Source organism: Wolbachia endosymbiont (group A) of Sympetrum striolatum (assembly GCF_947250715.1).
In the GTDB taxonomy this organism is placed as follows: domain Bacteria; phylum Pseudomonadota; class Alphaproteobacteria; order Rickettsiales; family Anaplasmataceae; genus Wolbachia.
The window spans coordinates 519,043-576,713 of record NZ_OX366342.1 but is presented as its reverse complement, the minus strand read 5'-3'; the positions used below and the strand labels follow the sequence as shown (position 1 = coordinate 576,713).

The 57,671-nt window shown below is 35.3% G+C and carries 54 protein-coding genes, 3 tRNA genes, 1 other RNA gene and 4 pseudogenes (2 of these 62 only partly in view); 30 read left to right on the top strand and 32 right to left on the bottom strand.

The window, feature by feature from the left end; all coding sequences use genetic code 11:
• Window positions 1-577, top strand: the 3' portion of a protein-coding gene (locus OOK87_RS02795; RefSeq protein WP_264687997.1) for a M16 family metallopeptidase. The gene continues 734 nt to the left of window position 1, outside the view; the window shows 577 of its 1,311 coding nt (coding positions 735-1,311); its start codon lies beyond the left edge, outside the window; the stop codon is at window positions 575-577.
• 2 nt (window positions 578-579) lie between these two features.
• On the opposite strand, the gene purN is transcribed toward OOK87_RS02795, so the two are convergent.
• The gene (purN, locus tag OOK87_RS02790) at window positions 580-1,146 is read right to left on the bottom strand and encodes a phosphoribosylglycinamide formyltransferase (protein ID WP_187297655.1); all 567 of its coding nucleotides are present in this window, start codon (window positions 1,144-1,146) and stop codon (window positions 580-582) included.
• Between the two features lie 1,308 nt (window positions 1,147-2,454).
• Between purN and OOK87_RS02785 the strand changes: the two genes are divergently transcribed.
• From OOK87_RS02785 to OOK87_RS02755, 7 genes and pseudogenes are all read left to right on the top strand, one after another.
• On the top strand, window positions 2,455-4,248 hold the full coding sequence (locus OOK87_RS02785; protein WP_253309139.1) for a reverse transcriptase/maturase family protein: 1,794 nt from the start codon (window positions 2,455-2,457) through the stop codon (window positions 4,246-4,248).
• An 88-nt stretch (window positions 4,249-4,336) separates the two neighbouring features.
• Window positions 4,337-4,693 (top strand): annotated as a pseudogene (locus OOK87_RS02780) (magnesium chelatase subunit ChlI family protein); the annotation flags it as partial.
• Between the two features lie 84 nt (window positions 4,694-4,777).
• The gene (locus OOK87_RS02775; RefSeq protein ID WP_264687995.1) at window positions 4,778-5,230 is read left to right on the top strand and encodes a hypothetical protein; all 453 of its coding nucleotides are present in this window, start codon (window positions 4,778-4,780) and stop codon (window positions 5,228-5,230) included.
• Between the two features lie 238 nt (window positions 5,231-5,468).
• Window positions 5,469-6,665: a cell division protein FtsZ gene (ftsZ, locus tag OOK87_RS02770; protein WP_253309308.1), complete on the top strand. Its 1,197-nt coding sequence runs from the start codon at window positions 5,469-5,471 to the stop codon at window positions 6,663-6,665.
• On the top strand, window positions 6,665-7,063 hold the full coding sequence (locus OOK87_RS02765; RefSeq protein ID WP_253309309.1) for an EVE domain-containing protein: 399 nt from the start codon (window positions 6,665-6,667) through the stop codon (window positions 7,061-7,063). The genes ftsZ and OOK87_RS02765 overlap by 1 nt, the downstream gene beginning before the upstream one ends.
• Window positions 7,057-7,509: an rRNA maturation RNase YbeY gene (gene ybeY / locus OOK87_RS02760; RefSeq protein WP_253309310.1), complete on the top strand. Its 453-nt coding sequence runs from the start codon at window positions 7,057-7,059 to the stop codon at window positions 7,507-7,509. The genes OOK87_RS02765 and ybeY overlap by 7 nt, the downstream gene beginning before the upstream one ends.
• 86 nt (window positions 7,510-7,595) lie before the next feature.
• On the top strand, window positions 7,596-8,384 hold the full coding sequence (locus tag OOK87_RS02755; protein WP_253309311.1) for a succinate dehydrogenase iron-sulfur subunit: 789 nt from the start codon (window positions 7,596-7,598) through the stop codon (window positions 8,382-8,384).
• Between the two features lie 3 nt (window positions 8,385-8,387).
• Here the strand turns inward: OOK87_RS02755 and OOK87_RS02750 are convergent, their stop codons facing one another.
• The 4 genes from OOK87_RS02750 to OOK87_RS02735 are packed head-to-tail and all read right to left on the bottom strand — an operon-like array spanning window position 8,388 to window position 11,821.
• Complete coding sequence (locus OOK87_RS02750) at window positions 8,388-9,524, bottom strand: hypothetical protein (protein WP_264687994.1); 1,137 nt, start codon at window positions 9,522-9,524, stop codon at window positions 8,388-8,390.
• A gap of 42 nt (window positions 9,525-9,566) precedes the next feature.
• A complete protein-coding gene (locus OOK87_RS02745) occupies window positions 9,567-10,346 on the bottom strand; it encodes a GNAT family N-acetyltransferase (protein ID WP_253309312.1) in 780 nt (259 codons plus the stop codon).
• Window positions 10,336-10,818, bottom strand: a complete 483-nt coding sequence (locus OOK87_RS02740; protein ID WP_264687993.1) for a phosphatidylglycerophosphatase A family protein — start codon at window positions 10,816-10,818, stop codon at window positions 10,336-10,338. Before OOK87_RS02740 ends, OOK87_RS02745 begins: the two co-directional genes overlap by 11 nt.
• Window positions 10,819-10,837: 19 nt before the next feature.
• Entirely contained in the window at window positions 10,838-11,821 is a 984-nt protein-coding gene (locus tag OOK87_RS02735; RefSeq protein ID WP_253309313.1) for an NAD(P)H-dependent glycerol-3-phosphate dehydrogenase, read from the bottom strand.
• Window positions 11,822-12,146: 325 nt separating this feature from the next.
• Here OOK87_RS02735 and OOK87_RS02730 point away from each other — a divergent pair, with 325 nt between their 5' ends.
• A complete protein-coding gene (locus tag OOK87_RS02730; protein ID WP_096616586.1) occupies window positions 12,147-12,917 on the top strand; it encodes a response regulator transcription factor in 771 nt (256 codons plus the stop codon).
• A gap of 49 nt (window positions 12,918-12,966) precedes the next feature.
• On the opposite strand, the gene rnpB is transcribed toward OOK87_RS02730, so the two are convergent.
• The 4 genes from rnpB to OOK87_RS02710 all read right to left on the bottom strand — a co-directional run bounded on the left by rnpB (window position 12,967) and on the right by OOK87_RS02710 (window position 16,297).
• An RNA gene (gene rnpB / locus OOK87_RS02725) (RNase P RNA component class A) lies at window positions 12,967-13,313 on the bottom strand.
• 158 nt (window positions 13,314-13,471) lie between these two features.
• Window positions 13,472-15,004 (bottom strand): hypothetical protein, encoded by a 1,533-nt coding sequence (locus tag OOK87_RS02720; RefSeq protein ID WP_264687992.1) that lies wholly within the window; start codon window positions 15,002-15,004, stop codon window positions 13,472-13,474.
• Window positions 15,005-15,118: 114 nt separating this feature from the next.
• On the bottom strand, window positions 15,119-15,586 hold the full coding sequence (locus OOK87_RS02715) for a hypothetical protein (RefSeq protein WP_264687991.1): 468 nt from the start codon (window positions 15,584-15,586) through the stop codon (window positions 15,119-15,121).
• Window positions 15,587-15,847: 261 nt separating this feature from the next.
• Window positions 15,848-16,297, bottom strand: a complete 450-nt coding sequence (locus tag OOK87_RS02710) for a hypothetical protein (protein WP_264687990.1) — start codon at window positions 16,295-16,297, stop codon at window positions 15,848-15,850.
• Window positions 16,298-16,639: 342 nt separating this feature from the next.
• On the opposite strand from OOK87_RS02710, the gene nuoE reads away from it, so the two are divergent.
• The 4 genes and pseudogenes from nuoE to OOK87_RS02690 all read left to right on the top strand — a co-directional run bounded on the left by nuoE (window position 16,640) and on the right by OOK87_RS02690 (window position 20,342).
• Window positions 16,640-17,140, top strand: a complete 501-nt coding sequence (gene nuoE, locus OOK87_RS02705; protein ID WP_253309317.1) for an NADH-quinone oxidoreductase subunit NuoE — start codon at window positions 16,640-16,642, stop codon at window positions 17,138-17,140.
• Window positions 17,141-18,352 (top strand): annotated as a pseudogene (gene tgt / locus OOK87_RS02700) (tRNA guanosine(34) transglycosylase Tgt).
• 143 nt (window positions 18,353-18,495) lie between these two features.
• Window positions 18,496-19,566 (top strand): hypothetical protein, encoded by a 1,071-nt coding sequence (locus OOK87_RS02695; protein ID WP_264687989.1) that lies wholly within the window; start codon window positions 18,496-18,498, stop codon window positions 19,564-19,566.
• Window positions 19,567-19,568: 2 nt separating this feature from the next.
• The gene (locus OOK87_RS02690; RefSeq protein ID WP_264687988.1) at window positions 19,569-20,342 is read left to right on the top strand and encodes a hypothetical protein; all 774 of its coding nucleotides are present in this window, start codon (window positions 19,569-19,571) and stop codon (window positions 20,340-20,342) included.
• A gap of 44 nt (window positions 20,343-20,386) precedes the next feature.
• Here the strand turns inward: OOK87_RS02690 and OOK87_RS02685 are convergent.
• From OOK87_RS02685 to icd, 6 genes and pseudogenes are all read right to left on the bottom strand, one after another.
• A pseudogene (locus OOK87_RS02685) lies at window positions 20,387-21,617 on the bottom strand (IS256-like element ISWpi15 family transposase).
• Window positions 21,618-21,673: 56 nt separating this feature from the next.
• Window positions 21,674-21,799, bottom strand: coding sequence for a hypothetical protein (locus tag OOK87_RS02680; RefSeq protein WP_264687987.1), 126 nt, complete (start codon window positions 21,797-21,799; stop codon window positions 21,674-21,676).
• Window positions 21,800-21,853: 54 nt separating this feature from the next.
• A pseudogene (locus OOK87_RS02675) lies at window positions 21,854-22,138 on the bottom strand (IS630 transposase-related protein); the annotation flags it as partial.
• Between the two features lie 52 nt (window positions 22,139-22,190).
• Window positions 22,191-22,292 carry an IS630 transposase-related protein gene (locus OOK87_RS02670; protein ID WP_253309320.1) on the bottom strand — a complete coding sequence of 34 codons (102 nt, stop codon included), beginning with the start codon at window positions 22,290-22,292 and terminating at the stop codon, window positions 22,191-22,193.
• Between the two features lie 152 nt (window positions 22,293-22,444).
• Entirely contained in the window at window positions 22,445-23,083 is a 639-nt protein-coding gene (gene nth / locus OOK87_RS02665; protein ID WP_253309321.1) for an endonuclease III, read from the bottom strand.
• 27 nt (window positions 23,084-23,110) lie between these two features.
• Window positions 23,111-24,529, bottom strand: a complete 1,419-nt coding sequence (gene icd, locus OOK87_RS02660; RefSeq protein WP_264687986.1) for an isocitrate dehydrogenase — start codon at window positions 24,527-24,529, stop codon at window positions 23,111-23,113.
• Window positions 24,530-24,672: 143 nt separating this feature from the next.
• On the opposite strand from icd, the gene OOK87_RS02655 reads away from it, so the two are divergent.
• The gene (locus OOK87_RS02655; protein ID WP_264687985.1) at window positions 24,673-25,152 is read left to right on the top strand and encodes an RDD family protein; all 480 of its coding nucleotides are present in this window, start codon (window positions 24,673-24,675) and stop codon (window positions 25,150-25,152) included.
• 22 nt (window positions 25,153-25,174) lie between these two features.
• Window positions 25,175-25,651, top strand: a complete 477-nt coding sequence (locus OOK87_RS02650) for an RDD family protein (protein ID WP_253309324.1) — start codon at window positions 25,175-25,177, stop codon at window positions 25,649-25,651.
• Between the two features lie 841 nt (window positions 25,652-26,492).
• On the opposite strand, the gene sucD is transcribed toward OOK87_RS02650, so the two are convergent.
• The 7 genes from sucD to hemF form a co-directional block, all read right to left on the bottom strand.
• Complete coding sequence (sucD, locus tag OOK87_RS02645; protein ID WP_264687984.1) at window positions 26,493-27,365, bottom strand: succinate--CoA ligase subunit alpha; 873 nt, start codon at window positions 27,363-27,365, stop codon at window positions 26,493-26,495.
• Between the two features lie 3 nt (window positions 27,366-27,368).
• On the bottom strand, window positions 27,369-28,520 hold the full coding sequence (sucC, locus tag OOK87_RS02640; RefSeq protein ID WP_264687983.1) for an ADP-forming succinate--CoA ligase subunit beta: 1,152 nt from the start codon (window positions 28,518-28,520) through the stop codon (window positions 27,369-27,371).
• Between the two features lie 29 nt (window positions 28,521-28,549).
• Window positions 28,550-28,750, bottom strand: coding sequence for a 30S ribosomal protein S21 (rpsU, locus tag OOK87_RS02635; protein ID WP_064125049.1), 201 nt, complete (start codon window positions 28,748-28,750; stop codon window positions 28,550-28,552).
• Window positions 28,751-28,905: 155 nt separating this feature from the next.
• A tRNA-Pro gene (locus OOK87_RS02630) sits at window positions 28,906-28,979 on the bottom strand.
• Between the two features lie 225 nt (window positions 28,980-29,204).
• A complete protein-coding gene (locus OOK87_RS02625; RefSeq protein ID WP_264687982.1) occupies window positions 29,205-29,891 on the bottom strand; it encodes a 16S rRNA (uracil(1498)-N(3))-methyltransferase in 687 nt (228 codons plus the stop codon).
• 28 nt (window positions 29,892-29,919) lie between these two features.
• Window positions 29,920-29,991, bottom strand: a tRNA-Glu gene (locus OOK87_RS02620).
• 406 nt (window positions 29,992-30,397) lie between these two features.
• Window positions 30,398-31,222 carry an oxygen-dependent coproporphyrinogen oxidase gene (gene hemF / locus OOK87_RS02615; RefSeq protein ID WP_253309328.1) on the bottom strand — a complete coding sequence of 275 codons (825 nt, stop codon included), beginning with the start codon at window positions 31,220-31,222 and terminating at the stop codon, window positions 30,398-30,400.
• A 160-nt stretch (window positions 31,223-31,382) separates the two neighbouring features.
• Here hemF and OOK87_RS02610 point away from each other — a divergent pair, with 160 nt between their 5' ends.
• The 4 genes from OOK87_RS02610 to OOK87_RS02595 all read left to right on the top strand — a co-directional run bounded on the left by OOK87_RS02610 (window position 31,383) and on the right by OOK87_RS02595 (window position 36,319).
• Window positions 31,383-33,863, top strand: a complete 2,481-nt coding sequence (locus OOK87_RS02610) for an ATP-binding protein (protein WP_264687981.1) — start codon at window positions 31,383-31,385, stop codon at window positions 33,861-33,863.
• Window positions 33,864-33,953: 90 nt separating this feature from the next.
• Window positions 33,954-34,796, top strand: coding sequence for a ParA family protein (locus tag OOK87_RS02605; RefSeq protein WP_264687980.1), 843 nt, complete (start codon window positions 33,954-33,956; stop codon window positions 34,794-34,796).
• A complete protein-coding gene (locus OOK87_RS02600) occupies window positions 34,793-35,644 on the top strand; it encodes a ParB/RepB/Spo0J family partition protein (RefSeq protein ID WP_264687979.1) in 852 nt (283 codons plus the stop codon). Before OOK87_RS02605 ends, OOK87_RS02600 begins: the two co-directional genes overlap by 4 nt.
• A 522-nt stretch (window positions 35,645-36,166) precedes the next feature.
• Window positions 36,167-36,319 (top strand): hypothetical protein, encoded by a 153-nt coding sequence (locus OOK87_RS02595; RefSeq protein ID WP_264687978.1) that lies wholly within the window; start codon window positions 36,167-36,169, stop codon window positions 36,317-36,319.
• Between the two features lie 329 nt (window positions 36,320-36,648).
• Here OOK87_RS02595 and OOK87_RS02590 read toward each other — a convergent pair whose 3' ends face one another.
• Window positions 36,649-36,978, bottom strand: coding sequence for a TrbC/VirB2 family protein (locus OOK87_RS02590; protein ID WP_264687977.1), 330 nt, complete (start codon window positions 36,976-36,978; stop codon window positions 36,649-36,651).
• Between the two features lie 134 nt (window positions 36,979-37,112).
• On the opposite strand from OOK87_RS02590, the gene OOK87_RS02585 reads away from it, so the two are divergent.
• From OOK87_RS02585 to OOK87_RS02560, 6 genes are all read left to right on the top strand, one after another.
• Window positions 37,113-37,928 (top strand): YihY/virulence factor BrkB family protein, encoded by an 816-nt coding sequence (locus tag OOK87_RS02585; RefSeq protein WP_253309333.1) that lies wholly within the window; start codon window positions 37,113-37,115, stop codon window positions 37,926-37,928.
• The gene (locus OOK87_RS02580) at window positions 37,915-38,670 is read left to right on the top strand and encodes an SDR family oxidoreductase (RefSeq protein ID WP_264687976.1); all 756 of its coding nucleotides are present in this window, start codon (window positions 37,915-37,917) and stop codon (window positions 38,668-38,670) included. The genes OOK87_RS02585 and OOK87_RS02580 overlap by 14 nt, the downstream gene beginning before the upstream one ends.
• 436 nt (window positions 38,671-39,106) lie before the next feature.
• Window positions 39,107-39,706 carry a peroxiredoxin gene (locus tag OOK87_RS02575; protein WP_253309335.1) on the top strand — a complete coding sequence of 200 codons (600 nt, stop codon included), beginning with the start codon at window positions 39,107-39,109 and terminating at the stop codon, window positions 39,704-39,706.
• Complete coding sequence (gene trxB, locus OOK87_RS02570; RefSeq protein WP_264687975.1) at window positions 39,693-40,631, top strand: thioredoxin-disulfide reductase; 939 nt, start codon at window positions 39,693-39,695, stop codon at window positions 40,629-40,631. The genes OOK87_RS02575 and trxB overlap by 14 nt, the downstream gene beginning before the upstream one ends.
• A 235-nt stretch (window positions 40,632-40,866) precedes the next feature.
• Entirely contained in the window at window positions 40,867-42,006 is a 1,140-nt protein-coding gene (locus OOK87_RS02565; RefSeq protein ID WP_264687974.1) for an ankyrin repeat domain-containing protein, read from the top strand.
• 18 nt (window positions 42,007-42,024) lie between these two features.
• Complete coding sequence (locus tag OOK87_RS02560; RefSeq protein WP_264687973.1) at window positions 42,025-42,447, top strand: hypothetical protein; 423 nt, start codon at window positions 42,025-42,027, stop codon at window positions 42,445-42,447.
• Here the strand turns inward: OOK87_RS02560 and OOK87_RS02555 are convergent.
• The 4 genes from OOK87_RS02555 to tldD form a co-directional block, all read right to left on the bottom strand.
• Window positions 42,392-43,324, bottom strand: coding sequence for a tyrosine recombinase XerC (locus tag OOK87_RS02555; RefSeq protein ID WP_264687972.1), 933 nt, complete (start codon window positions 43,322-43,324; stop codon window positions 42,392-42,394). The two genes, OOK87_RS02560 and OOK87_RS02555, sit on opposite strands and share 56 nt — an antisense overlap.
• A gap of 2 nt (window positions 43,325-43,326) precedes the next feature.
• Complete coding sequence (gene lpdA / locus OOK87_RS02550; RefSeq protein ID WP_264687971.1) at window positions 43,327-44,715, bottom strand: dihydrolipoyl dehydrogenase; 1,389 nt, start codon at window positions 44,713-44,715, stop codon at window positions 43,327-43,329.
• Window positions 44,708-45,817, bottom strand: coding sequence for an outer membrane protein assembly factor BamB family protein (locus OOK87_RS02545; RefSeq protein ID WP_253309341.1), 1,110 nt, complete (start codon window positions 45,815-45,817; stop codon window positions 44,708-44,710). The genes lpdA and OOK87_RS02545 overlap by 8 nt, the downstream gene beginning before the upstream one ends.
• Before the next feature lie 1,110 nt (window positions 45,818-46,927).
• Window positions 46,928-48,346, bottom strand: coding sequence for a metalloprotease TldD (gene tldD / locus OOK87_RS02540; RefSeq protein ID WP_253309342.1), 1,419 nt, complete (start codon window positions 48,344-48,346; stop codon window positions 46,928-46,930).
• Window positions 48,347-48,408: 62 nt separating this feature from the next.
• Between tldD and OOK87_RS02535 the strand changes: the two genes are divergently transcribed.
• From OOK87_RS02535 to OOK87_RS02515, 5 genes are all read left to right on the top strand, one after another.
• Window positions 48,409-48,493 (top strand) — tRNA-Leu (locus OOK87_RS02535).
• 70 nt (window positions 48,494-48,563) lie between these two features.
• Complete coding sequence (locus OOK87_RS02530; protein ID WP_264688469.1) at window positions 48,564-49,037, top strand: hypothetical protein; 474 nt, start codon at window positions 48,564-48,566, stop codon at window positions 49,035-49,037.
• A gap of 81 nt (window positions 49,038-49,118) precedes the next feature.
• Window positions 49,119-49,502 carry a hypothetical protein gene (locus tag OOK87_RS02525; protein ID WP_264687970.1) on the top strand — a complete coding sequence of 128 codons (384 nt, stop codon included), beginning with the start codon at window positions 49,119-49,121 and terminating at the stop codon, window positions 49,500-49,502.
• A 152-nt stretch (window positions 49,503-49,654) separates the two neighbouring features.
• Window positions 49,655-50,362 carry a uroporphyrinogen-III synthase gene (locus OOK87_RS02520; protein WP_264687969.1) on the top strand — a complete coding sequence of 236 codons (708 nt, stop codon included), beginning with the start codon at window positions 49,655-49,657 and terminating at the stop codon, window positions 50,360-50,362.
• A complete protein-coding gene (locus OOK87_RS02515; protein ID WP_264687968.1) occupies window positions 50,362-51,141 on the top strand; it encodes an exodeoxyribonuclease III in 780 nt (259 codons plus the stop codon). The genes OOK87_RS02520 and OOK87_RS02515 overlap by 1 nt, the downstream gene beginning before the upstream one ends.
• Before the next feature lie 37 nt (window positions 51,142-51,178).
• Here OOK87_RS02515 and OOK87_RS02510 read toward each other — a convergent pair whose 3' ends face one another.
• The 5 genes from OOK87_RS02510 to OOK87_RS02490 all read right to left on the bottom strand — a co-directional run.
• A complete protein-coding gene (locus OOK87_RS02510; RefSeq protein WP_406719585.1) occupies window positions 51,179-52,246 on the bottom strand; it encodes a hypothetical protein in 1,068 nt (355 codons plus the stop codon).
• Between the two features lie 59 nt (window positions 52,247-52,305).
• Window positions 52,306-54,870: a DNA polymerase I gene (polA, locus tag OOK87_RS02505; RefSeq protein ID WP_264687966.1), complete on the bottom strand. Its 2,565-nt coding sequence runs from the start codon at window positions 54,868-54,870 to the stop codon at window positions 52,306-52,308.
• A gap of 899 nt (window positions 54,871-55,769) precedes the next feature.
• On the bottom strand, window positions 55,770-57,020 hold the full coding sequence (locus OOK87_RS02500; protein ID WP_253309349.1) for a citrate synthase: 1,251 nt from the start codon (window positions 57,018-57,020) through the stop codon (window positions 55,770-55,772).
• Between the two features lie 80 nt (window positions 57,021-57,100).
• Window positions 57,101-57,370, bottom strand: a complete 270-nt coding sequence (gene rpsT, locus OOK87_RS02495) for a 30S ribosomal protein S20 (protein ID WP_006279236.1) — start codon at window positions 57,368-57,370, stop codon at window positions 57,101-57,103.
• Window positions 57,371-57,421: 51 nt separating this feature from the next.
• Window positions 57,422-57,671, bottom strand: the 3' portion of a protein-coding gene (locus OOK87_RS02490) for a lysophospholipid acyltransferase family protein (protein ID WP_319604560.1). 476 nt of this gene lie beyond the right edge of the window; the window shows 250 of its 726 coding nt (coding positions 477-726); its start codon lies off the right edge, out of view; it ends in the stop codon at window positions 57,422-57,424.

The following is a 57,671-nucleotide window of genomic DNA, read 5'->3' as shown; positions in this document are numbered from 1 at the left end:
GAAAAATGATTTTGGTCCTGCAGAGAATAAAAACATTTTTATGGATATACCACAGAGTGTAATATTTTTTGCTCAAAAAGGCATAGCTTATGAAGATCCAGACTACTATAATGCTCAAGTCTTGATTAATGCGCTTGGCAGCATGGGGCTGAATTCAATATTAATGAAAGAACTGAGGCAAAACTTAGGCATTACTTATGGTGTTTATGCGAGTATTATTCTCAATAAACATGGGAACATTATGATTGGAAGTCTTAGTACTGATAGTTCTACTGCCAGTCAATCAATATCAGCGGTAAAAGATACATTTAGCAGGATAAAAAAGGAAGGAATTGATGAGCAGTTGTTTCGGGATACAAAAATTAGTATGGTAAATTCCTATGTTTTCTCTATGTTTAATAATAACAACATAGTTGCAAAACTAAATAATATTCAGACAAACAACCGCGATATTAACCATATAAATGATTTTGTGAGCTATATTAATGACGTTAAATTAGAGAAAGTAAACGAACTGGCAAGCTCTTTACTGGAACCCGAAAATTTATTTTTTGTTGAAGTTGGGAGAAACACTTAAGGTCAATAATTAATATTTTCTGCTATTGATCTTACTGCTTCTACATAACACTTATGCTCCTCAGCTAGAATGCGTTCTGAGAGGCTTTGAATATCATCAGCTGGTAACACTGGCACAGCAACTTGAGCAATTATGGCTCCAGCATCAATTTCAGGAGTGACGTAATGTACAGTACAGCCTGCGATTTTTACTCCTGCTTTTAGAGCTTGCTCTTGAGCATTTAGGCCCTTAAAGGACGGAAGTAGAGAGGGATGAATATTTATCACCTTGTTATTCCATTTACTGAGAAAATTAGCTTGCAGGATTCTCATAAACCCTGCAAGGCAAATTAAATCAACCTTATGTTGAACAAATATTTCGTGAATTTTATCAGCATCAAGTGGTTTATCTCTAACAATAAACGCTGGCACTCCTGCTTGTTCTGCTATTTTTAGGCCAGCAGCTTCGCTATTATTTGTGATAGCGCACACAACTTCTGCAGGAAAATTACGATTTTGACATGCCTCTATCAAGGCCTGCATATTTGATCCCCTGCCTGAAATTAGTATACCAAGTTTCACCTTTTTCATTTTGTGCAATTGATTTGGTGTAATAATTAATGTTAACAAAATAACTCAAAAAGTAAATCTATACCTAAAGTGACTTAGGTTTACCAACGATTTGAAAAACAACAAATTTGTCATTCCGCTACTTGTTAGCGGAATCTATCCTTGGCGGTATGACGTAGGAAAACCTTTCTTGGGTTAGGTGTGCCGTAGAGACACAAAGAATGTTCAAGTAAGAGCAAACTAAGTGCAAAAGCTACGCAATAGATGAGGGTGGGCCCCTCGGAGCCGGTTTACAAGAGCAGGCTTCAAACAACTATAAGCTGCTTTGGCAAGGTAGTGAGCGTTATGGAAAAGGCACAATTATATGTCATGTAAGGAATGGAGAGATGAACGAAAGTGAACCACTGATGAAGTGTCGAAACCTTTTAAATGACGTCGAAACCAGGGGTCTAACTTAACCTGGGATAAATCTATCGGGAGCTTGTTTACCGGATAGGTGGCGTCCGGCATAGAGGTGGCGTGAATCTATTTTGGGCTATTGCGTGGAACTGCGGGAACCTGTCGTTTCGATGATAAGGGAGAAATCCAAGGAGCTAAACTCCAAGGGTGAGAGTACCGATGCGAAAAACAGGGGCGCGTAGTAGTGAAGAAGTCTCTGTAATGGAAATGGAGCGAAGGGATTTAGTTTTAATTGTTTTGTCAACCAGAAATGGGATGAGCAATTGATTAAAACAGAGTCCTTGATTATGCTATAATTAGTAGCAAGGGCCGAATAATGGGAGCTGTGTGAGTCGAGAGGGTGCGCCGTGGTACGCATTAAGAAATACTTAGCAGAGCTAAGCGGGGTTCAGAATAAATGGCCTCGAGGTGAACAACTAACTTTAACCCGAAAGGGAAGGAGGACAAGAGCATGTATGTAAAGCGAGAGTTATCTGAAGATGTGTAAGATAACGGCTTGCAACACCTGATCAATATGGTTAAAGCTAAACTGCTTGAATTCTAATCTTCAGGGGTGGGACTTCACATCCATGGGTATCGCATTTAAAACCCCATGTCTACGGTAAGCACAGATTAAACTTTCGTTTGTGTGACATTCTGGCTGTAGAACGATAAGTAGTGAACTTATTTAAGAGGATGAATGGAAAACCTAAGTTGATCTAGAACAGTTCTTAGTGACGGAACATGGGATGACCTAAGGAACGCGAGTTCTATGGTTACGGAGTCATCGTAGTAGTCGTGAAAGTAACGAATCACCGGGGAGCGTGGGAAAGCCACATACAGGGCAAAGGGTGACAGATAATTGAATGTTGAAATTGGGAGGTACGCAAGATGCGGAAAGCTGAAACAATACTTAACATTATACGTGAACGTGGACAAAGAAATTTGCCGGTTAAAAACGTATATCGCCTACTTTATCAGCGTGATCTTTACCTTCGAGCGTATGGCAAACTTTGTCGTAATAAAGGTGCTATGACAGAAGGTGTGACAACTGAAACAGTTGATGGTATGTCTTTGGAGAAAATCGATAAAATCATAGAGGATTTACGCTATGAGCGATATCGGTGGACACCAGTAAAACGTATCTATATTTTAAAGAAGAGTGGTAAACGCAGGCCGTTAGGATTGCCAACATGGTCAAATAAGTTACTTCAAGAAGTAATCCGATTAATATTGGAAGCCTACTATGAGCCTAAATTTAGTGAATGTTCACATGGATTTCGACCAAAGCGTGGATGCCACACTGCATTAAGAGCAGTAATGCAAAAAGGCAGAGGTACAAAATGGTTTATAGAGGGAGATCTCAGTGCATGTTATGACTCAATTGATCATACTATGTTGTTGAAAATACTGAGTGAAAGCTTCCAAGATAACCGTTTTATTCAGCTAATCAATCGACTGCTAAAAGCAGGATATATGGAAAATTGGAAGTACAATAAGAGTCATAGTGGGGTACCACAAGGTTCTATTATTGGTCCAATTTTGAGTAACATATTACTCGATCGGTTAGATAAACATGTGGAACATATACTAATACCAGCAAATAACCGAGGTAAGCGAAGAAAGACAAATCCAAAATATTTAAGGTTAACCATGCAAGTATCGATGATGAGAAAACAAGGGAACTGGGATCAAGCAAAACAACTGCGTCAATTAGTGCAGGGTATGCCATCTAAGGATTCTTGTGATCTAAATTATCGACGTCTTTGGTATGTTAGGTATGCTGATGATATTCTGGTAGGGTTTGCAGGACCAAAAAATGAAGCTGAACAAATTAAAAATGAGATTGCTAAATTCCTCAATGAGGAGCTCAAACTTATGCTTAATGAAGATAAAACGCTTATTACACACGCGTGTGATAGCAAAGCCAATTTTTTAGGTTATAAAATACACGTCTTGCATGCAGATGATAAACATGATCATCGGACACAACGATGTATTAACGGTAGTATTGGGTTACGTGTACCACATCATATAAAGCAGAAAAAGTGTTCTGAATATATGCGTTGTGGAAAGCCTATACATTTACCTCAACGTACACTTGATACAGCTTACAGTATTGTTGCTCAGTATCAAACTGAATATCGAGGAATTGTACAATATTACAAAATGGCCTACAACCTTCACACACTAAGTTATTTGAAGTATGTGATGGAAGTATCATTAGTAAAGACTTTAGCATCTAAATACAAAACAACTTGCAGGAAAATTTATAGAAAATTTGGTGCAATGATTGAAAACGACGAAGGTGAAAAACGAAAAGTCATCCAAGTCAGAGTAGATCGTTTACCATCAAAGATACCATTAATTACACACTTTGGTGCTGTGTCACTAAAATGGAATAAATGGGTAAGTATAAGTGATAACCTTATACCAATATGGAATAAGCGTAGTGAAATAGAGCAAAGACTATTGGCACAAACTTGTGAATTATGTAAATCACAAGAGCAGATTGAAGTACATCACGTACGTAAACTTGCTGATTTGCTAGGTAAACGTAATACTGAGCTACCGAAATGGAAAAAGAGAATGATTGAACGACAGAGGAAGACTCTTGTTGTTTGTCATGAATGCCATAAGAAAATCCAATATGGAAAATATGATGGTGACTCCTTAAAACGTTAGATTATTGGAGAGCCACGTGATACGGAAACTATCATGCGTGGTTCGGAGAGGGGTTGTTGGAAAAGTACTTAACAAGTAACTCGCTGGCTGCCCACTCTACCCAAACGTTAGCATACTCTCTCCTGAAATCTCTGTGGAGGGAGAAAGTACTAAAATCATAAGAGAAAGAGTGATAGCAGCAAGAAAAGTTCAAACTGAGCGTTATAGTAAATTGAATGTTCGTTGTAACGCAGAAGTAAGCGGTGAAGCATTTAATAAATTTACTGAACCAGATCAGGCAGGGTTAGAATTGCTAAAATACGTACTGAAAGAAAATTACATTTCCAATCGAGGCTACACACGCGTATTAAAAGTTGCAAGAACCATTGCAGATCTTGCAAAAAGTGAAGAAGTAAAAAGAGCACACATTGCTGAAGCGCTGAATTACAGAATAAGGATATATTAAAAAATTAGTTTACTTGACAGACAATTTGTTTCATTATATACTGCCCTTAATGAAATTTTAACATTCTATTTAAGGAGTAGAGTTATGGCATTAACAGAATATAATTACGAACAAGAACATAGTGTTTTTCACGCTATTTCAGAGGGATATAAAAACCCTGATAATGGACACTGGGGAGTTACAGGTGCTGCTGGTGGGCTTGGTCAGTATATTAAGGATAATAAGTTAAGAACAGCATTATTTCCGGTTGCAGTTGCAAGTGTTGTCTTTACAGCAATGCATATGAAAGCAGGCTTTGTTAGTGCAGCAGAAGCTTCTGGGTTTCTTGCTAAGACTGCCAGCTACTTTGTTGGGACAAATCAAGCAATAGCTGCTTCATTACCTGGATTTATCGGAACAGGTGTTGCTGGTCAGATAGTTGCAGGTGCCATAATGACAATTGCTGCAGCTGCTGTTCTTTATGGAACATATCAAGTTGCCTCAAAATTAAAAGATGTTGTGGTTGAAGCATCGAACAAAGCAGAAAAAGGTGTATAATAACTTCAACAAAACAAAAAGGGATAGGTCTCTGTCCCTTTTTATAAACATTTTTTATTTTTTTGAAGTAATATCATCCAAAAATCTAGTAATTATAAAATAGCACTTATTAGTATAAATATTAAGAATAAGTAAATCCCGTTTACTGTTTACGCCTATAGAAGTGAAAAGTATTTGCATATTATTAAAAAAGCGGTAACTTACTATCAAGTGAATTCGCTAAGTTTGAGTAATTTAAATGTCTATTGATCTTAGTCTGCCGGAGTTACCTATATTACACCCAAGGATTACCGTTGTGGGAGTGGGTGGTGCTGGTGGAAATGCTGTGAATAACATGATCCAATCTAATTTGCAAGGAGTGAATTTTGTTGTCGCAAATACCGACGCTCAAGCACTAGAAAAGTCGTTATGTGATAAAAAAATTCAGCTTGGCATTAATTTAACTAAGGGTCTTGGTGCTGGTGCTTTGCCTGATGTTGGGAAAGGTGCAGCAGAAGAATCAATCGATGAAATTATGGAGCATATAAAAGATAGTCATATGCTTTTCATCACAGCAGGAATGGGCGGTGGTACCGGAACCGGTGCAGCACCGGTAATTGCAAAAGCAGCCAGAGAAGCAAGAGCTGCAGTTAAGGATAGAGCGCCAAAAGAAAAAAAGATATTGACTGTTGGAGTTGTAACTAAACCGTTCGGTTTTGAAGGTGTGCGCCGCATGCGCATTGCAGAGCTTGGACTTGAAGAACTGCAAAAATACGTGGATACACTTATTGTCATTCCAAATCAGAATTTATTTAGAATTGCAAATGAAAAAACTACATTTTCTGATGCATTTAAACTTGCTGATAATGTTCTGCATATTGGCATCAGAGGAGTAACTGACTTGATGGTCATGCCAGGGCTTATTAATCTTGACTTCGCTGATATAGAAACAGTAATGAGCGAGATGGGCAAAGCGATGATCGGCACCGGAGAGGCAGAAGGAGAAGATAGAGCAATTAGTGCTGCGGAAGCTGCAATATCCAATCCATTGCTTGACAATGTATCAATGAAAGGTGCGCAAGGAATATTAATTAACATTACTGGTGGCGGAGATATGACTCTGTTTGAAGTTGATGCTGCAGCCAATAGAGTGCGTGAAGAAGTAGATGAAAATGCAAATATAATATTTGGTGCTACTTTTGATCAAGCGATGGAGGGAAGAGTTAGAGTTTCTGTTCTTGCAACTGGCATTGATGGTCGCAATAATAAGTCAGAAACTTCACCTATAAGTCAGAGCGAAGACTCAGAGAAAGAGAAATTTAAGTGGCCCTATAGTCACAGTGAAAGTACGCAAGACAAAACACTGGAAACAAAACCAACTGAACAGGTAAGCGAAGGAGCTAAATGGGGCAGCAATGTTTATGATATACCGGCTTATTTAAGAAGAAAAAAATAATGCAACTTTGGCTACTCAAGTCAGAGCCAAGTGAATATTCATGGCAAAAAATGGAAAAGGAGCAGGTAGTTGAGTGGGATGGCGTGCGCAATTATCAAGCTCAAAATTACATGAAAATTATGAAAGTAAGCGATCTTGCGTTTTTTTATCATACAGGTAAAGAGAAAGCAATACTTGGAATCGTTGAAGTATTTAAAGAGTATTATCATATTAATGATCCCAAGTTCGGATTAGTGAATGTAAAGTTTTTGAAACCTTTAAATAACCAAGTAACGTTAAATAATATAAAACAAAACCCACTTTTGAAAAATATGTCTATATTAAAACAACCACGTTTATCAATTGCCCCAGTTTCGGAAATTGAATGGAATGAAGTAATAAGGATGAGTGAATGTTAGAAGTAAATATTCTTGACAAGAAATGGTGCAGCATTATAGAAAATCCTAAAAATTTTGTATTAGGTGTCATCAATGCTTCTCTAAAAGAATTAAAAATAGACCACTATAAACCAAATATATCAATAGCTCTGGCTGATGATGATTTGCTACATCAACTTAATTTAAAATTTAGAGAAATGGATAAGCCAACTAACGTACTATCATTTCCGTGTGAACAATTGTCTAATGAGTGCGATTTAGGAGACATAGCAATTTCAATAGACACAATAAAAAGAGAATCGCATGAGTATTGTATACCTATTCTTGCTCACATTGCACACATGTTAGTGCATGGATTACTGCATTTACTTGGTCATGATCACCAAAAAAAAGATGAAGAAATTATAATGAAAAATCTAGAAAGAGAAATTTTAGCTTCGCTTGGCTACAATATGTGCGCGATTTAAAAGGAATTTAATAAAAATATAGTAGATGATAATAAAATATGTTATCTACAAAGGGTTTTAGCTATAAACAATAAAAGGTAAGTGATATGGTTCAGTTTTCTTTGCCAAAGAATTCTAAAATTAATCAAAAGGGCAAAATTTATCCTATTCCTGCTAGAGCAAAAAACATCAGAAGATTTCAAATTTACCGTTGGTCTGCTGATGACGAGAAAAACCCTAGAATAGACACATTTTTTATTGATATGGATAGTTGTGGCCCTATGGTACTTGATGCATTAATAAAAATAAAGGATGAAATAGATTCGACTTTAACTTTCAGACGTTCTTGTAGAGAAGGCATATGTGGATCTTGTGCCATGAATATTGACGGAACCAATACTCTTGCATGTACTAGATCTATACACGATATAAAAGGTGATGTAAAAATATATCCATTACCTCACATGTATGTGATAAAGGACCTAGTCTCGGACTTGAGCCAATTTTATGAGCAATACAAATCAATTAAACCTTGGTTACAAGCAGATAAGCCTGCCCTACCAAATAAAGAATACTCTCAATCTCCTGAAGATAGAAAAAAATTAGATGGCTTGTCCGACTGTATATTATGTGCTTGCTGTTCGACTGGTTGCCCAAGCTACTGGTGGAATAGTGATAAATTTTTAGGACCAGCAATACTATTACAAGCCTACAGATGGATTGCTGACAGCCGTGATAATAAGACAGGTGAAAGACTTGATGTTTTAAACGACCCATTCAAGTTGTATCGTTGTCATACAATAATGAATTGCACAAAAACTTGTCCTAAAGGACTTAATCCAGCAAGAGCAATAGCGAAAGTAAAACAGCTCATGGTAGAGAAAGAAGGAGTTTAAGTATCATCTTTTGCATTCTTCGTAAGAGAACAGCAAACCTTCCGAAGCGTAGGGTATTGTTAATACCCTGAACGCTTTTCCATTCGTGAAATGCATCGTATCATCATACGATGCAAATAATTTTTTGAATAACTCATGTCTTTGGTTACTAATAGTTTGAAAATCCTCTTTTTCTAAAAGCTTTTTAGATTCGAAGAGGTAAAGCATAACTTCATGATAAGTTGGGTAAGATGCCAAAAATTTTGGGTCAAATTGAAAGGTTTTTATGAAAGCATTATTATAAAATTTTAGCTTTTGATTCTTACTATATATTACTATAGCAACCGGCAACCTCTCAAGCAAATTTTTCTGTGTAGCTAAATAACTGTTTAATTCAGTATATAATTTCTCTGCATCACTAACATCTTTCCCATACATTACTATGCTACCAGAACCTTGTATTGGAATTTTAACAAAATCGAAAACCTTAGGTTCGTTCTTGTAAGTTACGACATGCCTTCCTGGTTTTGTGCTATGAGCGCTACTGGTAATAGCAAATTTCTTAGAGCCATCTACATATTTATCATAAAACAAATTATAAAATTCTACCTTTCTATTCTTGTTATATTTTAGTATTGGAAATGGTAAAGAGTTGAAAACATTTTTATAGCTCTCCACTTCTTGTGTAAGCTTACTATTTTCTAGCTCAAGTCCGTGAGCTTTTATTTTACAGTCTGAGACATTCCTTATCCATAACAGCACACCAATCACATTGTTAGAATCATCTATTATGCTTCTACCATAACATATGCAATAAACCTCACTTTCTTTTGACTTTAAATCTAGAGTAAAAGATTTATTTATTTCCTTTGCCTCAGCAAAATTTTTAATTAAACTTTCTGATTGCTCAAAAAAATTCACAAACTCATTAAATGAGTAAAAAACAGTATTAAGCAAAATTAGTAAGTTGGGAGAGAACTTTTCTATACGCTTTTTTGCATCCCAAATATAAAACCCATCATTCACAGTATCAATTAAATTATTTATGATAACATTTCGATGTTGTAAGTTCTTAATCTTATTACTAATTTTTAATTTAGAATAAGAGAGAAAGAATAATATTAGAATCAATATTAAAACCACTTCATACAAAAAAAACATAGCACTTCTAAAACAGATGTAAAAACTTGTAACCGCTCAGAATTATGCTGAAGAGTTATATAAGTAAAGATTGCCTAACATCTGAAAGCCCAATCTCTTATAAAGGTTTACAGAAGGTTTCATACAATGTGCTACTATATATTTGCATTCAAGCTGTTTAGCTATCTTTATTCTTTCTAAAACCATTTGGGTACCTATTCCACGATTCCTGTAAATTGGTAAAACTCCATCACTATAAAAACCAGCTACACTGTCTTGAACATAAAGACCGCATGTCCCAATAATTTCACTATTTAGTGTTACAAGAAAAAATCTTAATCTTGAGTTTTTATCATCATAATTTGATAATCCGCGAAAAAATGTGCTGACAATTCCAACGCCATGATAAAAAATTTTAGAAGTGTGTAAATCTAACTGTTCTAAGAGGTCGCTACCATTTACAGCATTTAACCTCAAGTTTGGAATAACATCAGCAGGTAAAAAGTAATTTTTCATATTAAGTAAAGCTTTTTTTGGTGTGCTAACGTGTTTTATTTCACACTTTTCTAAAATATCTCTTATTTTCATATGTGAATTTATTACCCATGTTGCTTCTATATCTCTTGTTCTGAGATAATCTAGAGTTTTTTGTATAGAAAGCTCGGTACATTGATCTCCACAGAACACAAAATTAAATAATGACTCCCTAGTACCATTTATTGTAAATGTAACGTTATCAAATTCATCGTGTACTTCCCACTCAGATAAATTCGCTGTGTACAGTATATAATCCTTTAAATTTTGAACAATTAAGCTTGAATAATAAATTTTTTTATCCTGCATACATCAACAATAAACAATAAAAGGCTCCTATAAGAACACAGGCTAAAATTGCAGCTATAATGTCATCTAGCATAACACCTAAAGGACCTTTGGTATTTTTATCGATCAAATTTATAGGCGACGTTTTTATTATATCAAAAAACCTAAAAGAAAAAAAGCACAACAACAATGAAGAGCAATTCATCTCTTGGCTTAACAATATCGAAACTAAAAGTATTGTCAGCAATTGACCAACTACTTCGTCAATTACTACCTCTTTTGGATCACATGAAGTCTTGTAGTGTTTTATATAATTGCCTATAGACCATAGTCCAATCAAAAATAAAAAAAAAATAATTGCTGCACCTAAAATTCTGTCACTCAGTATCACAGGAACAATTGGATAAGAAGCTAAGCTGCCTATGGTACCTGGCATTTTTTTTACTGTGCCAGACAGCCACCATGTTGATATCAATTTATATAAAAATTTCACAATACACCAAAGTACAAAACTAATTTACAAGAACAGAAATAGTATCCTCTATAGAGGCGCTTTCATACAATAATCTATAGACCGCTTCACATATAGGCATTTTTATCTTTAGCTTTCTTGCTAAATTAAATATGGGCTCAGCAGTGCTAAAACCTTCAATCACTGACTTGCCTTCTGACAAAATCTGCTGAACATTAAAGCCATTGTCACTATTACCTATTTTAAACCCAAAAGATAGGTTTCTTGAATTCAAGGATGTGCATGTCATAATTAGGTCACCCAGACATGCCGGTCCAAGTAGTGTATTTATATCCACATTACCGTTACCAACTTTTGCTGAGTATAAAGCCTTAATTTCGCTTACACTTTTCGTAATCAATGCTGCATGAGCATTAAACCCAAGTTTACTACCTAGAACAATCCCACACGCTATAGCAAAAACGTTCTTTAACGCTGCACAAACCTGTATCCCTATAACATCGCTACTAAGGCGTAATTTAACATTTTCTTGCTGTAGTTCTGATACTAGCTTTGAACCCAATATGTTATTTCGGCATGCAAGAACCATTGAATAGGGCAATTTTCTTGCAACTTCTACAGCAAAACTAGGGCCTGAAAAAATAGCAATAGGATTGTTAGGTAAAACTTCATTTACTATTTCACTAGGTAATTTTAATGTAGACTTTTCTATTCCCTTACAAGCTAAAATTATTGCTACATCTTTTTTCAGATTACAATTATGCAATTGCTGACATACCTCCCTCAGAGATTGAGTGGGAACAGCGAGGATTGTTACTGAAGCATTAATTGTGTCTTCAATAGCCAATTTTACTGACACATTATCAGAAATTCGACAACCGGGTAGCTTGTCACTTTCTCTTTTCCCGTTGATTGATTCAAATGTAGTTTCATTGCGAGTCCACAAAATCACATCTTTCTTACTACTGAGTGAAATTGCGATTGCTGTACCCCATGCACCAGCACCTAAAATTGATATTGCCACACAATATTCCTGAAAGTATTACTTATACTTTAAAACAGTAGGATAAGTAAATTAAAAATATAACACAGACATATAGAATAGTTAAATATTTATTAACCGAAGTATTCTTTTAATAATAGTAACTTTAATTCAATATTTACTAAAAATATTATTACTACCATGGTATATCTATTATATTTTAGATCTATTTATATAACTTTGGAACAATATATTTATTATTAATTAATAAGTGTAATTTTGATCATTTGTTAATAAAGATTTGATTTATTACTTTCCTTAGTTATATATATTACTAAAATTATAAATTATTTATGGGGTGTAAAATATGCGTATATTATTAATCGAAGATGATCAAGTAAGTGCAAAGACTGTGGTTAATGCCTTAACTTCTGATGGACACTTCTGTGACGTTGTTACTTCTGCACAAGATTATAACAATAATATGGTTTCCTCAAACGGAGATTACTATGACCTAGTTATTTTAGATATACACTTGCCTGGTGATATTGACGGATATGATATATTGTTAAGACTAAGAAGTGCAAAAATCAAAGTTCCTGTCTTAATACTTTCATGTATATCCGCTGTCAATCACAAAGCTAAAGGGCTTGGGTATGGTGCAGATGATTACTTAACCAAGCCATTTCATAAAAGCGAGTTATTAGCTCGAATTAAGGCCATAGTGCGTCGTACTAAAGGCCATCCTGAATCGGTGATAAAGATTGGTAATATAAATATCAATTTTGATCACAGGATTGTTGAGGTGAAAGGTAAAACGGTTCACCTTACTAATAAAGAGTATTCTATGATAGAATTGCTAGCACTGCGTAAAGGAACAGTACTAACAAAAGAAATGTTCTTAAATCATCTTTACAATGGCTTAGATGAACCTTCAGATAACAAGATAGTTGATGTTTTTATGTGCAAATTACGTAAGAAACTTGAAAGTGCAAATGATGGAAAAAGCCACATAGAAACCGTTTGGGGCAGAGGGTATGTTCTGAAAGAGTATATTGATGATGAAGAATATTCTAATGTTAATGTAGGCGAAAGTAGTGATGGCTATCAAGCAGAACAAGTGAAGGACAACGCATGAAATGCCTACACTTAAATATAGCATGGCTTATATCGCACGTATCATGTGACGCCTAGGTGAAATATAAGCCGAGTTCTGTTTATGTAGCTATTTATCTGGAGTAAATGTTACCATTTACCTCATGCGATTTACCCGAGTAGATATGAGAAAAACATAAAATCTACTTCTATTTAATCTTGCTCCTAGTGTTGGTTACTCGACTACCAATGTTGCCATTGCCATGGTGTGCTCTTACCACACCTTTTCACCCTTACCTAAAATATTTTAGGCGGTAATTTTCTGTAGCCCTATAACTGGAGTTACCTCCGGCGGGCGTTACCCGTCACTATTTTTCCTTGGAGCCCGGACTTTCCTCTGCTATGTTTATCACACAACAGCAGCTACTTATTTCACCCAGGAATTATACTTTAACATGAAAATCACAAAAGCAAAAGACAATTTCCTAACAGTCTACATATTAAAAACATTCAGACAAATAGCTAAAGGTGATATTCCGGCACATCATCGCTATCCCAAGATAAGCTTTTTTCACTTTTAGACTCCGCTTCAGTCAGTCAAGAGCTTGGTCCACCGCCTGAAGACGATGAGCTACTTCTTGACCTACTACTACTTTCTACCGATATACTGTCTAGCATTGTTTCAGATTGATACGTAGTTTGTATAGATATGTTATTATCACTGCTTGTTCTGCTATGGGTGAAAAAAATTTCTTCATTGCTGCTATTTGAATGCGATTCCAAATCAGCTAATTCTAACACATGAGCAGCATTATAATAACCGTGATATTTCTTAATACATTTATATGCTATAAATCCTATAATTCCAGCAATACCTATTGTTCCAATCAAAGATCCTCCTATCATTCCTGCCCTATTAGACCCTATAGCAAGTTGAGTAGGCTGTGGTGAAGAAGTAGGTTGAGGAAGTAAAGTCGTGGTAAATATAGGAGTTGTTGACTCTTTTGTTCTAGTACTTGGTATACTAAATACTGTTTGTATAGTTTTCTCTGAGTTTATTATTGGCACACTAGTTGACGTTGTAGCAACCGTGGTCACTTGTGAAGTAGTAGTTGTTTTTGCTACTGTTGTTGGCTTCACTGTTACTGTACTTGTTTGAGTCGTTGACTCCGTTGAAGGTTTACTCATTGTAGAAGTAGGTGTAACGGCTTCTGTTGTTGGCTCCACTGTTACTGTACTTGTTTGAGTCGTTGACTCCGTTGAAGGTTTATTCATTGTAGAAGTAGGTGCAACGGCTTCTGTTGTTGGCTCCACTGTTACTGTACTTGTTTGAGTCGTTGACTCTGTTGAAGGTTTACTTATTGTAGAAGTAGGTGCAACGGTAGTTGATGCTTCTGTTGTTAATTTGGTAGTCTTTACAGTGTCGGTTTCTGTTGTGCTAGTAATTGCAGCAGTCAGCGTTTTCTTAGAAGTCACAACCGTTTCTGTAATAGTTACAGGAGCCACGGTACTACTAGAAATGATATCAGGTGTCAATCGACCGTTAATGATATCAACAAAATCACTGAGAGTTTTGATACTACTTGCCGGTATTATTGTTACCTTAGAAGGTTTTTCAAATCTTTGATGATTGAAAATTGCGATGTTTTCTTCACTTATTGCAGTTACAATAAAACTGTCTTGACCATTGTCTTTAACGTACAATTGCTCTATAGAATCTGCAAATTCGCAAATAGTAAAGTTCGATTTTGATCCATTCTTAACAAGACTTGTTAAATGTAACGTTTGTTTATCAGACAACCGGTCTTCTGCAAGAAAGGCAACTAGATCATTGCCTTCAGTTCGTTTCACATACTGTAAAAAGCTTATTTCATATTCTCTGGAAAGAGATAGTGCTTTATTATCTATCTGACATCTCTTACTAAGCAAACATTCATCTTTCTTGCCACTTTTTAGATCCTTAACCACTTTAGCCATATCGAACTTAAAAATATTTGTTCTTACTTCTTGATTTTCAATACTATTTTTTCTCACTTGCGAATAAAGTATCGTATTTTCATCTAGTACTAATTGCCCTGGATTATCAAATTTGAATAATTTTCTTTCTATAAGACCGTTTTTTTCACGCAAAACCTTAAATTTTCCATTTGTGTCTGATTGTAAATACCAAGAAACTAAAGTTTGATCCTTTAAGTTATGAGCAATTACAATAACATTACCATTACCAACTTTTACTGCTTTTGGTTAAAAGTAGCTATTGTCTTCATTTGCAAGACTATCTCTATTAATGTTCTTGTATAATTTTACTTTTCCTACGTATTCAAGTAAGGAAACATTAATTGAATGCTTGATTTCGTAAGTGTTGAATGTTAAGCCTTTGATGCATTTTTCTTTTTTGTTAATTTCTTCTGTAGGAAAGATAACTCCAACTTTATCTGTTTCAGCTGAATCTTCTATTAATGTGAGAGACAATTGATCTTTGAATTCATTTACTACGCTGACATTTGTACCCCATTCGTATGTTTTTGATTGATATAATGGACTAATAAGTAATTTTACTTTACTGCTCCCATTACCATTATCTTGATAGCTAAGTCCATAAGCGACTCCATCTCCTTCAATCAACCCTACGTTTGCTGGGTTAAAACCTACCGCTTCTTTAACTTCCGGTGTATTTGAGTTGATCCCGAGCAATCTTCCTAATATAGACATAATTTTATTTAAAATATTAATAAAATGCTATTATGATTACTCCTGTGTGTTAATGTCAATGAAAATTTTAACTAAAATTAAAAAATTAACGTCTTTATTTTATACTAAAAAGTAAGTATAGGCTCGAAAATGGCTAAGAAGTTTTATAGATGAAAGGAAGGTAGAGTTCTCAAAACCCTATAATCTATATTTAAAGGTAAATTTTTATTCGTTATGTCTTATGCAGATTCCGCTAACAAGTAGCGGAATCTTAAGTTTTGGCTAAATTTCTTTTTTACTCCCTAATAGGGCTTCTGCCTTTAGCTCATCTATAATTGTTTGAACCTCAGGAAGCTCCTTATGTTTTTCTTGATCTGATACATATTCTCCCTTTTTGTTGGAGGCTTTATATTCATGTTCTTGATAAAGTGAGTATAGAAATCCAACTCCAAAGATAACAATTGCTGCAAGTGCCATGTATTCAAGTGGTTTTTGCACTTTTTCTCTTAGATCGAAATATCGAGATAGCAGAATGAGAGCACAAGATCCTATTACTACTGCACCAGAACCAATTTTGTTGTACATGAAATACTTTTCATTGTAACTTTGTTCGTAATTTCTGTAAATAGTTGTGGCATGCTTTTGAAGATTTTCTTTATCTAGTGATGTGAGAAAATTTTTAAATTTCTCTTCACCAGTTTCTTTTATCCATAAATTTAATTGTTTACTCATAGTTTAACCTCATATTAATAAATATAGTTTATCATACACAACATTTATAATAAATGTCAAGGATAGTGTATTTATAAATAATATACTATAATTTCTTAAGCATTTTTTTAAAGTAGTTAGCTGTAGCTAAAATAATTGAGATTTACTAAAACAAACTTATGAAACAATTGAAGTTAGAGCATGATCAGATTTTTTAACTGGATCCTATGGCCAAGCCAAAAGAATTTACAAGTTGGGCAGTATGGGTAGTATGATACTGCAAAATGCTATTTCTCAAAAAACCAACAATTGCAATCATTGGTTCTACAGGTATAATCTGTAAAGTTTACACGAGTCTCATGAATGATAGAAAAAAAAGAGCAGTTTAGTTTTACATCAGAAAACCTTAAGAAAGCGGAAAAGTTTATAGAGATGTATCCCAAAGGTAGAGAAGGTAGTGCTGTCATGCCTTTACTATACCTGGTTCAAGAGCAATGCGGATGGGTTTCTGAATCTGCTATGCGTTATGTTGCTGATATGCTGCATATTCCACATATTCGTGTATATGAAGTGGCAAATTTTTACACCATGTATAATTTAAAACCAGTAGGCAAATATCTAATACAAATTTGTAGAACAACTCCTTGCTGGTTGTGCAATAGTGAAGAAGTTTTAAATACCTTTAAAAAAAAACTTGGAATCAATATCGGTGAGACTACTAAAGATAATTTGTTCACTTTAAAAGAAGTTGAATGCCTAGGTGCATGCGTTAATGCTCCCGTTGTGCAGATCAATAATGACTTCTATGAAAATCTTACTCCTGAGAAAGTAGAAAACATCATAACAGAACTTTCAGGCAAATAGATGAAAGAAGAATTTGCATTCAAGATAATCAAGCAATCAGGTTCTGCAAAAGTTGGAATAATTAAAACTCCAAATGGAAGCGTAGAAACACCAGCTTTTATATTCTGTGCAACAAAAGCTGCAATTAAAGCTGCAGATATCGAGAGAATTAGTGAAGCAGGTACTCAGATAATACTTTCCAACACCTATCACCTAATGCTCCAACCAGGGGAAGATACCGTAGCAAAACTTGGTGGTTTGCACAAGATGATGGGATGGAGTGGACCAATGCTCACTGATTCTGGTGGATACCAGATATTTAGCTTAGGGCACGGATCAGTTTCGGAAGAGATAAAAGGAATAAGAAAAAAACAAAAAACTCTGATCAAAATTAATGAGGATGGGGCAATTTTTCGTTCTTACATTAATGGTAAAACTTATTGCTTGACTCCTGAAAAGTCTATACAAATTCAACAGAAACTAGGTGCAGATTTAGTCTTAGATGAATGTACTCCATTTCACATAAGCAAAGAATACACAGCAAAATCAATGCTCATGAGCCACAAATGGGCTGAACGTTCTTTAAATGAATTTGAAAAAAACAATAATGGCAAGTAGGCACTGTATGGAATTAGTCAAGGCGGAGTATATCAAGATTTACGTAGAGAAAGTTGTAATTTTATTAACGATTTGCCATTTTTTGGTCAAGCAATAGGTGGATCACTTGGTCAAAGTAAAGAGCAGATGTACGATGTAGTTTCTTTCACTATGGACCATCTGAAAAAAGATAGGCCTACTCATTTGCTTGGTATTGGTGGAATTGTGGACATCTTTCGCGGAGTTAGTCTTGGAATTGATACGTTTGATTGCGTGCATCCAACCCGTTTAGCAAGGCATGGTGGTGCGCTTATTAAAGTAAAAAATAGAGATTCTATTTCTTCAAAGTGCAAAGAGCATATTAATTTGCGAAATCAACAATTCGAGCTGGACAATAACCCAATTGAAAGTGACTGCTTATGTTTTACCTGCAGAAAGCATTCAAGAGCTTATATACACCATTTACTGAAAGCTAAAGAGCTCCTGGCTTACACACTCGTTACCATTCATAACGTTTTCTTCATGAATAAGTTAATGGCATCTATAAGGCAGGCAATATTGGATGATAGGCTAGATCAAGAGAAAAATAATTGGATTAGTGAAATACCATTGCACTTTGATTTGGCCTCTCTTTAAGTCTTTTCTTTATGCCGTTGATTTTTACTTCTTGTTATATTTACTTTATTTATCACACTATTAATTAGAAAGGTTATAATAAATAATTAATCTATTAATGTTAGTCTCTACCCATATGATTTGTAAGGATTAGAGGTGAAGATATGGCTAAAGGAAATAATACCCTATTAATATTTGATTTTGATAACACTATTACTAATGGACACATGCATAATATTTTCTCCGGTAAACACTCCGGGTTCAAAAAAAGTGATTTCAATTCTGGTGCAGAATATGCAGTGAACGATACTGATATAGGAAATTTTCTAAAGAATACAGGCGGAGTAAAAAATAAGGAGACATTAAAATCTGTGTTGCAATCTGCACTTTCAAATGGAGTGAAAGTTAATATCGCATCGTATACAGGATATTCAGACGCTGTGAGAAGGGTTGTAGAGAATCATTTGGGTTTATCTAAAGAACAAGCAGGCGGTATTTCTGTATTTGGTGGGTTTCCAGGAGATTATGATAATGAGCTTCCAAAAGGTCTCAAAGAACAAAAAAATCAAGTTGGAAAAAATTTACACATCTGTAAGGCAATTGTGGAGTATAAGGATAAACATGGTGAGTTGCCAAAAACTGTCATGCTAGTTGATGATGATGTAAAAAATATTCAAAAGATTAATGAGTTTGTTGCATCAATGAGTAAAAGAGAGGAATGGCTTGAAAAAAATGGGCTGAGTATTGAAGAGATACAAAAAATCAAATTTGAAGGTGTGCGAGTACCTAAAGAGGATAAAAATGTTGGTTATCTAGGAAAGGTACAAAAGTTTATCAATACCAGTTTGATACAAGAACCAAATTATGAAAACTCAAGGGAACAAGAATCGCTATATGCTAAGATTAATAAAAGCACTGTTTCCTTAGAGAAAGAAATGGAGACAATTAAGTCTGTTCTTATTAACAATGGTTATAAATTAAGGAAAGAAGTACATAGTGTTCAAGACTTGTTTAAAGAGGAGGCGATAAGGGCACTCAAAGAGCAAGGCTATGGTGTGAGCAATAAGGACAGAAAAGAAATTGTTGTCAAAGGGAGTAAGCAAATAGATATTCAAAAGGTTCAGGAGATAATAAAAGATGCTTCGGATCGAGTAATAGAGGGATTTAAGGCATCAAAAATAGTGCCAGAGGAAAGTGTATATACCAAAATTTTGAAGATATTAAGAGTGCATTAAAAGTGCAAGCAAAGCCTATACATAAGAGTGCATCACCATCACTTCCTCAAAAAAGGAAATCAAGTGATGGTATGGTTACTGATGGTGAGAATAAAAAACAAGTATACACTGAGACTATCTCCTTAGCACAGGAATTTAAAGCAATCAAAGCTTTTTTTAAAGATTGTATTCAAGAGGTAATAAATGCTATTTGCAATTTATTTAGAAGAGAAGTGGCAACAAAAATTGAAGGGCAGGGCTATAATGTAAGTAATAAGCAAGGAAGTAGTGAAATTACTGTCAAAGGAAGTAAGCCAATAGATGCTTCAAGAATAAACAAAGATATTATTGTCGAGTCCTTAGCTCAAATAATCGAGAAAAAAGAGAAAATCAAAGATCTTAACAATAATTATAAAGGTGATCAGCTAGGGCGAGAGATATCGAAATTATTGAACGCTGGTTTGCAAAAGGAAAATATAAACTCAAACTATAATGATGGAGAGCCTATATTCCAGACTCGTGAAGAGGCATCGAATTATCCTCCGCAAAAGAAAGACATAAACTCAAACTCTGTGAGAGGAAACTATAATGATGGAGAACCTACACATCAAACCGTTCAAGAAGCATGGAACTATCATCAGCAAAAGAAAAATAAAAACTTGAATCCTGCAAGCAGCACTACACCTCAAGTTCAAGCATCATCATCTCCTCCTAGAAGCAATATAAAAGAAGCGTGTAGTTCACAGCACATTGCTTCAATTGTAAAGCAGCCAAATCAATATAACAGAATACACTAAGCTTTAAGCAGGGAGTGTTAAATAAACTGTGTCAAACCGCATTTTTAGTTCAACTCAATTTTCAATCTGCCAGGAAAGAAAACATCAAGTTGAGAGATAGTTAATGCCCAATCATGTACAGGCATCGTCCACTTTTCCTCTGCCTTCTTTATAGCACAATATACCTGCTTATACAAGGCATTTATGCTGGTAAATGAGCCTTTGGTCTTAGTGAATTTCCTAATTTGCCTATGTAGCCCCTCTATGGGATTGGTGGTGTAGATTATCCTCCTAACTGGACCAGAATACTTAAAATAACCAGACAAGTTTTCCCAATTATTCTGCCAAGATTTTATAACCATAGGGTACTTTGTGCCCCATTTTTCATCCAATTCCAACAGATAATTCTCGGCAATTTCCTTGCTTGAAGCTTGATATACCTTCTTTAAATCGCTCAAAAAACTCTTCGCATCTTTACTGGCCACATACTTCAGTGAGTTGCGTATCTGATGCACTATACACATCTGCACTTCCGCATTAGGAAAGACACTGTTTATAGCTGCAGGAAAGCTTTTCAGCCCATCAACGCAGGCAATAAGGATATCTTCTACTCCTCTTTCTTTGAGGTCATTTAGCACTCCCAACCAGAAGTTAGCTCCTTCACTTTCAGCCAAATAAAAACCTAATACTTCTTTTTTGCCATTTTGATCTATGCCTAATATGTTATACATGCATTTACTTACGCAATGCCCGTCCTCTTTGACTTTAAAAAACCATGAAAACTATCGGATATACAGACTGCAGCGGGCGACTACGCCATTCGTTGATTACTGGTAGCAATTTGTCAGTAATACTTGATATCTCTGCCGCCGATATTTTGTGATCATAAATTTCCTCAACATGTGACACTATATCTCTATAGCCCATACCACTGGCAAATGTGCTCAAAATCTTCGTTTCAAGCTCTGGATGTAAGTTTGTTTGCCTTTTTTTGACTATTTGTGGTTCGAAACTTCCTTCCCTATCTATTGGCGTCAAAAGCTCAAATGACCCTGCGCTTGTACGTAAAGTCTTTGCATTCCTCCCATTTCTTCGATTATTCTCTTCGCTTTCAGCCGACAAGTGGTTTTCTATTTCACCTTCCAGGCTTACCTCCAGCAACTTTTTTATAAACGGTGTTAATGCTCCATCTCTTCCTGTCAACGGTCTTCCTTCTCGTATAGACGACAGGATATTTGTTTCTAATTCTTTATAATCTACCAAACCGGTAGTTCTGTTTACTACTTTCTGACTCATTGTCAAACCTCCATTTTTTTATATCAATTTATTACTTTTTTTCGGTTTGACACAGTTTATTTAACACTCCCTGCAATTGTGGTTCGCTCTAACCATACATTAAATACATCTTTATTACACCCTCCTGTGAAGGTCATTGGTGTAATAAACTTCTTTTCAATCCATCCACCTATTATACTCACTCTTTCCCACTTTTTTCCTGGAACATCAGCATATATTTTTTCTCCTCTTGGAGCTCATGCATATTCTCGGTATAGTCTATTATCAACTCCTGCTTCATCTATATATAAAATGCTACAGTGGTCTATTTTTGAGACTTTATCGATAAATTGCTGCCTATCTTCTTGATTGCGCTCTTGATAGAATGTGACTTTTTTTAAGGTTATTTTTAGCTGTTTTAACCTATACCAAATTGCACTTATTCCAAAGCCAAGGTTTTGTTTCATTTCTGCTAGTGTGTGATCTGGGTGTTTTTTAACATAGTCTACAAGTATTTTTGGGTCTATTTTCCGAATAAAACCAGTACTTTTTACCGCTTTGAGACCTTGGCCAGTAGCTTTCTTTTTTAGCCATCTATATAGTTTCTATCTCAAAAACCTCTGCAACTTCAACCTTTGACTTTCCTTTTTCTACCAAAGACACTGCTTTTTCCCTTAAATCTACACTATATACCATCGCTTTCCCTACTTTAAAAAAACATATTATACCTTTATCATTCGCTTTTGAAAATACTATAGTTTGCTTATGAGCAACCTGGATCCCAGCGTCAGCTACTCGGATGATAAAAGGAAGGAATATCGGAGTGACAAGAAAGGGATCATAGTGTGCTAGACTTTATACCTTTTGCATTCAAACTCACACAAATCATGAATTATACACGTTTCACACGAAGGCTTTTGCGCTTTGCAAACATATCTACCATGCAAAACTAGCCAGTGATGAGCATAAAGCAGGTATTCTTTTGGAACTACATTTAAAAGAGATTGCTCTGTTTTAAACACATCTTTTTCTCTCACAAGTCCAAGTCTATTGCTTACTCTAAAAACATGAGTATCAACTGCCAATGTTGGAATACCAAGTCCTGAATTTAAGAACACATTAGCGCTCTTTCTCCCAACCCCTGGTAAAGATACCAAATCATCGAAATCAGTAGGCACTTTGCTATTGTACTGCTCAATCAATATTTTGCTGAGCCCGATTATGTTTTTTGCTTTGGAATTATATAAACCAATACTGCTTATGCATTTTTTCAGCTCATTTTGTCCAAAGCTCAGCATTTTTTCTGGCGTATCAGCGATACTAAATAGCTCCTTTGTAATTTTATTAACACTGACATCGGTTGTCCGCGCTGATAGAACTATTGCAACTAATAACGTAAAATGATTGGTATAATTTAGCTCTATTTTCGGTATAGGATTTGATTGTTGAAACTTTTCAAATATCAATTCTACTTTTTTTGAATCCATTTCATTTATCACACCTCTTTTAAAGAATTAAGAAAAGAACCCCTCTTTCCCATCATATAAATACAACTTATCCATTCTCACCACGTCAAAGCTATTTTCTTCGAGTTTGATTAGCAAGTTATTCACATCAATATTTGTAATAGTTTTCTTTTCATTATTTGCGATAAACCTACAGGTTATTTGATCGCTTGAAGATTTTGAGCTTCTTGGCCAAATTGCCAGTCCTTTTGAGTATATTGCTATCATTTGCAGATTATTTAATCCTACTATTTGATCAAAATTGCTGGATTTGTCCCAAGCAAGCGTTATATCACTACCCACTAGCTTTTTAACTTTGTAATCTTGTTCGTAATTGTCTTGTACTTTATTTATTTTACTATCTGAACCACTGCTAATTATAAGCTCAGGTAATGTTGCAGGTTTCTTTCCTAGATTATCTATAACAGCTTCTGCAAATTCTTTTGTACCAACTTTCTGTTTACTTCTTTTCTCCTTATACAAATCGGCAGTGTGTATTCCATCCTCTAAAGTCTTCAGCCATGCATCGTAGATTAGTTTTGCAGTACCCACTTGACCTATGTAAATTAGCATATGCACTGCAGCATTTAAAAGACCAGAAGGATTAGCTATGTTTTTTCCTGCAATATCAGGAGCAGAACCATGAACCGCTTCAAACATCGCATATTCATTACCTATATTGCTACTTCCAGGGAGTCCCACAGATCCAGAGGTTTGTGCCACTACGTCTGATAATATGTCGCCATATAGATTTTCAGTTACTATAACATCGAAATTCTCCGGTTCTGTGGCAACACGTGCCATTCCAATATCAACTATATAATGTTCTGCCTTTATGTCCTGGTATTCCTTTGCAATGCGATCAAACGCTGCATGGAAAGTTCCGTCAGTCATTTTCATTATGTTGTCTTTAGTCAGGCAAGTTACTTTTTTTCTGTTGTGTTTTTTCGCGTATTCAAAAGCATACCTGCATATCTTCTCTGAGCCAGATCTAGTAATAATTTTAGTGCATTGGTAAGAATCACCAGTGAGCCTATGCTCTATTCCGGTGTAAACGTCCTCTTCATTTTCGCGTATCACTACGATATCAAACTTATCGAATTTATTTTCTATAACAGGATGATATGAAACGCATGGTCTGATATTTGCATACAACCCTAGATTTTTTCTGAGTGCAACATTTAAGCTCTTGTGGCCTTTACCTTGAGGAGTTGTTGTTGGAGATTTTAATAATATTTTTGTCCTTTCAATTGATTCCCAACCACTTGGAGAAATTCCGTGAGACCATTCCTTACTATAAACACGCTCACCTATTTCAATAATATCTATTGAGATTTTTGCTTCCGCTTTGCGCAATATCGACAGCACCGCTTCCATGATTTCTGGTCCGATACCATCACCATATGCAACTGTGATTGGTGTTGACATAACTTTCCTAGTTATAAATGATTTAATATTAATTCAAATAACAGAGTGGCACAAGTAGCTAGTATTATCCAAATTAGTATATTTACGGTTATTTAATAACATATTTTTATACTAGTTATGTCACAGTAGAACATGGGCAGAGTATGGATACTAAAGTAAGTTATGCAGGGATTCTGAGGCGAGTTTCAGCATGTGCGATCGACGGTGTTTTATGGATGATAATAGCACTTGTTTCACTCCTTTTTCTAAATTACGATGTAGATGATATATCTACCCATAGGATAATCCTTATGGCAACACTGCTTATAACATATATAGTATTTAATATATTAACAATAACGAAGTACGGTTGCACTCCAGGAAGACTACTGTGCGGCGTACGTATAAAAGATGCAAATACATTTAAAAACGTTACTCTAATGCAAGCAACAATAAGATACATTTTTAGGGAAGGCATTTGGGTTATTTATAATTTTCTGTCTTATCTTCTGCCTGGCTATGTTTCTGGATGCCTTTTTATTATACTAACTTTAGTTTTAATGTTTGCAATATTTGACCAACGTAAACAGACCTTTTATGATAAAATTGCAAAAACAGTGGTAATAGACTATAAACCTAGTTGATATTTTTCTTTATAGGCAGTGTATGGATAAAAACGTAAACTACTCAAAAATGACAAGGCGTATTCTAGCATTTATAGTTGATTGTATTTTATTTATCGCAATACCATTTGCTTTAATGGCGGTAGGTTTCTCACTTACACACGTAATACAAGGGATCATGGGTGCAATAATTGTAATCACCACGATTGTATTTTCTTTATTTTTAATGATACCATGTATATTTCATATATTCATGCTAGTAAAATTTGGCGGCACTCTAGGGCACTTGTTATTTAGCATGCGTGTAAGAGACAAAGATACACTTGAGCAGATCACTCTAATACAAGCAATAAAAAGAACCATCGCTTTTTTCATAATTTACTGTATATCGCTTTATAATCCTATTTTACTTTTAGCTATACTAATCCTAGTTTTAGTATGTGCAGTAGATGATGAACATAAACAAGCTTTTCATGACAAAATTGCAAACACGGTAGTGATAGATTATAAACCTAGTTGATATTTTTCTTTAGTTGTTACCACCAAGGGTGTTATTCCAGCGCGTGACGTTAGTTAGAATCCAAAAACCATGAGAGCTACAAAAAATTACTTTACAAACTCCGCCAGCCCCCTTATCATAACACTGAAGCTATTTATTTATCTTCGCAATCTCTGCAGTGGATTAATGACAAAAAACTTAATGTATTTGGCGTAAATCATGCTTAATTTTTGCACTATGTGCACCTCATGTCTTTATAAAACTTCTAGGTTTCTAACTATATAAGCTGAAACGCGCTTATAAAGCGTTTAAGACAGTAAAAGACGTCAAATAGACAAGGGAGAATTTGAATACTAGCTACCCTAGGGTTTCTTTGCCTTTTTTTCCGCTCAGTAAATTTCTTAACGTTTATAATTTAGGTTAGTCGCATTTAAAAGCAGCTAAATTGCAGCGTTTAGAATAAAAAACGCCAATATTTTGAAGTACATATAAATAACTATCCAACCATGGGGCTTCTTTTGCCTTTTTTTTGTTTGGTAAATTTCTTAATATTTATGACTAAAGTAATTTAGGCCTACCGACAACCGTCATCCCTGTAAAGGTCAAGTATCCCGCTACGTGTTAGCGGATGAGATACCGCGAATGAATCGCGGTATGACGTAGAGTCAGCGTTAGCTATACTTTTATACTCACCAAATCAGTTTGCTTGCTTACAAGCAAACTTTCCTGGATCCAAGTAGTCAAGCTACTCGGATGACACCATTATAGAGTGAACCAGTGTCAGCTACTTGAGTGACACCCTTTCTAGCAGAAACTGCTCCTCAAATCACAACGTTCGTACAGCTGCGTTTTAGATTAGGCACTAATGCATTACTTCCAATACCTTCTTACCAATCACTGCAGGGGTTTCAGCAATTGCAATCCCGGCGCTCCGCATAATTTCTAGTTTTGCACCAGCACTTCCACCACTGGAAGAGATGATTGCTCCAGCGTGTCCCATACGTCTTCCTGGAGGTGCTGTTTGACCTGCTACAAAACCAACGATTGGCTTTTTAGTTTTTTCTGTTTTCACAAAATGTGATACATCTTCTTCTTCGTTTCCACCTATTTCACCAATAACTACAATACCATGAGTATCGTCATCTTTTAAAAAGAGCTCCATACAGTCGACAAATGTCATACCATGAACTGGATCCCCCCCAATTCCGATACACGTGGATTGACCAAGACCAACAGCGGTCGTTTGTGCTACTGCCTCGTAAGTTAAAGTTCCAGAACGAGACATAATCCCTATATGTCCACGCTTATGGATATGGCCAGGCATAATCCCTATTTTGCACTCTTCGGGCGTAATAATTCCCGGGCAGTTAGGACCAATCAATCTACTTTTTGAACGAGCAAGAGCATGCTTCACCTTTACCATGTCAAGTATAGGAATGCCCTCTGTAATGCAAACTATTAGCTCTATCTCTGCATCTATTGCTTCAAGTATTGCATTAGCTGCAAACTTAGCAGGTACATATATTACCGTGGCATTCGCATCAGTTTTTTCTTTGGCTTCTGCTACAGTATTAAAAACTGGTAAGTTAAGGTGAGTGCTACCACCCTTGCCAGGAGTTACACCACCAACCATTTTTGTTCCGTAGCTAACTGCTTGCTCTGAATGAAATGTACCTTGCGCACCAGTAAAACCCTGGCATATTAACCTTGTATCTTTGTTTACTAAAACGGACATACTCTATTTCACCTCTTGTACTATTTTCTGCGCAGCATCGCCCAGTTCATCTGCAGCAATAATATTTAATCCTGACTCTTCTAAAATTCTTTTTCCTTCTTCGAAATTAGTGCCTGATAATCTAACCACTAGAGGAACTTTAATGCTCATTTCTTTTACAGCCGCAACAATTCCACTTGCGATAATATCGCAACGCATTATACCACCAAATATGTTAACCAAAATTCCTCTTACGTTGCTATCAGACAATATGATTTTAAATGCTTCAGTTACAGTTTCTTTACTCGCTCCACCACCAACATCCAAAAAGTTAGCAGGCTCTGCTCCGTAGTATTTTATTATATCCATTGTTGCCATAGCAAGACCTGCACCATTTACCATGCAACCAATACTGCCATCCATTTTGATGTAACTGAGCCCATACTTTGAAGCCTCTATCTCTTCTTTCACTTCTTCATCATAATCACGAAGTTCCATAATTTCTGGGTGACGATATAAAGCATTGTCATCAAAATTAATTTTCGCATCGAGCGCAATAAAATCTCCAGAACTTGTTTCAACCAGTGGATTAATTTCAATTTGGCTCGCATCAGTTGCAATAAACGCATCATATATATTTTTTGCAACATTTGTTATTTTTTCTATTTGTTCTGAACTCAAATTAAAACTGCTGCTTAACTTGCTGCTATCAAAACTTGTAGCAAGATCAATATCAAATTTCACAATTTTTGCGGGAGAATTTTTCGCCACTTCTTCGATGTCCATTCCACCTTCTGAGGAAAATATGAATATTGGCCTACTGAGCTTCGGGTCAATTACCAGGCTTAAGTAATACTCTTTCTTAATGCTTGAGCCTTCTTCAATATATACTCTTCTTACTTGCTGCCCGCTTGGCCCTGTTTGATGAGTAACTAAAGTCATACCAATCATGTCTTTTACAAACTGTTGAGCTTCTTCAGCTGACTTTGCTAGCTTTACGCCACCGGCTTTACCCCTACCACCTGCATGAATTTGAGCTTTAACCACAAACACGTCAGATTTTAATTGACTTACTTGAGTCTTTACTCCTTCTGCAGATATAGTGACAAAACCTTTTGGCACCGAGACATTAAATTTATGCAAAATCTCTTTTGCTTGATATTCGTGAATATTCATAAAACAACCAATGATAAACTATTAAAAAATTACCAACCGTAACGCTGCCTTCTGCATTCTTGCTGGTGCCTCTTTTTTCTCGCTTCAGCTTTCTTTTTAGCTCTTTTTTCTGATTTTTTTTCATGATATTGTTTTTTCATTTTCAACCCTCTTCCTTCCTTTTGAATTGTTTTTTTCAATACTGGAAGAGCTCTGTCTACATCACCATAATGGACTGATACTTCAATCAAACTCTATACCTCCTTCGGTAATCATTTCAAAATTTATTTATAAATTAGAAAATTAACATTGTCAATTATTTTATAAACTTGAGCGTTAAACTGCAATATGAACGAAATGCCTTTAAAAGCTCTAACTATTAAAAGCGTTAAAACTTCTGCTAGCATCGGGGCGGAGAGATTTGAACTCCCGACCCTTTGGTCCCAAACCAAATGCGCTACCAGGCTGCGCTACGCCCCGACTTCTTTACTCAGAGTATCAATAACTCAGGCAAAATGCAAGATTCATTTGTTTATTTTAGAAAAAATATAATATAAGATTTAATATTATTTTAGAATATGTTTTTTATTAGCTCCTCTTTAGTAGCAAACTGCTTCGCAGGCGGCCTATAGAGTTTGTACAGTTAGCGCGTGCAACACTGAATCAGATTTCTCTATGGCCCAAACCTTAGCCATATTTAAAAATCTAGCTACACCAATTGGTGAAAGTTAGTGCAGCAACCACAGCAGTATCGACCCTTAAAATTCTTTTTCCTAGACTCAATTTTTGACAAAACTTATCGGCAAGATCAAGTTCATAAGATGAAAAACCACCTTCAGGGCCAACAATAATAGCAACATTTTTCTTACCTTTCAGCACTTTATCAGCTTTACCTGTTTCATCACATAAAACAAAATTTTTACTCTGGGAATCAGGTAACTCACAAAAGTTAATAGGAGGCAAAATCTCTGGTATACTCATCCTACCGGATTGTTCCGCAGCTTCGATTGCCTGTAATTTTGCTCTACTTAGGTTAATGTTTTTTACTACTGTACGTTCCGTTGAAATAAATTGAATGCAGGTTACTCCCATTTCAGTTGCCTGTCTTACTATGTTGCCTAAAGCACCACTTTTTACCATGGCACAATATAAGTATAAATTTTCCTCATATTGCTGTTGTTTAGTGCATTCTTTGAGTGTAACTTTTGTTAATTTACGCGATATATTAACTACTTCTCCTAACCATTCTCCATCCTTTCCATTAAAAAGAGAGAGATTATCATACTTCTTAAGCCGCATTACATTGCAAATATAGTGACTTTGTTGTGGATTAAGTGCTAAACTCACGCCTTGTGATAAAGCTTCTTCAAAATAAAGCCTAATTTTTCCCATTCAAAACTTTAATTATATTCTACTTGAGTGACTCTTACGGGATTTGAACCCGTGTTACCACCGTGAAAGGGTGGTGTCCTAACCACTAGACGAAAGAGTCAATGCGAATTAACTCAAGTTATATTGATTATGCACATAAAGTCAATTATTTTATGGCGCAAACGTCTTTCTCTATTCCATATTTAATATTCACTGAATTTATTTCAGATTTAGGAGTTTTAGATCCTAATTCTAATTGTTGTTCAACTTTTGTATCGGAATCATAGCCAGAATCGTAGCCAGAATCTCTACGCTCATATTTCTGCTTTATTTCTTCTACACTAAAGCCAGCCTTTTAGTGCATTGTAGAGACTTAGAGTCAGTTTAACACCTTTTATGTCATTGTTTTTGACAGATTTAATTAAAAAATTATCTATTATACCCATGATTATACCCCCTATATAAAAGCTCACTATCATGGTACAACTTTAAACTATGATGATTTATTTTCTGCTAATAGCAGCTCTCTATAACCACTTAACAAGTGGTGGCATTGACATCATAATTGCATCTGGATTGCCGTCAGTCATTAAACCAAACCTTGTGCCACGATCGTATAACAGATTGAATTCTACATATCTGCCACGTTTTATTAATTGATTTTCTCGTTGTTCTTTTGTCCAAGATTTTTGTATATGTTTACGTATGATGTGCAAATAAATTTCCAAAAAGGCTTCACCTACTGCTTTTGTGAACTCAAAATCATTTCTCCAATTGCCAGAACTCAGATTATCATAGAAAATACCACCAATGCCACGTGGCTCTTTTCTATGTGGTAAGAAAAAATAGTTGTCACATTGCTCTTTAAATTTTGGATAATATCCGGTGTCAAATCTATCACATGTCATTTTGATTGATTCATGAATATACTTGCAATCTTCTTCATTTTTATATATTGGCGTAAAATCCATCCCTCCACCAAACCATTGTTTTGAAGTATATATCAGCCTTGTGTTCATATGTGCTGCAGGGATAAGGGGCGATTGCATATGAGACACTAAAGATGTACCGCTTGCCCAAAACTCTCCGTTACTTTCACTTGCACCAGGAATTTCATTAATGGCTGAATCTGCAAATTTTCCGTGTACTTTTGAAACGTTTACTCCAACTTTTTCAAAAACATTGCCAAAAATAATTGTAGATTCACCACCTCCACCACCTGGGCGATCCCACTTTCTTTTTTCAATCTTTGGCTCTGTGGATGATTGTTTTTCAATTAATAAGAAAGATTCTATGATCTTATCTCTTAGTGCACAGAACCACTTAAATGCTTGTGTTTTTTGTTTTTCCATAATGTCCTCTTGCTAGCTTATTAACATTGTTATATCTGATATTTAAGGAACTTAATTAGATTTGGATGATAATTATCTATCAAAGACGTTAATAAATCTATAATAATTAAATCAATATAATAAAACATTTTCGTATATACAACAATGCCAAATAGCAATAATGAATAAAAGATACATAGATAACAAGAAAGAGAACAGGGTTGACTTCATACTAAGAAATTATGGAATGTCAATTGTTGTGATGGCAGTTATTATGCTCTTACCTCCAGTAGCAATATCGATACTCTACTTTTTTGATATATATAGTCAGCATATTAATATAGAGATTAATTTATTAGTGAGCATTCTAACAACTCTCTTTATGATATATAATGTAAAACGCTACAGACACCTACTTAATACTATAGAATTTCAAAATGCAATATTTGCAAATGCACTAAATCATAATACAGAATTTTGCCTTATTTTACATAGAGATGAGGGTATTATTTATGCTGATGCAAGGTTCTACGAAAGGTTTAAAGATCATATAGATGATGACATTACGTTAGGCAAGATTTTTGAAATAGGAGATGTTTCAGAAGAAGACAAAAAAGTACTCTATCATGCACTAAAAAATAACTCTTCTGTACAAGTATGCATTTCCTTAAACAAGAAGAATAGAGTATCTAACTTTCTTTTGCTCTTTGAGCCGATACCAGATAATCCCCAAATTGCTATAAATAGTAATAAGATTTTAAATTTATCATTAGTGCCAATAGCAAGGCCAGATGGGTATTTTGTGTTAAAAGCAACACAGATAAACAAGGAGCAGATATATGAAGAGTTAATAGAAAAACACAGTATAGGAACTTACATTGCAAATGCCAAAGGGGTGATTTTATCTGTAAATAAAAGATTTTTAGATATATTTGAACTGAAAAAACTGGAAAAAGGTAGCTCAATCAGTGATTTTATATCTCAATCTAAATATAACAATACAACAACCGATAATGAAATTTTGTTTTTTACTATAAGTGGTATTCCATTCAAGGCTTATATGAGCACTGCTATATTTTGTGATAAATACAACCATAGCTATATATATGGCTTTATAACACCAACCGAATCAAATATTGTTGATTATCAATTACACCCTTGTTTTGCAAATTCATCAATTGCTATTGCACAATGTGACATAAACGGCAACTTTGTAAAGAAAAATACGGCACTAATAAAGCTTGCAGGGTCAGATAATAATTCAATCTTTACATTGATATTAGATAGTTATCATGTGAAAATACGTGAATATTTTTCGAGTAATAGAATAAATAATGCGTCCTTTGATGTACAGCTCAACGGCGATAATAACATAAAAATATATTTCAATAAGTTTCTTCATAATAAAATGATCTTCATACTTTGTTATTTTATTGACAATACTGAACACAAAAACCTAGAGATAAAGCTTGAGCATTATCAAAAGATGCAAGCTATAGGGCAGTTAGCAGGTGGTATTGCGCATGATTTCAACAATATATTGACTGGGATAATAGGATTTTGCGATTTGCTTTTACTCCAACATTCAGCTGGTGATCCATCTTTTGGAGATATAATACAGATACAGCAAAATGCAAAGCGTGGATCAAATTTAGTAAGACAATTGCTTGCTTTTTCAAGAAGACAGACCTTGCAGCCAAAAATTATTGATGTAAATAGTACTATAGCTAATCTTTATGAAATGATAAAAAGATTAATAGGTGAAAATATAAAGTTTAATATTTATTATGGTAGAGACTTGGGTGCTGTTAGGGCTGATCAAGGGCAATTAGAGCAAGTTATACTTAACTTAGCAGTCAATGCTAGTGCTGCTATGGAAAAGGGCGGAGAATTAACTATACGAACCTTTAATCAAAAGATTGACTCATTAAATTCTACATCTCAGGACATGTTTTCTCCAGACAAGGAAACGATCGAACATGGAAATTATGTTGTGATTGAAGTAATTGATACTGGATGTGGAATGACAAGTGATACAATTGAAAAGGCATTTGACCCATTTTTTTCTACCAAAGATATTACCTCTGGTACAGGTCTTGGCCTCTCTACTGTATATGGCATTATTAAACAAACTGAAGGAGACATCTATGTTGCTAGCAAAGTAAATCATGGAACTAAATTTAGCATATTTTTGCCCATGGTTTACATATCAGATGAAAATCTGATAGAGGAAGATAGTGAAGAAATAGAAAGACCGGTAGTAAGTGAAATTAAAGGTAATGGTATAATTTTATTGATTGAAGATGAAAATTCAGTAAGGGAATTCATCTCTAAAGCACTCAAAAGAAAAGGATTTGATGTAATAGAAGCGAGCATAGGCAGCGAGGCGCTAGAAATAATCAGTAAAAAAAATCAACACATAGATCTAATAATCACTGATGTAATCATGCCAGAGGTGAGTGGTCCAGAAATAGTTAAAGAAGCATTGATCCATAGGCCAAATATCAACGTTATTTTTATTTCTGGGTATGCAGAAGATGCTTTTTTAAAGAGTGATGACATCAATATAGAAGATTTTCACTTTTTGCCAAAACCATTCACTCTGAATGAATTAGGAAACAAGGTTCAAAGTGTGTTACACAAAGCAAAAAAGACAGTCTAATTTTAGTGTGATTAGCAACAAAAAAATTTTCTAATGCAAAAGTTTCTTGCATATATACAATAGAATTATTTTATACATAAGATAAAAGGCGTGAGCAAGATTATTGCAATAGTAAATCAAAAGGGTGGAGTTGGCAAAACCACAACTAGTATAAATTTATCGACAGCCTTTGCTGCTGTGGGAAAAAGCACTTTATTGGTAGATCTTGATCCTCAAGGAAATGCTAGCACCGGACTCGGGATTTCTTATCGTAGTAGGGAAGAAAAAAATATATACAAAATACTACTGAGCAGAGAAAATAAATTGATAGAATCGGCAATTTTCAATATAAAGGAAATTCCAAATTTATCACTAATTTCGTCAGTAGTTGATCTGTCAGCTGCAGAAATTGAATTATCGCAACTTGAGCGAGGAAAATTTGTGCTAAAAAGCGCATTAGAGAAGATACGCGATAATTATGAGTATATAATCATTGATTGCCCTCCATCACTTGGGCTTCTAACCATAAATGCTTTGACTGCTGCTAATTCTATTATTGTTCCTCTTCAGTGTGAGTTTTTTGCTCTGGAAGGATTAAGCCATTTAGTTAAAACTGTAGAACTGATAAAAAGGAATAACCTAAACCCTTTTTTGGCAATAGAAGGGATCGTGTTAACAATGTATGACAGGCGCAACAAACTCAGTGAACAGATTAAAAACGATATTTGCCAGTATTTAAATGATAAAGTATACAAAACTATCATCCCATTGTATGAGACTGTTATTCCACGTAACGTACGGTTATCAGAAGCGCCTTCTCATGGAAAACCCGCTATTGTGTATGATCTTAAGTGTCCTGGTGCACAAGCATATATAAGTTTGGCAAGGGAAATTTTAAAAAAGCACGCGAGCAGTTGTAAGGAGAAGAAGCTAGTGAGTGAGGGCGTGGTATGAAGGATGATAGACGCCTCGGCAGAGGTCTTGCCGGCCTCATAGGCGATAATTATGATAATAAAGAAGATCGACAAGAGTATTTGCCTATTTCATTACTGCACCCAAGCAAATTTCAACCGAGGAAACATTTTGACGAGGAGTCATTAAGAGAACTTGCAAATTCGATAAAGAAAAGTGGCATTATACAGCCTATCGTGGTACGCAAAGATTCAAATGATGATGGTTACGAAATAATAGCTGGGGAACGTCGTTGGCGAGCAAGCAAGATTGCAAATCTTGATAGTGCACCCGTTATCATAAAAGATCTGAGCGACAAGGAATGCTTGGAAGTATCCATTATTGAAAACATACAAAGGCAAGATATTAATCCAATAGAAGAAGGTGAAGCGTATAAGAGACTGATAGATGAGTTTTCCTATACACATGAAGAATTATCTTCAACTATAGGCAAAAGCCGCAGTCACATAACCAATATGATTCGGATGTTGTCACTTCCTGATGGAGTAAAAACAATGATCAACGAAAAAAAGCTATCTATGGGCCATGCAAGAGCGTTGATTAATGTTGAAAATGCGGAAAGTATTGCAGAAAAAATAATTTCCCAAGGCTTAAGCGTTAGGCAAACTGAAAAATTGATAAAAGACTTACATCAAAGTAACAACCAAAAAGAGCAGAGATATACCAAAAATCAAGATATGGCAGCACTAGAAGGTGCTATATCTTCTCAACTTGGTTTAAAGATCAAAATTAATGACAGTAATTCTAAGGGTAAAGTTATGATACGGTATAATAATCCAAATGAATTGAATTTAATATTAAAAATTTTAAATAGGAAACTTGAGTGCTAGTAGAGCAAAAAGATAATATAAAATACAACTGTTGGTGTCACCCAAGTAGCATGGAGAGACAAAAATCACTTGACAAACTCTGCCAGCCCACTTATCATGAAACTGAAGGTATTCAGTTATCTTCATCTGTGCAGATTAAACAGCAAGAAAACAACGTGGTTGGCGTCTTATTTTTAATTTTTTGCACTATGTGCACCTTATGTCTTCACAACATTTCTGGGTTTTTACCTATATAAGCTGAAACGCGCTTATAAGTCGTTTAAGACAGTATAGTACGCCAATTTGCAGGATTAGAGAGTGACAACTAGCTAACACGGGGTTTCTTTTGCCTTTTTTTCTGCTTAGTAAATTTCTTAAACATTTAAACTAAGGTGAGTTGCATTTAAAAGCAGCTAAATTGCAGTGTTTAAGACTTAAAAAACGCCAAATACTGAAAATAGACAATGACTAGGGCTTCTTTTGCCTTTTTTTTCGTTTGGTAAATTTCTTAATGTTTATAGCTAACATGAACTGGGCAGGAAGGTGTCATCCCAGTGCTCCTTTCTCGTCATCCGAGTAGCCCCTATGATGTCATTCCAGCGCGTGACGCTGGAATCTAGTCTTTATTATGCAGCCACTTATTTAAAGTTAAGTTTTCTGGATCCAAGTAGTCAAGCTACTCGGATGACACCTTGACAATCGTCATCCCGCTACGTGTTAGCGGGATCTATGCTAAGAGATACCGCGAATGAATCGCGGTATGACGGTCTGCGGCGATATGACGGTTCGCGGTGGCATGACGATAACTTCGTCATCCCGCTGCTTGTTAGCCGGTATCTAGAGATACCGTGACGGTATGCGGCAGCATGACGATAACCTTGTCATTCCAGCGCGTGACGCTGGAATCCAGACTTTAACTGATATGATTACAGAAAGAGAATTTATTAGGTAGTCATAGACACTGAAAGTGGTAAAACTTACCACTTTCAAGTAAAGAAAACTACGTTTTGTGCCTCCAATAATTTCTATGGATGAACCGCTACTGCACCGTCTTTACAAATCACACCGCTTGGTGTTATTTTTGAAACGACTACAGGAGCGCCAAAAAACACAGCAGTAAATGCACCGAGTGCAAAAAGCGCTGGCCACGGCATTCTGCCGAATATTGCAAGCAACGCTGCACCAATTATCACTATTGTGATCATTGGTCCACCTATGCCATGAGTATAGCCTATTATCTTGCATATCACTAATGATGTTGTATCATTTTGATCAACAAAAGTAGGACTAGTATCAGCATTTGCATCAAATGCAAAGGAGAGAATTAAAGCTACAAGTAGAAGAAAATTTTTCATTACGCCTCCTATAATTTCTGTTTCATATTTGATTATCTATCACATTGATTAAGTTTAAGTAAATGGTGAGGATTTTTTGCTTAAAAGTATCCTTTATTTCATTTAGAATACTTTTCTTGGTTCGTTTATATTACATGCTACAGAAATTTTACAGCATCGTTTATTGCCTTTATCGTGCTTTGATTGACACAATTCATAATGATGGAGTGGAGCATGCAGGGTATCTATCATTTTTAATCCTGTTATCAATATTCCCTTTTCTCATCGTTTTAATGGCTGTGGCGTCAACATTCGCAAATTTCTTAGACCAGTATAACATTGGCTGGGTATTTATCATTGATAACATGCCACAGGATATTTTATCATCTTTGATGCCGCGTATCAGAGAGATAATATCAGGCCCGCCGCAAAGCTTACTAACTTTAGCAATTGTAGGCGCTGTTTGGACCGCCTCGTCAACAATTGAAGGGCTAAGAACAATATTGAACAAAGCTTATAAAGTTCCGGTTTCGCCACCTTATATATTAAGAAGGTTGTTAAGTATACTACAATTTTTAGTGATCACGCTTATTATAACTCTAACTATAGTGTTCTCTACATTAGTGCCAATGCTAATTGATTTTTCCTATCAGGGGATTAGTTATACTAAATATCTCCTCATTGAATTTGTACTTTTCACAGTAGTCTCTTGGCTATATTTTATGTTGCCAAACATAAAACAAAATTTATCAGACGTCTTTCCTGGATCTTGTGTGGCTGTTATTCTTTGGACAATTTCTGCTTCAGCTTTCAAGCAATACTTAAAAGCTTCCTTTGATCAACTGAATTTGATATATGGAAGTTTAGGTGGTATGGTAGTGTCATTACTATTTTTTTATATGCTAAGTTTGATTTTTATATATGGAGCAAAATTTAATTTTCAGCTAAAATATTTCAATGAATCTCGCTAAGGAGAAAGAAATGAGTAAGTTAGAAGGTAAAGTAGCTTTAATCACCGGAGCTTCAGGTGAAATAGGCTCTGCTGTTGCAAAAAGATTTGTAAAAGAAGGTGCATGTGTAATTCTGATTTCAAGATCTCTTGATAATCTCAAGCCACTATATAATGAAATTGAAGAGCTTGAAGAATTTAAAGAAGGCTCTGTGAAACTAATTCAGCTTGATCTTTTAGACTTTGAGAATGTAAAGATACTGACAAACATGATAGAAAGCCTGAAATTATCAGAATCTGGAGCACTTGATATATTAGTTGCATGTACTGGAATTTTAGGCAAATTGAACCCTATTCACGACTGTGAGATTGAAGAGCTACAGAACGTAATGAATACAAATTTTACTGCCAATTGGTACTTACTAAAAAACTTAGATCCAATGCTAAAGAAGTCTAATGCTGGAAGAGTGATATTCATGACCTCAGAGGTGACACTTTCTCCTTCCTCTTATCCATATTGGATGCCGTATGCTGCAAGTAAAGTTGCACTAGAAATAATGGTGCAGATATATGCATCTGAGACAAAACATACAAAATTATGTGTAAATGCTGTATACACGAAAGGACCTGTGGGTAGTGAGCAGGCATTTCCTGGATCTGAATTGGTGTCACCTGATAAACTAACAGACAAATTTGTGGAGTTAGCTTCTAACGATTGCAGCGTATCAGGAAAAATCTTACCGCTTAGCAAATCTCCCGAATAAATTACACTAGAAAGGATGTCATCCCAGTGCCCAGACACTGGGATCTAGTTTTTAATTTAACATAATCAAGAACGTTGTGTTTTACTTTTATGCTTACCAAATTAGTTTACAATCAAAGTTTCCTGGATCCCAGTGTCTGGGCACTGGGATGACACCATTCTTTTTCCTGGATTCCAAACTGGGATGACAGCTAGCCTGACAATCGTCATCCTGCTGCTTGTTAGCGGGATCTAGAGATACCGCGGCGGTATGACGGTTCATGGTGGAATGACGTAGAATTTTATACTCACCAACTCAGTGTCCAATCTGGATTGTATCTTATCGGTAAAAAAGAAGAGCTATTTTAGGAAGTTTTTATAGGGCTAAAACTAAAGAAAACTTGCATATAAGTTCATCAAGTGTAAAATTAGAGTTGTTTTAAAAGAATAGGTCAATTATGAATCTTGTAACAAAATCTGCTATCGATTTTACTGCTTCAGCTGTTCTCTCCGGCGGAGAAATTGTTGATGATTTCTGTCTGAGTAAGCACATAAAAAATAAGTATGCTGTCCTTTTTTTCTATCCACTTGATTTTACTTTTGTTTGCCCAACTGAATTGATATCGCTCAATAATAGAATAAATGAGTTTGCAAAGCGTGGTATTGAAGTGATAGGAATAAGTGTAGATTCAAAATTTTCACATTATAAATGGCGAAACACTCCAGTTAATGATGGTGGTATTGGAGAGGTTAGCTACACTTTAGTGTCTGATATCAAAAAGTCTATATCAAGAGACTATGGGGTCTTATATGATGACTCAATTGCGCTGAGAGCAACTTTCGTTATTGATGATAAATTTATTGTACGTCATCAATCGATAAATGATTTGCCTTTAGGGCGTAATATCGATGAATTCGTTAGAATCATTGATGCAATTAAACATAATGAGGAGCATGGTGAAGTATGTCCAGCAGGGTGGAAAAAAGGTAAGCCAGCAATGCAGGCAAGCGATGAAGGAGTAGCTGATTATCTAAACTCATACAGTGAAGAATTATAGATTTAGTACAAAAGTTCTTATTATTGGATCTGGAGCAGCGGGTTATGCTGCTGCTATATATGCAGCACGTGCAAACTTAGAGCCAATTGTAGTAACGGGAATGCAGCCTGGTGGTCAGCTTACAATTACTACAGATGTTGAAAACTATCCTGGTTTTGTTTCAATACAGGGTCCAGAACTAATGGAGCAAATGAGGTTGCATGCAGAACAGGTTGGAGCAAAAATAATAGATGATGAGATAAAAAGCGTTGAACAACTTGAGGATTCTAATGAGTATAGGTTTAGATCTTCTGGTAATACTAATGACTACTATTCAGATGCAATTATAATTGCATCTGGTGCGCAAGCGAAGTGGCTTGGTCTCAAGAGTGAAAAGGAATTTCAAGGTTACGGAGTTTCGGCTTGTGCAACTTGTGATGGTGCATTTTTTAGGAATAAAGTTGTAGCCGTGATTGGTGGTGGAAATACCGCTGTTGAAGAAGCAATATTTTTAACTCGATTTGCCAAAGAAGTGATATTAATACACAGGCGTGATAAATTGAGAGCGGAAAAGGTAATGCAAGATAGGCTCTTTAAAAATGATAAAATAAAAGTAATGTGGAACCATACCGTAGAGCAGATTCTTGGAGAAGAAAATCCGAAAAAAGTTACTGGTATTATAGTTAAATCAACGGAAGCTCAAGAATTGAAAGTCGATGGAGTGTTCATTGCAATTGGGCATGCACCAAATACAGGTATTTTTAAAGGCTTTGTTGAAATGGATGAACAGGGTTACATAATTACAAAACCTGGAACAACTTTAACTAGTAAAGCAGGAGTATTTGCTGCAGGTGATGTTCAAGATAAGGTATATCGCCAGGCAGTAGTTGCCGCAGGAACAGGTTGCATGGCTGCACTTGATGCAGAGAAGTTTTTAGAGTCGTAATTAATTAACTCAGAATTAGGATTTTATAGCTAAAGTGACTTAAGTTCATCAATAATTTTAAAAACAAAAATTCGTCATTCCGCTACTTGTTAGCGGAATCTATGCTGAGATACCGCGAATAAATCGCGGTATGACGTAGGAAAACCTTTCTTGGGTTAGCTATAGATAAATCGCTTGCAATTTTCCTTTTTTTTACATAATTATATTAGTAAATCATTAATAAAGAGGGTTTAGTATGCCTTATAGAAACGGTGTAACATATTATGGAGCTTATGGAGGTGGTGATAACACGGCATCGCAAGCTCGAAATTCGACAACTTTAAGACAGCTAAGTGAATCAACAAAACAGTTATTTAAAGCTATTGATGATGAAAACCTAGAGAATTTTAAACAAGCTCTAGCAGAAGGTGCGGATGTTAATGCGTTTGATGAGAGATATACACCACTAATGACTATTATCATGAATGGTGATGACAGCCCTATATGCTTAAAAATGATGATGTTGCTTTTACAACATCAAAATTTAAATATTAATGCTCAAGAAACTAAAAAATGTAATACAGCTCTACATCTAGCCTTTCACATGGAAAATAAGAATTTTATACGGATGTTACTTAGACATCCTAGCATTAATACAAAGAGTAAAAACAAAGTTTTTCTTCTTCAGGATAAATATCTTGAGCCTGAACATGATCGTACCAGAGCATATCTTATAGAACATGCAGAGTACAACCAATGTTTTTTTTATACTTCTAAGGAATATATTGAAAAAATAGGGCGAATACAAAAAAAGGACTTTTCGCATCTTACAATGGAAATAACAAAAGCACAAAAAGGAAAAAAATTATTAGATGCTCTTTTTAATGGAAATATTAACCGAGCAAAAACACTGTTGGCTCAAGAGCTTAATCCTAATTGCTGGAAAAGAAACCAAAATGGAGAAATAGAAACACCCCTGAGCTTAATATGTTTACAAGGAATAACACAAGATAACGAAGAAGTATTGATTAAACTTTTAAAACATAAAGACCTAGATTTTAGTCAAATAAAGCCAATACGAGCTATAGAGCAAAATTCACGGTTGAAGAAAATAATTGAACAAGCTATTACAGAGCGATTAACTGATGCTATTAATAGAAAAGATTTAGATGATGTAGAAAAGTTAGTAGAGGATAATTGTTTCATAAATCGTGCAATTGTTACTGCTGCATTTGAAAGTATTGAACGTATCAGAAATTATCTAAATGAAAAATTCCCTACAAGTGCAGAGCAACCTGTAGCAAATACGAATAATATACCAGCAGGTTTTGAGGAGTTTGCACAAAAACTTGTAGATGAACTTGAAAAGACAAAAGCTCAACTTGCAGAAACATAGCAAAAGCTGGATAAGGTTGTGCGTGAAAAAACGAGCGAAACTAGCAAAATTTCACAATTAGAAAGAGATTTGAAACAAGTAAGGGAAGAAAGAGATAGGCTTTCATCAGAAAATATACTGCTCCGTACTAAAAGTCTGAGTAATAAAAACGAAAAATCCTCGGAGGCAATTTCTCCTGGTAAAAAACAAAGCAACTATGCTTATGCATTTTTTATATTATCTAGAGCATTGACTGGTTGTGTAGGTTTAGCAATTTTATACGATTATCTAGTAATAGGTGCTTGTCTTACAGCAGTTGCACTGGTTCTTTTTTTAGTAGGATATTATTTATGTAAAGCGGATGAACGAGATATAGGACCTGGTGGTACCACCGACAATCCTCAAGTTACAAGGGTTTTGATTTCTTCTCCAGGCCCTGCTGAAAATTTTTGTACATGTTAAAAACATCTTGATAATTGAGGTGAGTGTAAACCTGGGTGGTTTCCAGGCTTGAGTGGCCAAGCAGTTGTTGTATTGATCTTATGTCAATATCTTCTTGAAGCAAATGAGTAGCAAAACTATGACGAAATGCATGTGGAGATAAGATTTCTGGCAGATTTAATATTCTCCTTATTTTCTGCAAACGATTAGCCACATAAGTTCTTCCCAATTTTTTTCCTCTTACTCCCAAAAAAAGATATTGTGTTTCATTATTAATGCCAAGATAAGGACAGGCTTTTACATATTCCTGTATACACTTTTTTACTACCGGAAGAATGAATACCTGCCTTTGTTTATCTCCCTTACCTGTTACTATTAAACTTTCATTGTTAATATCACTAACCCCAAGGTTCAACGCTTCACTGATTCTTAAGCCTGTACCATATAGCAGGACGATAATTGCAATTTCTCTTTTTACCACCCAAGGTTCGCTCAAGTCAGATAATTTCATTTCTTTCACCAAAGTTTTCATATCAGGTATTGATAATGCTTTGGGCAGAGTTCTTCTCTGAATTGGCCTTGATAAGGAAAATACAGCTTCATTGTCTATATTGTAGTTGTTTTTTATGTACTTGAAGAAATTTCTGATTACTGACAATGCACGAGCGTTAGATCTTGCATTCACACCTCTTGCATAACGAGAGGTAAGCCAACTTCTTAACTCAGGTATACTTAAATTTTTCAGAGTACCAACATTTACTTCTCCACCAATGTGAGTATTTAGGAAACTTATAAGATCCTTCAAGTCCCTCATGTATGACTCTAAAGTGTTTGGTGAATAAGATCTGTTGCACCTCAGCCACTCATACCATTTTTCAATGATTGAACCGAGGTCCACAATTATTTTTTAAAGAAAGCATCGATGCACGCATCTCGAAAGGCTTCATTTATATCAGGATGAGAATGACAAATTCTGTATATATCCTCTGCTGCTGCGCCATATGCCATTGCAACCGCTGCTTCGTTGATTAGCGTATCAGCGTATGCTCCTATGATATGCACACCTAGTATTGTATCTGCTCTGCTACAAGTCAGCACTTTCACGAATCCTTCAGCATCATCAGTGATTTTTGCTCTGCCGTTTGCAGCAAATTGACATTTACCAACTTTGTACTTATAGCCAGCATTTTTGAGTTCCTCTTCGGCTTTACCGATCGAAGAAACCGCAGGGTGAGTGTAAATGACAGATGGTATAATTTCATAATCAACGTGAGGTGACTGTCCTGCTATTATCTCTGCAACTGCCACTCCTTCTTCCTCTGCTTTATGAGCAAGCATTGCTCCACCAATCACATCACCAATAGCAAATATTCCTTTCACATTAGTTTCATATCTGTTGTTAACTTGAACGAAACCGCGATTATCTTTTTCTATTTTTTCATCAATACTAAGATTCTCAGTGCATGGTTTGCGTCCTGCTGCCACCAATACCTTATCCGCCTCTATAGTGTTTGTTTGATCATCTTTTACAGAGCAAACTTTCACACTCAAAGAGTTACTACTTTGTTTTATTACCTCAACTTTAGTGCTAAGTAAAAATTTTATTCCTTGTTTTTGTAGACTAGAAAGTAGAGACTTACTTAATTCTCCATCCATTGCTGCAGCGATTCTGTCAAAAAATTCTACTACAGTGACTTCAGACCCTAGCCTCCTCCATACAGAAGACATTTCAAGCCCTATTGCCCCGGCTCCGATTACGACAAGTTTTTTTGGTACTTCAGTTAAAGACAATGCACCAGTTGATGAAATAATACTTTTCTCATCGATATTAATTCCTGGCAAAGAAATAACGTCAGAACCGGTTGCAATTACTATATTTTTTGTCTTCAGCACCTTATCTTCAACTGAAACTTCAAGATTACCTTGGTCAAAAGAAGTAATTTTCCCAAGTCCATTGATTTTAGTGATTTTGTGAAGGTTAAACAGATATTCTATACCTTTTCCAAGTTCCTGAACTCTGGCGTCCTTATAGCCTAGCATTTCTTTTAAATCGAAACTTGCATCCTTAATTTTTATGCCAAGCTTCGACAGATCATTTTTCGTGTGAGCATACTGATAGGAAGAATGAAGTAGTGCTTTGGAAGGTATGCACCCAACTCGCAAGCATGTACCACCAAAAATGCTATTTTTATCTATGCAGACAACTTTCAATCCAAGTTTTGCAGCAGCGATAGCACACTTATAACCGCCTGGACCACCACCTATAACAATCAGGTCATAATCAATCATAAAGAACAAACCTATTTTCTAAAGAATAAACACCATTTCCCTCAGTTGTTACATATATTTTATCGTGAGTAAACACTGGAGTGTGAAACACATTACCAGGTACTTTGATTACCTTTCCTGCACTTTCAGATCCAGGAAAAGCAAGCATTGAACCTTTATTGCTTGTCACCCACAGTGTATGGGCATGCACAATTGGAGCAAACAATTGCGTATTTTCTATTAAATCAGATGCCCAGACTGTTTCTCCATTTTTTATATCCAGGCCGATTATTTTATTATCTTCAGTTACTATAAAAATTCTTCCGCCTTCTTTTTGTTTCTCTGCAGGAATAAGAGGACTATAATATGACTCAATGTCTGATACACTTTTTACTTGCAGTGACTTTGACCACAAAATATTTCCTGATTTCACGTCAATACCATAAATATAAGAATTGTTTGTAGCTATTAAAGTATCGCCAAGCACTCTCGGTGTAGTAGTTACATCTGTGAGCTGTGTATCCAAAAGGTTTGTAGCCAATTTTTGGCTCCACAATTTTTTACCGTCTTCATTAAAAGCTATTAACTCACCATTTGAAAATGGTGCTATTATTTTATCGTTAGAAATTGTTGGCGATATGGAATACAAACCTCGAACCTCATTGATACCGTTTTGATAAGCCCAAACGGAGCTGCCATCTTTTATATCAAACACATACAGATAATTATCAATAGTCAATACTACCAATTTATTATTTATTACTGCTGCTTTCCCTCTTACTGGAGCTCTCAATTCTTTTTCCCACTCAATCTTGCCAGTTTTTGCATCTATTGCGTGTAAAGTGTTATCCACTATAAAGAAAACATTTTTTTCATAATGCGATAGGCTCATGTTACCAATTTTTTTCCTACGTGAGAGGTGTAATTTCCAATTCATAGCCTTTGAGTTATCAATATCAAAGGAATATAAAGCGCCGTGCTTGTCTGATAAAATAACGCTATCTTCTGTAAGCACTGGAGCTACATATCCTTGAGATAGTTTTTTATCCACTAGACTTATTCGCTCGCTTGCCATTGTGTAACTGCTACACAATAACATTATTATAACAATTATTACTTTCATTACTTAGTTGAGAACAAGATTTATTAATATACATACTAGAAATCTTAATCACAATGAAAATGTTCTTGTTGTACGTTGAAACATTGATTTATGAACAGAATATTATATTATTATGTAAAAATCATACTCTTAGAGGTAATACACCTCATCCACTATGCGGCAAAGTGCATAGCTGTATGAACATTGAGATATAAAATAATTTATACCAAGAAGAAAGATGTCATCCAAGTAGCTTGACTACTTGGATCCAGATTGGATACTGAGTTGGAGTATAAAAGTATAGCTAACGCGAGCTCTGCGTCATACCGTGATTAATTCGCGGTATCTCAGCCGCTAACACATAGCGGGATGACAGCAATCCTACGTCATGCCGCCGCGAACCGTCATACTGCCGCAGATCGTCATACCGCGATTCATTCGCGGTATCTCTTAGCATAGATCCCGCTAACAAGCAGCGGGATGAGGAGGTTATCGTCATGCCACCACGAACCGTCATATCGCCGCAGACCGTCATACCGCGATTCATTCGCGGTATCTCTTAGCATAGATCCCGCTAACACGTAGCGGGATGAAGGTTTTCAGGGTAGCTGTCATCCGAGTAGCTTGACTACTTGGATCCAGAAAACTTAACTTTAAATAAGTGGCTGCATAATAAAGACTAGATTACAGCGTCACGCGCTGGAATGACACCATTTTCGGTCTCTTAAATTGCTTTAGCTACAAACATTAAGAAATTTACCAAGCGGAAAAAAAGGCAAAAGAAGCCCCGTGGTGCGAGTTTTGACTCTATATTACTGTAAGTGGCGCTGCAATAATGTGCTAACGCTTAAAATAAGCGCGATTTGGCTGAATGTAGAAAAAATTTAAAAGACATGCAGCCGCTATAATTTTATGTAATCCGCCAAAAAATACCCTAAGTTTTTTACTGAATTTTGTCATTGAGCCTGCAGGTCAAAAACAAGTTTTGAGTCATAAATACCCTTATTGTCATAATAAGGAGGCTGGCGAAGTTTGTCAAGTAAGTTTTTTCGTTTCTGCGGGCTACTTGAATAACGGCTACAATGTTTGTACAATTGTTCGTCATGCGCTGGAACCCGTTTTAGCCCTTATCTATATCTCAGTTCCACCAACAGTTATTGCGTCGACTTTGAGTGTTGGTTGACCAACTCCAACGGGCACATTTTGTCCATCTTTTGAGCATGTGCCAACACCGGGGTCCAACTTTAAGTCGTTGCCAACCATGGATACTTTTTTTAGCACTGTTGGCCCATCACCAATTAGTGTTGCTCCTTTGACTGGCTGTGTAATTTTACCATTTTCTATTAAGTAAGCTTCTGAAGATGAAAAAACAAATTTCCCTGACGTTATATCAACTTGCCCACCACCGAAATTTACTGCATACAGACCTTTCTTTACGCTAGATATTATTTCTTCCGGCGTATGTTTCCCTGGTAACATATAGGTGTTTGTCATGCGCGGCATAGTAACTTCTTTATAACTTTCTCTTCTACCATTACCAGTTGGATTCACACCCATGAGTTTAGCATTCATATGATCCTGCATGTAGCCTTTGAGAATTCCATCCTCTATCAACACATTATAACTGGGTGGAGTACCTTCATCATCTATGCTAATAGAACCACGCAAATTAGGCAGAGTTCCATCATCAACTACTGTGATGCCACTAGCTGCTACTTGTTTACCAATAGAATTTGAAAATGCTGAGACTCCTTTACGATTAAAATCGCCTTCGAGTCCATGACCCACAGCTTCATGCAACAATACTCCCGGCCAGCCCGGACCTAGAATAACTGTCATTTCTCCGGCTGGAGTTGGAATTGCTTCAAGATTTACCAGTGCTTGTTCCAAAGCCTGGTTTGCAACTTCTTTCCACTTTTTCTCAGAAATAAACTTACTATAAGAATCCCTTCCACCGTGTCCTGCGGAGCCTCTCTCGGTACGGCCATCCTTTTCTACAATGACTAGCACATTAAAACGTACCAGAGGCCTGATATCGCTTAATCTGTGATCACCCTTTATTATTTGTACGACTTGCCATTCTCCACTTAGAGTTATTTTTACTTGCTTCACGCAGTTATTTTTGGACCTTACATACTCATTAACCTCATTGAGTAGTTTAATCTTTGAATTCAGATCCATTTCATTTGTAGGGTTAATCCTCGAATATAGGCTTTTTGTCTCTTCGTTTAAATTTATTGAATTTGTCTTGTTTAAAGACACTGAGCTTTTTACCATAGAAGCAGCATTACTAATTTCTTTTTCGCTAATCTCAGAAGAACAAACGAAAGATGTACTATCCTCACAAAAAGACCTTAAACCAAATCCCCTTCTGGTATTCAAATCCACGTGTTTTAATATGTTATCATCGAAAATCAGGGACTCCGACTGGCAAAATTCTAGAAACAGCTCACCACCATCGCTATTGCTCAAAGCGTTATTGACTATTTTATATACGTTATTAATATTAACATTGTTTTGAGCGAAAAATATTTGATCTAGATTTGGCATTACCTTTGAACTAAAAATTGTTTAAGTATATTATTTAACTTTAACATAGTAAACTATAAAAAGCCCGGGTGGCGGAATTGGTAGACGCGCTAGCTTCAGGTGCTAGTAACTTTTTAAGTTGTGGAAGTTCAAGTCTTCTCTCGGGCACTTTTAGCTTCCATATTGCTTGTTGAATTAATTAATGCTACAATATAACGTATTAGGTAATATTTATGCTATGTATGGTGAAAAAGATAAGTTAGCCTACAGAAAGAAGGTACGAACTTACTCGAAACGCTTAGTTACTACACTATCTACTGCTTCTTTTATTGGATATATAGCAGCATTAGCCTTTAGTATTCCTGTCTTAAGTCTGTATTTTAGTATTGCCGGCACTATATTAAGTGTACTTTCGTTTGCTTTAAATATATGGTCATTAAAGGATCATTTCCTACAGCAGAAGCAACTTGGTGTAGCAGGACAAAAAAAACTAACAAAGATCTGTCTTGATATTACATCTAACGTTTCGTTTTTAATAGGAGGAATTGCATCTATATTGCCTCTCGAATCTCCTATCATTCCTTTTGTTTCTACTGCCTTTTTTATTCTAGGCTGTACCTTTATGGCAGCTAATATCGTTCGGACTTTGATCAGCAAACCACAGGCAGAAAAACCTACTGATACCCTCTCTCCATCTGTAAAAGCAGTTTAAGTGTCAACAAGTTAACTTATTTGACTTGTATAGGAATATTAGCTATAATATTAATAGTTTAATAATAAAAGAGGTTAGTATATGGATTTTTTAAACAGTCACCCAGATTTTTTTGAGGATAATGCTTATTATGTAATATCTGAATATAATACGGATAATCGAGATCTTACAGATCTTAGTACATATGTAGTAGAACGTGATGCATATGAGAATTTGGTATTCAAAAACTTATATACATATATACGTTCCGATGGAAACGTACATAAAGATATAATGCTTAATCCAAAATCTTTACAAATAGAAGAGAGGATAGAAGATAGCAGAATCGAACAGTGTTATACAAATAACTATAAGATAGATAATGGAATTTTATCTTTAGATGAGAGAGAATTAGTATTCAATATAACTCCAGGTAAATGGAATGATTCAACAGAGTTCAATGTAATTAGCATTAGAAAAGTATAAGTGAATTTAAAGCTTAGTGGTAAATAGGGGACTGAGTATCCTTATTTCAACATCAATTACTTGAATAGTTGCTCAAGCCATCAAAATAAAAATTTTTATTCAGTAATTTGTGTATAAAGGGTACTATTTTACTAGTAGTGAAATAAATCAGAATGAAGTCTATTTTATTAACGAGGCCTTTATTGGATTCGTTCAATACAAGAAATATATTGAGAAAGTATGGATACAAAGTTTTTATAGAACCAGTATTCACAATAAAGTACTTAAATCCTGATATATCTGCGTACGAATTTGACGTTGTGATATCTACAAGTAAAAACAGTGTAAAGGCTTTTAGTCAAATATGCAAAGAGGATGACTTTCCGATTATTACAGTTGGTAATTCAACCATGCAGGCTGCAAAAAATTTGGGATTTTCTGATATAATCTCAGCAGACAGCAACGTTGATGGTCTGATATCATTCATAAAAGCTCATTATTCAAACGCAATAAAGTTCTTGTATATAAGGGGACAAGAAGTATCATGTGACCTAAAAAAGAGATTATCTGAAGAAGATTTTAATGTAAGAGAAGTTGTACTCTATAAAACAATTATAAAAAGGAGTCTAACTAATAGGTGTAAAAATTTACTGTTGGATGGTAAAATTGATAGTGTTGCTTTTTTTTCCTCACAGACAGCAAGGGTATTTTGTTCATTAGTTCTAAAAAGTGGGCTATCTCATGTGATGAATAATACAGTTGCATATACCATGAGTAAAAACATTGCTGATAGTTTAAGGTTAATCAAATGGAAAAAAATTATAACATCGAGGTTGCCTACTGGGGAGAGTTTAATTGATATAATTAATAAGGATTGTTGATGCTAAAGATTGCAACTTGGAATGTAAACTCCATACGTAAAAGAGTTAACCAACTTTGTAGTTTTATAGTTGACAGTCAGATAGATATAGTTTTGCTGCAAGAGATAAAATGTACGGAAGAGCAATTTCCTTATGTAGAGATAGAAAAGTTAGGATATGAATATACTATCTATGGACAAGTTGCAAGAAATGGCGTTTGTGTTTTATCTAAATATCCGATACTGGAAAAATTAAAAATTGATGTTGTAGAGAGTCATCAAGAAGCACGTTATATAGAATGTGTGATAAAACACACCAATCATAAGGTAAGGGTAGGAAGTGTATACGTTCCAAATGGTCAAAGCCCAGACTCTCATATGTTTGAGTATAAACTCAAGTTTTTTGATAACCTATATGAAAGGATGAGCACTTTGTTGAAAAATGAAGAGTTAACTATTATAGCTGGCGATTATAATGTTGCACTGGATGAAATTGATGTTTTTGATTCAAATTTATTGAATGGCCAAGTGTGCTTTCATATAAAAGAACGTGAGAAGTTAAGAGCAATCTTGAATCTTGGGTTTAAAGACACGTTTAGAATATCCCACCCCAATTTGCAACAATTCACTTGGTGGCATTATCAAGGCAATTCACTCAGAAACAATCAAGGAATGCGAATAGATTATATGCTATTATCGCCACAAGCTGTAGATAAATTGGAAACATGCTACGTAGATGATAGATTGCGTAAGCTAGAAAACCCGTCTGATCATACTCCTGTTGTATGCGTTATAGAATAATAGTAGACCTCTTACACAACTCACTTTATTGGCAAACTCAGGTAGTCTTACTTGGTTGCTGCCCTGTGGTTTTTTGCTGATCTAAAGTAACTTGTTCAAGCACAGTAGACTGCTCACTCTTTTGAGTAAGTTGCTCCTCAGTTGTTACAGCAGGTTGATTACCCTGCCCAGTTTCATTAACTTTGGATCCTAAAATTTTACTAATACCATCAAGAATTTTCCCATCCCATCCTTCTTTTTTCTTTTCATCTCGTGAATGAGGGTTATATAAAGTACCTTTTTTGTCATTTGAAAAAAGAACCTCCACTCCCCCTTTTATGGCGAATATTGTACCAATAACGGCAGCAACTATCGCGAGTGTAGTAGGACCAAAAATTAATATTGAAGCAATGGAAAAAGAAATAGGAAGAAAAATCTTACGTAAGAATGCTGTTGCCATCTCTTCATCACTGAGTGGTGGTTCATCCTCTTCTTTTTTATCTTTACCTAAGAATGGTATTTTTTCTTTCACCCCATTCATAAAAGAGCTGGAAATATTTTTTGGGTCTATCTTTATTCCAAGCGGCCACCCAGCAAGCTTTATGAGTGAATCTTTAGCTTCTGTACCGCGTATATCAGCTACACATTCAGCTACTTCTTGCTTTATTTTGTCATTCTTTAAATTCTCTTCACTAGCTAAATTTTTTTCTCTAATTTTTTCAAATACGGAAAGTAAAAGCTGACAAAAGTTTTCTTCACTTAGTAACTTTATATCTTCTTGATTAATATTATTGAATATACCTTCATGATTTTTTGATATAAAAGTAAAAATTTTCTTTTCATTTCCATTCTGTAATCGCTCTAATCGTTCATCTAATGACTTCAGATCATCCTGTAATTCTTGTTTTTCTCGATCTGGAAGTTCTTCTTTCAATTTCTGTTCCTTCTTTTCTATTTCCTGTTTCGTTTGCTTTTTTAGATTTTCTAGAGTTTCTGGATTTTCTAAAGTATCTAGGAAAGCACGATAGATTAACTGGTGCTCCTCGTTTTTAAATTTAAAAACTTTCTCATCTTTGTTAGTTACCTGATTTGAAGGCTCCAAATTCTTTGTTTGTGGAGTTAATATTTTTGTCATAACTGAGTTACTCACATTTACTATACTTTAATTGTAGCATATTTTTCATATTAATTCAAATAATCTATACTCTTAGAATCCGCCATGTTTAAGTCATAATTAAGAGCCCAGTTGTCGCCAATTTTTATTTCTACTTCAAGTGGTATAGAAATTTCTATTGCATTTTCCATTACGTCTTTCATAAGTTTTGCTGTTTCTTGTACCTTTTCGTCTTCTACTTCAACCAGTAGTTCATCGTGAACTTGGAGGATTATTTTACCTACTTTTAACTGATCAAAAAGCTGAATCGTCGCACGTTTTATTATATCAGCAGCAGTTCCTTGCAGTGGTGCATTTATCGCTGCCCTTTCTGCAAATTGTCTTACATAAGGAATTGTATTGTTTATGTCTCTTACAAAGCATCTCCTGCCAAACAAAGTTTCTACATAACCATGCAATCTTGCGATAGACACTGCTTTTTCCATATAGGCCTTTATTTCTGGGTAACAGGAAAAATAGTAATTAATGTATTCAGCAGCTTCCGCAATGGTAATTCCAAGCCGTTTTGCAAGGCCAAACGGGCTGATTCCATATATAATTCCAAAATTAATAGATTTTGCTTTGCGTCTTAATTGCTCATCTATTTCTTGCACTCCAAAAACTTGCCTAGCGGTGATATCGTGAATATCTTGTCCGTTTGCAAAAGCTTCTTTAAATGCTGCAACGTTTGCAACGTGTGCCAGGAGCCTCAATTCTATTTGCGAATAGTCAGCAGAGATTATCTTGCACCCTTTTGGCACAATAAATGCTTGTCTGATAAGATTTCCCTCTTCGCTTCTGATAGGAATATTCTGTAAATTAGGATTGCTGGAGCTCAGCCTTCCAGTTGCAGTTGCAGTTATTGAAAAGCTTGTGTGTATTCTATCATCGAGCGGATCAACCTGTTTTATTAATGCATCAGTGTAGGTACTCTTCAATTTACTTGAATGTCGCCAACTTAAAATTTTACCTGCAATTTCTACCCCTTCTTCTTCGAGTGCCTCTAGAACTTCATAATTGGTGCTATACGATCCAGATTTTGACTTTTTCTTTTTATTAAGCCCCATTTTATTAAATAAAACATCACTTAATTGTTTTGGTGACGCAATGTTGAATTTCTCCCCTGCCAAATTATATATCTCACTTTCAAGTACAGCAATTACCTGCTGAAATTTATCGGACAGCTCCTGTAATTTTTGAATATTTAGCAATATTCCATTTTTCTCCATATTAAATATCACTTTCATAAGTGGCTTATCGAAGCGCTCGTAAATTGTGAACAATTTTTCCTGAAATAACCTTTGCTTTAGCTTTTCATGAATTGCTATTAAAGTTTTTGCCGAGAAAATTTCTGCATTTTCACTCAAATTATGCGCAACTATGTTTGGAATACTGTGATCATGTTTTCCTGTATCCAAGCTATACGACATTATCATCAAATCATCAACTGAATCTAGCATCTTCTCCACTGCAGGGAAGATTTTCCTCATCTCTTTAATGTTATGTATTATTTTAAGCACCCCATTTGAGAGTAAAGTTGAGTTGATTGTAATGAGTGCATTTTGTATGCTATCTTGCTCTATACAAAAAATATTACTTTCGCTATAAGATAGACTTAATACATTGTTTTCAAGGTGGTAATGAATTGCAATTTTGCCTTCATATCTACAATGCTCCAAAAATTTCTCTAACTCTTCACTACTATATTCTATTTTCTCTTTTGTGCTAGATCCATTATAGGAAAAAAGCTTTTCTATTTTACCTATTAAGGAATTGAATTCATACTTCTTTAAAAAGGATAATAGTTTTTCCATATTTGGAGGGCGAACTTCACATTTTGCAATATCATGTTGAAGGTCTACTTTTTCGCATAGTGATAAAAGTTCTCTTGAAATTAGCGCTTTTTCCTTATGTTCAGCAAGAATATTACGAATCCTCGTTTGCTCGATGTTATCAATGTTCTCTATAATATTATTCAATGAATCAAATTCATCTAGTAATTTAGCTGCAGTCTTCGGACCTATTCCCGGAACGCCTGGAATGTTGTCAGATGCATCACCAGTTAGAGAAAATAAATCAAGAAGCTTGTGTGAGTTTACACCAAATTTTTCTATTACTTGTTTTTCATCTATATATATATTTTTAATGGGGTCGAATATTAAAATATTGTGGTTCAAGAGTTGAAATAAATCTTTATCTGATGAAACGACTACCACTTTAAAGTCTTGGTGGTTGGCGTATTTTGCAGCTAGTGTTGCGATTATGTCATCTGCTTCATAACCTTCAATTTCTTCATAGCTGAGGTTAAAAGCTTCTACCGCTTCCCTCAGTATGGTGAACTGTGGAATTAGATCCTCAGGAGGCGTTACTCTGTTTGCTTTGTATTCAGGATATAAATTGTGCCTAAAATTCTTTTTTCCTGCATCAAGTGCTATAGTTAAGTAGTCCGAATGGGCAATGTACTTAAGAACCATATTCAGAAAGCCATATACACCACCTATTGGCATTCCTGTTGTGGTAATTAAGTGAGGTAGTACATAGTAAGCTCTGAAAAGAAAACCATAGCCATCGATGATTGTGAAAGTTTTTTCTTTCATTGTAGATATTTATGCGTGCTTTTGATGGTCCACTATTTAGCTGCGAAAATCAAGTTTTTGTTTTTCTGCTTTTGAGCATTGTAAGAGATTCTGCCGAAAATAGCATTCATGCATGGTTATACCAATTAGACTTCTTGCATAACCATATAACATTGGGAATAGAAACGAAAAAGCTACTTGACAAACTCCGCCAGCCCCCTTATCATGAAACTGAAGGTATTCAGTTATCTTCATCTGTGCAGATTAAACAGCAAGAAAACAACGTAGTTGGCGTCTTATTTTTAATTTTTTGCACTATGTGCACCTTATGTCTTCACAACATTTCTGGGTTTTTACCTATATAAGCTGAAACGCGCTTATAAGTCGTTTAAGACAGTATAGTACGCCAATTTGCAGGATTAGAGAGTGACAACTAGCTAACACGGGGTTTCTTTTGCCTTTTTTTCTGCTTAGTAAATTCCTTAAACATTTTAGCTAAGGTAAGTTGTATTTAAAAGCAGCTAAATTGCAGTGTTTAAGACTTAAAAAACGCCAATGTTTTTAAATAGATATTAATCGGGGCTTCTTTTGCCTTTTTTTTTATTTGGTAAATTTCTTAATATTTGTGGCTAAACGACAATCGTCATCCCGCTGCTTGTTAGCGGGATCTAGAGATACCGCGGCGGTATGACGGTTCGCGCGGTGGCATCTCGTCATCCCGCTACTTGTTAGCGGCTAAGAGATACCGCGGCGGTATGACGGTGTAGATGATGGTTAAGTAATTCGTCATCCCGCTACTTGTTAGCGGGATCTAGAGATACCACGGCGGTATGACGGTTCGTGGCGGTATGACGTGTTAGCTATACCTTTTTTCTACTTAGCTTGGGTTATACAAGAAGTCTAATGAAGTGAAAATAAATTTATTTACCAAAATAGAGTTGCCTTGGTCTACAGATCTTAGTTTCTTTATCATTTATCATTTCATACCACTGAGTAACCCAACCAGTGGTTCTTGCAAGTGCAAAAATAGGCGTGAACATATTTGAGGGAATATCGATAGCATTCATTATTATACCTGAGTAAAAATCAACATTTGGATATAACTTACGCACGATAAAATATTCATCCTTTAAAGCTATTTCTTCAAGTTTTTTTGCAATTTTGAGCAATTCATTATTTTGTTCTAGTTTACTTAGAACCTCATGACAAGCGTCTTTCAATATCCGCGCGCGCGGATCATAATTTTTATAAACACGATGTCCAAATCCCATCAATTTAAATGGATCTTTATCATCTTTAGCTTTTTCGATGAATTTATCTATATCTTCACTTTGCTCTATCTCTTTTAGCATATTTATAACTGCTTCATTAGCTCCACCATGTGCTGGTCCCCAAAGTGTAGCAACTCCTGCAGAGAGGCTTGCAAACAGATTAGAGCCAGCCGATCCCACCAATCTGACAGCCGCCGTAGAAGCATTCTGTTCATGATCAGCATGGAGAGTAAATATTTTATCCAGAGCTTTTGCAAAAAGGGCGCTTTTATCATTATCAACAGCATCGCCAAATATCATCTTTAAGAAATTTTCACTGTAACTTAATTCATTGTTAGCATTTATGAATTCCTGATTGTTGATATGCCTATAAATCATTGCAACAATTGCAGGAACTTGTGCTATTGCAGAAATTCCAAAATCTAAATCTTCACCATTGACATTGTTGCCATGTGTTTCATGGTAAGATGCTGACAAATTTGCAAAACATGCAACTAAAATCGACATAGGGTGAGCAGTTTTTGGAAATGCTTTGATTACATTTGTAACTTGCTCTGATACTTTGGATGATTCTTGTATTTTGAGAAGAAATTTTTTGTGTTGCTCTGAACTGGGTAGTTCACCATAGAGTAATAAATAAATCACAGCAGTAAAACTATTATTCTCTGCCAAATCAGCTATATCATGTCCCCTATATTTAAGAACTCCTTCATCTCCATCAATAAATGTAATCGAAGAAGAACATGAAGCTGTGGAAACAAACCCCGGATCATAAGTGAATAATCCTGTCGTCTTATATAAATCCTTGATATTTAACACGTCAGGACCTATTGTTCCACTTAATATGGGTAGCTCAATTTTTAATCCATTACTTAGTTCTAATAGCACTTTTTTATCCATCACTTAAGCTACTTAAATTTTATACAGAATATACAAACTGAAGAGTATATATTAATACAGTTAACTTTACATTAACCGTATTAAGCGGTCATCAATGCTTTTACTTTTGCATTTAAGCGACTTATTTTACGCGCAGCAGTATTCCTATGAATAACACCTTTATTCACACACTTGTGTAAATTAGATTCAGCATTCCGAAATGCCAGAACAACATTTTCTTTGTCGCCAGACTTGATTATATCAACCAATTTTCTAATAGCGGTGCGAGTTTTACTTTTCCGCATCTTATTTATTAAAGTGCGCTTTGCTATTACCTTTATCATTTTTTTAGCACTCTTATGATTTGCCATATATTAATACCTAAAATACTGTACTTTTTTTTTAATTATAAAGTTTTTTTGTTAATTTGCAATATCAGTTTTTTCTATGGTTAATCTACTGCTTCTCTCTTCAATAATTTTTTCTAAACTTTGCAAGAATTCATTTTTGTTTAACCCAGGATATATTGGGGGCAATATTTCTATTACTGCCTTTCCGGGATTCTTTCTCAGAGAAAGTATGCTTTTTGGCCAAAACAAACCAGTGTTTAAAGCAACCGGTAACACAGGAACAGATAATACGCTATATAAAGCAGCAATACCTGGTTGATAT

Coding starts and splice junctions, on each gene's coding strand:
- purN (WP_187297655.1), bottom strand. CDS start 1,146: ATGAAAAAGGTGAAACTTGGTATACTAATTTCAGGCAGGGGATCAAAT.
- OOK87_RS02785 (WP_253309139.1), top strand. CDS start 2,455: ATGCGGAAAGCTGAAACAATACTTAACATTATACGTGAACGTGGACAA.
- OOK87_RS02775 (WP_264687995.1), top strand. CDS start 4,778: ATGGCATTAACAGAATATAATTACGAACAAGAACATAGTGTTTTTCAC.
- ftsZ (WP_253309308.1), top strand. CDS start 5,469: ATGTCTATTGATCTTAGTCTGCCGGAGTTACCTATATTACACCCAAGG.
- OOK87_RS02765 (WP_253309309.1), top strand. CDS start 6,665: ATGCAACTTTGGCTACTCAAGTCAGAGCCAAGTGAATATTCATGGCAA.
- ybeY (WP_253309310.1), top strand. CDS start 7,057: ATGTTAGAAGTAAATATTCTTGACAAGAAATGGTGCAGCATTATAGAA.
- OOK87_RS02755 (WP_253309311.1), top strand. CDS start 7,596: ATGGTTCAGTTTTCTTTGCCAAAGAATTCTAAAATTAATCAAAAGGGC.
- OOK87_RS02750 (WP_264687994.1), bottom strand. CDS start 9,524: ATGTTTTTTTTGTATGAAGTGGTTTTAATATTGATTCTAATATTATTC.
- OOK87_RS02745 (WP_253309312.1), bottom strand. CDS start 10,346: ATGCAGGATAAAAAAATTTATTATTCAAGCTTAATTGTTCAAAATTTA.
- OOK87_RS02730 (WP_096616586.1), top strand. CDS start 12,147: ATGCGTATATTATTAATCGAAGATGATCAAGTAAGTGCAAAGACTGTG.
- OOK87_RS02715 (WP_264687991.1), bottom strand. CDS start 15,586: ATGTCTATATTAGGAAGATTGCTCGGGATCAACTCAAATACACCGGAA.
- OOK87_RS02710 (WP_264687990.1), bottom strand. CDS start 16,297: ATGAGTAAACAATTAAATTTATGGATAAAAGAAACTGGTGAAGAGAAA.
- nuoE (WP_253309317.1), top strand. CDS start 16,640: ATGATAGAAAAAAAAGAGCAGTTTAGTTTTACATCAGAAAACCTTAAG.
- OOK87_RS02695 (WP_264687989.1), top strand. CDS start 18,496: ATGGCTAAAGGAAATAATACCCTATTAATATTTGATTTTGATAACACT.
- OOK87_RS02670 (WP_253309320.1), bottom strand. CDS start 22,292: ATGGTATATAGTGTAGATTTAAGGGAAAAAGCAGTGTCTTTGGTAGAA.
- nth (WP_253309321.1), bottom strand. CDS start 23,083: ATGGATTCAAAAAAAGTAGAATTGATATTTGAAAAGTTTCAACAATCA.
- icd (WP_264687986.1), bottom strand. CDS start 24,529: ATGTCAACACCAATCACAGTTGCATATGGTGATGGTATCGGACCAGAA.
- OOK87_RS02655 (WP_264687985.1), top strand. CDS start 24,673: ATGGATACTAAAGTAAGTTATGCAGGGATTCTGAGGCGAGTTTCAGCA.
- OOK87_RS02650 (WP_253309324.1), top strand. CDS start 25,175: ATGGATAAAAACGTAAACTACTCAAAAATGACAAGGCGTATTCTAGCA.
- sucD (WP_264687984.1), bottom strand. CDS start 27,365: ATGTCCGTTTTAGTAAACAAAGATACAAGGTTAATATGCCAGGGTTTT.
- sucC (WP_264687983.1), bottom strand. CDS start 28,520: ATGAATATTCACGAATATCAAGCAAAAGAGATTTTGCATAAATTTAAT.
- OOK87_RS02625 (WP_264687982.1), bottom strand. CDS start 29,891: ATGGGAAAAATTAGGCTTTATTTTGAAGAAGCTTTATCACAAGGCGTG.
- hemF (WP_253309328.1), bottom strand. CDS start 31,222: ATGGAAAAACAAAAAACACAAGCATTTAAGTGGTTCTGTGCACTAAGA.
- OOK87_RS02610 (WP_264687981.1), top strand. CDS start 31,383: ATGAATAAAAGATACATAGATAACAAGAAAGAGAACAGGGTTGACTTC.
- OOK87_RS02600 (WP_264687979.1), top strand. CDS start 34,793: ATGAAGGATGATAGACGCCTCGGCAGAGGTCTTGCCGGCCTCATAGGC.
- OOK87_RS02590 (WP_264687977.1), bottom strand. CDS start 36,978: ATGAAAAATTTTCTTCTACTTGTAGCTTTAATTCTCTCCTTTGCATTT.
- OOK87_RS02585 (WP_253309333.1), top strand. CDS start 37,113: ATGCTACAGAAATTTTACAGCATCGTTTATTGCCTTTATCGTGCTTTG.
- OOK87_RS02580 (WP_264687976.1), top strand. CDS start 37,915: ATGAATCTCGCTAAGGAGAAAGAAATGAGTAAGTTAGAAGGTAAAGTA.
- OOK87_RS02575 (WP_253309335.1), top strand. CDS start 39,107: ATGAATCTTGTAACAAAATCTGCTATCGATTTTACTGCTTCAGCTGTT.
- OOK87_RS02565 (WP_264687974.1), top strand. CDS start 40,867: ATGCCTTATAGAAACGGTGTAACATATTATGGAGCTTATGGAGGTGGT.
- lpdA (WP_264687971.1), bottom strand. CDS start 44,715: ATGATTGATTATGACCTGATTGTTATAGGTGGTGGTCCAGGCGGTTAT.
- OOK87_RS02545 (WP_253309341.1), bottom strand. CDS start 45,817: ATGAAAGTAATAATTGTTATAATAATGTTATTGTGTAGCAGTTACACA.
- tldD (WP_253309342.1), bottom strand. CDS start 48,346: ATGCCAAATCTAGATCAAATATTTTTCGCTCAAAACAATGTTAATATT.
- OOK87_RS02530 (WP_264688469.1), top strand. CDS start 48,564: ATGTATGGTGAAAAAGATAAGTTAGCCTACAGAAAGAAGGTACGAACT.
- OOK87_RS02525 (WP_264687970.1), top strand. CDS start 49,119: ATGGATTTTTTAAACAGTCACCCAGATTTTTTTGAGGATAATGCTTAT.
- OOK87_RS02520 (WP_264687969.1), top strand. CDS start 49,655: ATGAAGTCTATTTTATTAACGAGGCCTTTATTGGATTCGTTCAATACA.
- OOK87_RS02515 (WP_264687968.1), top strand. CDS start 50,362: ATGCTAAAGATTGCAACTTGGAATGTAAACTCCATACGTAAAAGAGTT.
- polA (WP_264687966.1), bottom strand. CDS start 54,870: ATGAAAGAAAAAACTTTCACAATCATCGATGGCTATGGTTTTCTTTTC.
- OOK87_RS02500 (WP_253309349.1), bottom strand. CDS start 57,020: ATGGATAAAAAAGTGCTATTAGAACTAAGTAATGGATTAAAAATTGAG.
- rpsT (WP_006279236.1), bottom strand. CDS start 57,370: ATGGCAAATCATAAGAGTGCTAAAAAAATGATAAAGGTAATAGCAAAG.